60 protein-coding genes (1 of these 60 running past the window's edge) are annotated in these 57671 nt (G+C 43.7%); 43 read left to right on the top strand and 17 right to left on the bottom strand.

Annotated elements, in window-relative coordinates:
* The 6 genes in view from mnmE to rpmH are tightly spaced (at most 54 nt apart) and all read right to left on the bottom strand, a layout consistent with a single transcriptional unit that may run on beyond the window.
* On the bottom strand, positions 1-349 hold the beginning of the coding sequence (mnmE, locus tag DXA36_RS26945; RefSeq protein WP_118682364.1) for a tRNA uridine-5-carboxymethylaminomethyl(34) synthesis GTPase MnmE. The gene continues 1040 nt to the left of window position 1, outside the view; the window shows 349 of its 1389 coding nt (coding positions 1-349); it begins with the start codon at positions 347-349; its stop codon lies off the left edge, out of view.
* Between the two features lie 42 nt (positions 350-391).
* A complete protein-coding gene (jag, locus tag DXA36_RS26940; protein WP_118682375.1) occupies positions 392-1015 on the bottom strand; it encodes an RNA-binding cell elongation regulator Jag/EloR in 624 nt (207 codons plus the stop codon).
* Between the two features lie 54 nt (positions 1016-1069).
* A complete protein-coding gene (locus DXA36_RS26935; protein WP_118682363.1) occupies positions 1070-2443 on the bottom strand; it encodes a YidC/Oxa1 family membrane protein insertase in 1374 nt (457 codons plus the stop codon).
* A gap of 30 nt (positions 2444-2473) precedes the next feature.
* Entirely contained in the window at positions 2474-2683 is a 210-nt protein-coding gene (gene yidD, locus DXA36_RS26930) for a membrane protein insertion efficiency factor YidD (protein WP_118682362.1), read from the bottom strand.
* Between the two features lie 7 nt (positions 2684-2690).
* On the bottom strand, positions 2691-3026 hold the full coding sequence (gene rnpA, locus DXA36_RS26925; RefSeq protein WP_118682374.1) for a ribonuclease P protein component: 336 nt from the start codon (positions 3024-3026) through the stop codon (positions 2691-2693).
* 51 nt (positions 3027-3077) lie between these two features.
* Positions 3078-3212, bottom strand: coding sequence for a 50S ribosomal protein L34 (gene rpmH / locus DXA36_RS26920; protein WP_009255045.1), 135 nt, complete (start codon positions 3210-3212; stop codon positions 3078-3080).
* Between the two features lie 538 nt (positions 3213-3750).
* Here rpmH and dnaA point away from each other — a divergent pair.
* The 17 genes from dnaA to DXA36_RS26840 all read left to right on the top strand — a co-directional run bounded on the left by dnaA (position 3751) and on the right by DXA36_RS26840 (position 23713).
* Positions 3751-5118 (top strand): chromosomal replication initiator protein DnaA, encoded by a 1368-nt coding sequence (gene dnaA / locus DXA36_RS26915; protein ID WP_118682361.1) that lies wholly within the window; start codon positions 3751-3753, stop codon positions 5116-5118.
* A 316-nt stretch (positions 5119-5434) separates the two neighbouring features.
* Positions 5435-6544, top strand: coding sequence for a DNA polymerase III subunit beta (gene dnaN, locus DXA36_RS26910; protein ID WP_118682360.1), 1110 nt, complete (start codon positions 5435-5437; stop codon positions 6542-6544).
* Positions 6545-6558: 14 nt separating this feature from the next.
* Positions 6559-6765 carry an RNA-binding S4 domain-containing protein gene (locus DXA36_RS26905; protein ID WP_118682359.1) on the top strand — a complete coding sequence of 69 codons (207 nt, stop codon included), beginning with the start codon at positions 6559-6561 and terminating at the stop codon, positions 6763-6765.
* A gap of 21 nt (positions 6766-6786) precedes the next feature.
* Positions 6787-7884 (top strand): DNA replication/repair protein RecF, encoded by a 1098-nt coding sequence (gene recF, locus DXA36_RS26900; protein ID WP_118682358.1) that lies wholly within the window; start codon positions 6787-6789, stop codon positions 7882-7884.
* 134 nt (positions 7885-8018) lie between these two features.
* Entirely contained in the window at positions 8019-9959 is a 1941-nt protein-coding gene (gene gyrB / locus DXA36_RS26895) for a DNA topoisomerase (ATP-hydrolyzing) subunit B (protein ID WP_118682357.1), read from the top strand.
* Between the two features lie 35 nt (positions 9960-9994).
* Positions 9995-12559: a DNA gyrase subunit A gene (gene gyrA, locus DXA36_RS26890; protein ID WP_118682356.1), complete on the top strand. Its 2565-nt coding sequence runs from the start codon at positions 9995-9997 to the stop codon at positions 12557-12559.
* A gap of 100 nt (positions 12560-12659) precedes the next feature.
* The gene (locus DXA36_RS26885) at positions 12660-13370 is read left to right on the top strand and encodes a response regulator transcription factor (protein ID WP_118682373.1); all 711 of its coding nucleotides are present in this window, start codon (positions 12660-12662) and stop codon (positions 13368-13370) included.
* Positions 13367-14323, top strand: coding sequence for a sensor histidine kinase (locus DXA36_RS26880; RefSeq protein ID WP_118682355.1), 957 nt, complete (start codon positions 13367-13369; stop codon positions 14321-14323). The genes DXA36_RS26885 and DXA36_RS26880 overlap by 4 nt, the downstream gene beginning before the upstream one ends.
* Before the next feature lie 186 nt (positions 14324-14509).
* Positions 14510-15199 carry an ABC transporter ATP-binding protein gene (locus DXA36_RS26875; protein ID WP_118682354.1) on the top strand — a complete coding sequence of 230 codons (690 nt, stop codon included), beginning with the start codon at positions 14510-14512 and terminating at the stop codon, positions 15197-15199.
* Positions 15192-17765: an ABC transporter permease gene (locus tag DXA36_RS26870; RefSeq protein WP_118682353.1), complete on the top strand. Its 2574-nt coding sequence runs from the start codon at positions 15192-15194 to the stop codon at positions 17763-17765. The genes DXA36_RS26875 and DXA36_RS26870 overlap by 8 nt, the downstream gene beginning before the upstream one ends.
* 204 nt (positions 17766-17969) lie before the next feature.
* Positions 17970-18128, top strand: coding sequence for a hypothetical protein (locus DXA36_RS33180; protein ID WP_182479274.1), 159 nt, complete (start codon positions 17970-17972; stop codon positions 18126-18128).
* On the top strand, positions 18129-19025 hold the full coding sequence (locus DXA36_RS26865; protein WP_118682352.1) for an SPL family radical SAM protein: 897 nt from the start codon (positions 18129-18131) through the stop codon (positions 19023-19025).
* A 43-nt stretch (positions 19026-19068) separates the two neighbouring features.
* A complete protein-coding gene (locus DXA36_RS26860) occupies positions 19069-19941 on the top strand; it encodes a serine hydrolase domain-containing protein (protein WP_118682351.1) in 873 nt (290 codons plus the stop codon).
* Positions 19942-19955: 14 nt separating this feature from the next.
* Positions 19956-20309: an arsenate reductase family protein gene (locus tag DXA36_RS26855; RefSeq protein WP_118682350.1), complete on the top strand. Its 354-nt coding sequence runs from the start codon at positions 19956-19958 to the stop codon at positions 20307-20309.
* Between the two features lies 1 nt (position 20310).
* Positions 20311-21048 carry a class I SAM-dependent methyltransferase gene (locus DXA36_RS26850; RefSeq protein WP_118682349.1) on the top strand — a complete coding sequence of 246 codons (738 nt, stop codon included), beginning with the start codon at positions 20311-20313 and terminating at the stop codon, positions 21046-21048.
* 222 nt (positions 21049-21270) lie between these two features.
* Positions 21271-22077, top strand: coding sequence for a helix-turn-helix domain-containing protein (locus tag DXA36_RS26845; RefSeq protein ID WP_118682348.1), 807 nt, complete (start codon positions 21271-21273; stop codon positions 22075-22077).
* Positions 22078-22189: 112 nt separating this feature from the next.
* Positions 22190-23713, top strand: a complete 1524-nt coding sequence (locus DXA36_RS26840; RefSeq protein ID WP_118682347.1) for a glycoside hydrolase family 32 protein — start codon at positions 22190-22192, stop codon at positions 23711-23713.
* 116 nt (positions 23714-23829) lie between these two features.
* Here DXA36_RS26840 and DXA36_RS26835 read toward each other — a convergent pair whose 3' ends face one another.
* The 3 genes from DXA36_RS26835 to DXA36_RS33175 form a co-directional block, all read right to left on the bottom strand.
* The gene (locus DXA36_RS26835; RefSeq protein ID WP_118682346.1) at positions 23830-25017 is read right to left on the bottom strand and encodes a hypothetical protein; all 1188 of its coding nucleotides are present in this window, start codon (positions 25015-25017) and stop codon (positions 23830-23832) included.
* Between the two features lie 15 nt (positions 25018-25032).
* Positions 25033-25569 (bottom strand): RNA polymerase sigma factor, encoded by a 537-nt coding sequence (locus tag DXA36_RS26830; protein ID WP_118682345.1) that lies wholly within the window; start codon positions 25567-25569, stop codon positions 25033-25035.
* A gap of 282 nt (positions 25570-25851) precedes the next feature.
* Entirely contained in the window at positions 25852-26004 is a 153-nt protein-coding gene (locus DXA36_RS33175; protein ID WP_182479273.1) for a hypothetical protein, read from the bottom strand.
* 240 nt (positions 26005-26244) lie between these two features.
* Here DXA36_RS33175 and DXA36_RS26825 point away from each other — a divergent pair, with 240 nt between their 5' ends.
* A complete protein-coding gene (locus DXA36_RS26825; RefSeq protein ID WP_118682344.1) occupies positions 26245-26457 on the top strand; it encodes a zinc ribbon domain-containing protein in 213 nt (70 codons plus the stop codon).
* 81 nt (positions 26458-26538) lie between these two features.
* Here DXA36_RS26825 and DXA36_RS26820 read toward each other — a convergent pair whose 3' ends face one another.
* The gene (locus DXA36_RS26820; RefSeq protein ID WP_243114752.1) at positions 26539-28170 is read right to left on the bottom strand and encodes an ABC1 kinase family protein; all 1632 of its coding nucleotides are present in this window, start codon (positions 28168-28170) and stop codon (positions 26539-26541) included.
* Complete coding sequence (locus tag DXA36_RS26815) at positions 28121-28519, bottom strand: phasin family protein (RefSeq protein ID WP_118682342.1); 399 nt, start codon at positions 28517-28519, stop codon at positions 28121-28123. Before DXA36_RS26815 ends, DXA36_RS26820 begins: the two co-directional genes overlap by 50 nt.
* 205 nt (positions 28520-28724) lie before the next feature.
* On the opposite strand from DXA36_RS26815, the gene DXA36_RS26810 reads away from it, so the two are divergent.
* From DXA36_RS26810 to DXA36_RS26795, 4 genes are all read left to right on the top strand, one after another.
* Positions 28725-29690: a carbohydrate kinase family protein gene (locus DXA36_RS26810; RefSeq protein ID WP_118682341.1), complete on the top strand. Its 966-nt coding sequence runs from the start codon at positions 28725-28727 to the stop codon at positions 29688-29690.
* A gap of 174 nt (positions 29691-29864) precedes the next feature.
* Positions 29865-31070: a cation:proton antiporter gene (locus tag DXA36_RS26805; protein WP_330425107.1), complete on the top strand. Its 1206-nt coding sequence runs from the start codon at positions 29865-29867 to the stop codon at positions 31068-31070.
* 9 nt (positions 31071-31079) lie between these two features.
* The gene (locus tag DXA36_RS26800) at positions 31080-32540 is read left to right on the top strand and encodes an MBOAT family O-acyltransferase (protein WP_118682339.1); all 1461 of its coding nucleotides are present in this window, start codon (positions 31080-31082) and stop codon (positions 32538-32540) included.
* 47 nt (positions 32541-32587) lie between these two features.
* Positions 32588-33652 (top strand): SGNH/GDSL hydrolase family protein, encoded by a 1065-nt coding sequence (locus DXA36_RS26795; protein ID WP_118682338.1) that lies wholly within the window; start codon positions 32588-32590, stop codon positions 33650-33652.
* An 83-nt stretch (positions 33653-33735) separates the two neighbouring features.
* On the opposite strand, the gene DXA36_RS26790 is transcribed toward DXA36_RS26795, so the two are convergent.
* Entirely contained in the window at positions 33736-34074 is a 339-nt protein-coding gene (locus DXA36_RS26790) for a cyclic-di-AMP receptor (RefSeq protein WP_009254987.1), read from the bottom strand.
* 205 nt (positions 34075-34279) lie between these two features.
* Between DXA36_RS26790 and DXA36_RS26785 the strand changes: the two genes are divergently transcribed.
* Positions 34280-35029: a hypothetical protein gene (locus DXA36_RS26785; RefSeq protein WP_118682337.1), complete on the top strand. Its 750-nt coding sequence runs from the start codon at positions 34280-34282 to the stop codon at positions 35027-35029.
* Position 35030: 1 nt separating this feature from the next.
* On the top strand, positions 35031-36167 hold the full coding sequence (locus DXA36_RS26780) for a lactonase family protein (protein ID WP_182479272.1): 1137 nt from the start codon (positions 35031-35033) through the stop codon (positions 36165-36167).
* 60 nt (positions 36168-36227) lie between these two features.
* On the opposite strand, the gene DXA36_RS26775 is transcribed toward DXA36_RS26780, so the two are convergent.
* Both DXA36_RS26775 and DXA36_RS26770 read right to left on the bottom strand, forming a co-directional pair.
* Positions 36228-36710 (bottom strand): ImmA/IrrE family metallo-endopeptidase, encoded by a 483-nt coding sequence (locus tag DXA36_RS26775; RefSeq protein WP_118682335.1) that lies wholly within the window; start codon positions 36708-36710, stop codon positions 36228-36230.
* A gap of 70 nt (positions 36711-36780) precedes the next feature.
* Positions 36781-37086 carry a helix-turn-helix domain-containing protein gene (locus DXA36_RS26770; RefSeq protein ID WP_182479271.1) on the bottom strand — a complete coding sequence of 102 codons (306 nt, stop codon included), beginning with the start codon at positions 37084-37086 and terminating at the stop codon, positions 36781-36783.
* A 183-nt stretch (positions 37087-37269) separates the two neighbouring features.
* Here DXA36_RS26770 and DXA36_RS26765 point away from each other — a divergent pair, with 183 nt between their 5' ends.
* From DXA36_RS26765 to DXA36_RS26705, 12 genes are all read left to right on the top strand, one after another.
* Positions 37270-37659, top strand: a complete 390-nt coding sequence (locus DXA36_RS26765; RefSeq protein ID WP_118682333.1) for a hypothetical protein — start codon at positions 37270-37272, stop codon at positions 37657-37659.
* A 288-nt stretch (positions 37660-37947) separates the two neighbouring features.
* Complete coding sequence (locus tag DXA36_RS26755) at positions 37948-38325, top strand: hypothetical protein (RefSeq protein WP_118682331.1); 378 nt, start codon at positions 37948-37950, stop codon at positions 38323-38325.
* Between the two features lie 115 nt (positions 38326-38440).
* The gene (locus DXA36_RS26750) at positions 38441-38857 is read left to right on the top strand and encodes a hypothetical protein (protein ID WP_118682330.1); all 417 of its coding nucleotides are present in this window, start codon (positions 38441-38443) and stop codon (positions 38855-38857) included.
* 69 nt (positions 38858-38926) lie between these two features.
* Positions 38927-39226, top strand: a complete 300-nt coding sequence (locus DXA36_RS26745; RefSeq protein ID WP_118682329.1) for a hypothetical protein — start codon at positions 38927-38929, stop codon at positions 39224-39226.
* Positions 39227-39414: 188 nt separating this feature from the next.
* Positions 39415-39636, top strand: coding sequence for a hypothetical protein (locus tag DXA36_RS26740; protein WP_118682328.1), 222 nt, complete (start codon positions 39415-39417; stop codon positions 39634-39636).
* 27 nt (positions 39637-39663) lie between these two features.
* Entirely contained in the window at positions 39664-42063 is a 2400-nt protein-coding gene (locus DXA36_RS26735) for a phage tail protein (protein ID WP_118682327.1), read from the top strand.
* A gap of 42 nt (positions 42064-42105) precedes the next feature.
* Positions 42106-42483 carry a hypothetical protein gene (locus DXA36_RS26730; protein WP_118682326.1) on the top strand — a complete coding sequence of 126 codons (378 nt, stop codon included), beginning with the start codon at positions 42106-42108 and terminating at the stop codon, positions 42481-42483.
* Entirely contained in the window at positions 42483-44726 is a 2244-nt protein-coding gene (locus DXA36_RS26725; RefSeq protein ID WP_147366654.1) for a hypothetical protein, read from the top strand. Before DXA36_RS26730 ends, DXA36_RS26725 begins: the two co-directional genes overlap by 1 nt.
* A complete protein-coding gene (locus DXA36_RS26720; RefSeq protein ID WP_118682324.1) occupies positions 44713-45159 on the top strand; it encodes a hypothetical protein in 447 nt (148 codons plus the stop codon). Before DXA36_RS26725 ends, DXA36_RS26720 begins: the two co-directional genes overlap by 14 nt.
* 2 nt (positions 45160-45161) lie before the next feature.
* Positions 45162-45857, top strand: a complete 696-nt coding sequence (locus DXA36_RS26715; RefSeq protein ID WP_118682323.1) for a hypothetical protein — start codon at positions 45162-45164, stop codon at positions 45855-45857.
* Between the two features lie 702 nt (positions 45858-46559).
* Complete coding sequence (locus tag DXA36_RS26710; protein ID WP_118682322.1) at positions 46560-47609, top strand: helix-turn-helix domain-containing protein; 1050 nt, start codon at positions 46560-46562, stop codon at positions 47607-47609.
* Between the two features lie 13 nt (positions 47610-47622).
* Positions 47623-48507: a CPBP family intramembrane glutamic endopeptidase gene (locus DXA36_RS26705; RefSeq protein ID WP_118682321.1), complete on the top strand. Its 885-nt coding sequence runs from the start codon at positions 47623-47625 to the stop codon at positions 48505-48507.
* Positions 48508-48513: 6 nt separating this feature from the next.
* Here DXA36_RS26705 and DXA36_RS26700 read toward each other — a convergent pair whose 3' ends face one another.
* Positions 48514-49632, bottom strand: coding sequence for an acyltransferase family protein (locus DXA36_RS26700; RefSeq protein WP_182479269.1), 1119 nt, complete (start codon positions 49630-49632; stop codon positions 48514-48516).
* Between the two features lie 408 nt (positions 49633-50040).
* On the opposite strand from DXA36_RS26700, the gene DXA36_RS26695 reads away from it, so the two are divergent.
* The 7 genes from DXA36_RS26695 to DXA36_RS26660 all read left to right on the top strand — a co-directional run bounded on the left by DXA36_RS26695 (position 50041) and on the right by DXA36_RS26660 (position 56338).
* Entirely contained in the window at positions 50041-50754 is a 714-nt protein-coding gene (locus DXA36_RS26695) for a hypothetical protein (protein ID WP_118682372.1), read from the top strand.
* Positions 50755-51361: 607 nt separating this feature from the next.
* A complete protein-coding gene (locus DXA36_RS26690; RefSeq protein WP_118682319.1) occupies positions 51362-51868 on the top strand; it encodes a GNAT family N-acetyltransferase in 507 nt (168 codons plus the stop codon).
* A 134-nt stretch (positions 51869-52002) separates the two neighbouring features.
* Positions 52003-52818, top strand: a complete 816-nt coding sequence (locus tag DXA36_RS26685; RefSeq protein WP_243114751.1) for an SIMPL domain-containing protein — start codon at positions 52003-52005, stop codon at positions 52816-52818.
* A 442-nt stretch (positions 52819-53260) separates the two neighbouring features.
* The gene (locus tag DXA36_RS26675; protein ID WP_118682318.1) at positions 53261-53887 is read left to right on the top strand and encodes a non-canonical purine NTP pyrophosphatase; all 627 of its coding nucleotides are present in this window, start codon (positions 53261-53263) and stop codon (positions 53885-53887) included.
* A gap of 25 nt (positions 53888-53912) precedes the next feature.
* Entirely contained in the window at positions 53913-55067 is a 1155-nt protein-coding gene (locus tag DXA36_RS26670; RefSeq protein ID WP_118682317.1) for an alanyl-tRNA editing protein, read from the top strand.
* A 325-nt stretch (positions 55068-55392) separates the two neighbouring features.
* On the top strand, positions 55393-55965 hold the full coding sequence (locus DXA36_RS26665) for a manganese efflux pump MntP (RefSeq protein WP_118682316.1): 573 nt from the start codon (positions 55393-55395) through the stop codon (positions 55963-55965).
* 31 nt (positions 55966-55996) lie between these two features.
* Positions 55997-56338: an MmcQ/YjbR family DNA-binding protein gene (locus tag DXA36_RS26660; RefSeq protein WP_118682315.1), complete on the top strand. Its 342-nt coding sequence runs from the start codon at positions 55997-55999 to the stop codon at positions 56336-56338.
* Here the strand turns inward: DXA36_RS26660 and DXA36_RS26655 are convergent.
* The gene (locus tag DXA36_RS26655) at positions 56316-57089 is read right to left on the bottom strand and encodes a sulfite exporter TauE/SafE family protein (protein WP_118682314.1); all 774 of its coding nucleotides are present in this window, start codon (positions 57087-57089) and stop codon (positions 56316-56318) included. The genes DXA36_RS26660 and DXA36_RS26655 overlap by 23 nt on opposite strands.
* 3 nt (positions 57090-57092) lie before the next feature.
* Complete coding sequence (locus DXA36_RS26650; protein WP_118682313.1) at positions 57093-57521, bottom strand: MarR family winged helix-turn-helix transcriptional regulator; 429 nt, start codon at positions 57519-57521, stop codon at positions 57093-57095.
* Positions 57522-57671 lie beyond the last annotated feature (150 nt).

Below are 57671 nucleotides of genomic sequence, written 5' to 3'. Positions count from 1 at the left end.
ATTCACCGGGTTCAGCTAATCTTGCCCCCTGTCTTACCACAGCCCCCAGGATTTTCTGTACGATTAATACACCGCCATGACAATTGATCTCAACGGTGTCTTCTCTTGTATAGCTATTTGGCGCTTTCATTACAGCAACCATTACTTCATCCAGGATTTCCTCCCCATCCATTACAAACCCATAATGAATGGTATGGCTGCCATAATCTTTAAGACTATGGCAGCCATTCTTTGATCGATAAACCCTGTTTCCAATTTCAATTGCTTCTTCTCCGCTGATACGGACAATTCCTATTCCTGAATCAGACAGCGCCGTTGCAATTGCAGCAATTGTTTCAGTCTGTTTCATAAATCTCTTAACCTCTAACCCTCACAGACAGCGGACTGCCTGTTATCTTTTCAGGGTGACAACAACATGACGGAAGGGTTCCTCCCCTTCACTGTGGGTTGTAACATATTTGTCATTCTGCAGAGCGGAATGGATAATTCTTCTTTCATAAGGATTCATAGGTTCCAGGGAAACACTTCGTTTGGTCCTCTTTACCTTATAAGCTATGTTCTTCGCCAGATTTTCCAGAGTTTCTTTTCTTCTCTTACGGTAATTCTCGGTATCCACCTTCACACGGATATACTCTTCGGATTCTTTGTTAACCACAAGAGATACAAGATACTGCAGGGAATCCAGTGTCTGTCCTCTTTTACCGATCAGAACGCCCATATCATCACCGCGTAAATCAACATCCAGAAAACCTTCCGCTTCCTCATACTTCACATCAATAACAACGGTCATTTTCATTGCGGCAAACACATTATCCAGAAATTCTCTTGCCTTATCTTCAATGCTTCCCTTTATCTTTGCCTTTATTTTAGCAGGCTTCGCATTAAATCCCAGGAAACCGGTAGAACCTTCTTCGATTACCTCATACTCCAGCTTATCACTGGTTACAAGAAACTTTTGACAAGCTGCGGTAATGGCATCATCCACTGTCTTAGCAGTAAATTCAACGAATTCCATAATTTCCTCCATTCTGCCGCCGGGTGCGGCAATCAAGTAAAGCGTACGTTCTGCTTATTTTTTATCGGAACTGCCTTTTTCCGTTTTATTATTATTTTCATTATAAATCTTCACCATATTCGCCTTTGCGGCAATACTGCCCGGCTTCGGAGCTTTCTTATTATACATGTCCGTCGCCTGTTTGACTGCCTGATCCTTTTCCTCCTGGGTCATGGACGGCTTGGCAGACGAAGCTTTCGCGGAAATACCGGAAGATTTCGGTGTGGTACTCTGTACATTCCGCGTATTCATACTGGCGTACTGGTTAATTGTCTTAGGATCAATACCGGCTTTTTCCATCCGTTTTATCCGTTTATCCTGCTTTTTCTTGGCCTTGTCCTTGTTTTTCTCAATAAGCTGGTCAAAATCCGTCTTATCGATATGTTTGTTAACCAGAACCTGCTGGATACTTCTAACCACCGCACTGGCAACCCAGTATAAACCAACACCGGCCGGAAGAGAGAAACAGAACACAGCAGACATAATAGGCATAATATTATTCATCATCTTCATGGAAGACATCATACTGTTCTGCTCACCGTTTGATTCAGGCTGAGGCATAAGCTTTACGTTCAGCCATTGGGTAACCGCCGCCAATACGGGAATGGCAAGGGCTGCAATGATGAGAAGCACATTCTTGGCTTCCATGGCACCTGACAAATAGTAGGAAGGGGAATCCCCTATGTTCATTCCGAACAGGTTATTATACGATGCCAGCTTCTCGGATGTTTCCATGATATCATGGGCTAAATTGGGAAATTTATCCGCAAGGCTGTTCCATTCCGGAGTGGACGCCTTATTCAGCACATCAATAAAAGTATTCTTTACATAGGTGGGATCACCGGCAACAAACAGCTCATTGGAAAACTGTTTCATATACATGGCCGCATTCTTGAATCCCTGAATAAACTCTGCACTGCCGGGCTGTGCAATCAGATTATCAACCATGGGCGAGAATACATCTTTTACTTGTCCGATGTAAGCAGGTATCGCATAAATTACCTTATACAGGGCATAGATTATCGGAAGCTGAATCAGCATCTGCACACAGCTGCCCATAGGCGACACGCCATATTTGGCATAAACAGCCTGCGTCTCATTCTGCATAGCCATCATGGAATCATTATCTTTTTTACCATTATACTTTTTCTGGATAGCCTGAAGCTCCGGATTCATCTTATTGCTCAGTTTGGAAAACTTCTGCTGCTTTATTGTCAGAGGAAGCATGAGCATATAAATAACAATGGTAAAAACAATAATAGCAAGAGCGATGTAGGGAAGTCCTATCAGATTAAGAAGATAGAATATTCCCTCCATAATATAACCGAGCAATGTAGCAACCCACCCGATAACAGGAGTCGCACTTTTGGTCAAAATAATTCCTGGCAAAACTTATTTCCTCCTTAAACCGGTGCCTGTTCAGGGTACCGGATCATAGCCTCCCTTGGAAAAGGGATTACATCTTACTATTCTCCAAAAAGCAAGCAAACCGCCCTTAATTACCCCGTACTTCTCCACAGCCTGTAACCCGTACTCGCTGCAGGTGGGAAAATAAGGGCATTTTGTACTTTTCATTGGTGATATATACTTCCTATATCCTTTAATTAACGCAATTACTATCTTTTTCATATCCGAATCAGCTTATAATTTTATGAAGCTTACCCAAATGCAATAGCGCACTCTCGATTTCCCTGTAGGAAGCCGAAGCTGCATTCGCTCTGGCCACGACTACTATATCTAAACCACTATTAAATATATTTTCCTGCAGCCTGTAGCTTTCGCGCACCAGCCTTGTGACATGATGGCGCACAACACTGTTACCAACTTTTTTACTCACCGAAATTCCAAGCCTGTTTGTCTCCAACTTATTTTCCAACACATACATTACCAACAAACGATTGGCAAACGCTTTGCCATTCCGGTAAACAGACTGAAAATCCTGGTTTTTCTTCAAACTTTCCGAAAAATTCATTACCTGTCCAATCTTTCCTGGAAAGAGAAAAAAAGGCCACAAAACTGCGGCCTATGCGGATAATCTCTTTCTTCCTTTTGCTCTTCTTGCTGCCAGTACCTTTCTTCCTCCCGGAGTACTCATTCTGGCTCTGAAGCCGTGAACTTTATTTCTCTGCCTGTTCTTAGGCTGAAATGTCATTTTCATTTACGATGCACCTCCTTCACTCGGGTTTCTGATGTTGTGTCAGAAAATATCATTACCGATTATATAGGAAGAAATCCCGCAAGTCAAGCAAAACCGCGCATTTTACGAAATAAAAAAACGCTGAAAAAAGCCCGCAAAAATCGTGTTTTTCACTAATACAACATGTAGTTATTCAAATTTCATTTTTCCCACAACATCTAGCACCTTAATTTTCATCCACATGCTGCTAACGGATCTTTCCACTTAACATAACATTATCCACAAATTGTGTATAACTTGTGGATAAACTCCGCTTAATTTTCATTTTCAATTTAAAAATAAATATCAAAGCCCCATATTTTCTGGATGTTTATATGTTGATGACACTTTTCCACTTATCCACATTTGCACATAGGAAACCCGAAATATGTTAACTACTCCCCCCTTCCGTTCACACTATGTGGAAAAAATTTATCCCCAGAATTAACATTTGATATTTGCTTTTTTTTAGAGTAAGATAAGATAGATGTATTTTCAGTAAGTTTACGGAGGTTTAGCAATGCAGGCAATCGAAGCCAGATGGGATGAGATTAAGGAAACAATCCGAAAGGAATATGATCTCTCCGATGTTTCCTATCACACGTGGATAGAGCCACTGAAGTTTTTTGATGTCCAGGATGATGTGGTTATCATCCTCATCACATCCAACCAGTCACATGCCCTTAATTATATTTCTTCCAAATATAAAGACTTCTTCCGCGTGACCATCACAGAAATGATGGATCATTACTATGAAGTCTCCTTTATATTGGAAAAGGACGCTAAGAAGGACAAGTCTTCTTCAGAAGATCTGAAATCCCCCTACAGCAGTACCTTTAATATTAATTATGAAAATGCTAACCTGAATCCGAAGTACAAATTTGATACCTTCGTAGTCGGAAGCAATAACAAATTCGCCCATTCCGCCTGTCTTGCAGTAGCGGAATCACCGGGGGACGCTTATAATCCCCTCTATATATATGGTGGTGCCGGACTGGGTAAAACCCACCTTATGCATTCCATCGGCCATTTTGTCCTGGAACAGAATCCGGATATGAAGGTGATTTATGTTACTTCCGAATCCTTTACTAATGAAGTAATTGAATCTATCCGAAGCGGTAATGCCGCCGCCATGACCAAGCTGCGGGACAAGTACCGTACCGTTGATGTACTCATGATCGATGATATCCAGTTTATAATAGGAAAAGAAAGTACCCAGGAAGAATTTTTCCATACCTTTAATGTGCTGCATGCCGCCGGAAAACAAATCGTACTGTCCTCCGATAAACCGCCGAAAGAGATGGAAACCCTGGACGAACGGTTCCGTTCCCGTTTCGAATGGGGGCTGATTGCAGATATCCAGCCGCCTGATTATGAAACCAGAATGGCTATCCTCCGTAAAAATGCGGAGAACTATGATAAAAAGATAGACGATTCCATTTTCCAGTACATTGCCACTAACATTAAATCCAATATCCGGGAGCTGGAAGGGGCCTTCAACCGCATCATCGCCAAATCCAAAATCGAAAACCAGCCCGAGATCACCATGGAACTGGCGGAAGACGCCCTCAAAGACATCATTAATCCGGACAAGCCTGACAAAATAACCCCGGAACTCATCATCCGCGTGGTTGCGGAGCATTATGGTGTAAACCCGGAAGATATTACCTCCAAAAAGAGAAATTCCGAATATGTCCTCCCCCGCCAGGTGGTTATGTATCTGTGCAGGGATCTCACGGAAACCTCCCTCGCTAATATAGGGAAGCTTCTCGGTAAAAAAGATCATACCACGGTAATCCATGGGGCTAACAAAATTACCGATGAACTTACTTCGAATGAAGAACTTAAGAATAATATTGAAATTATCAAAAAGAAAATATGTGTATAACCTTGTTAAAAAAAAGTTGACAAGCTGTGGGTACGCTGGGGACAGGCTGTGAATCCCCATTTTCCCGGGATCAAAACAAAAAATCAGGGTTAAGGTCCATTGTGAATAGCTTAAGACTTACCCTCAGCTTATCCGGCACTTTTAAACAAGTTATTATTTTCAAATTTCCTTGCAAAATGTATAATGGAAAGGGTTATCCACATATCTACATCCACTACTAATTAATATTACTAAATTATTTAATTAATAAAAGGATCGCGCGCGGTGTGGCAGGCGATACGTTATTGTGAATTCGCAGAAGGGAGTTTATACACATATGAAATTAGTTTGTTCCAAAAGCAATCTGTTAACAGGACTTCAGGTCGTATCCAAAGCGGTGCCCAATAAAACCACAATGTCCATCCTGGAATGTATCCTTATTGATTCCACCGGAGGAGAGATCAAGCTCACGGCCAACGATATGGAACTGGGTATTGAAACCATTATAGAAGGAGAAATCGCAGAGAAGGGGATCATTGCCCTGGATGCCAAGATCTTTTTGGAAATCGTCAGAAAGCTGCCTGATAACGATATCACCATCACCACAGACAGCAACTTTAAGACCACCATAACCTGTGAAAAGGCCAAGTTTAATATTATAGGCAAATCAGGTGAGGATTTTTCTTACCTCCCCATGATTGAAAGAAACGAATCCATTGTCCTTTCCCAATATACCCTGAAGGAAGTGATCCGTCAGACGATCTTTTCCATTTCGGATAATGACAATAATAAACTCATGAGCGGTGAGCTTTTTGAGATCAACGGGGAAGAAATGAGAGTGATCTCCCTTGACGGACACCGTATTTCTATCCGCAAGATCCATTTGAAAAACTCTTATCCTGCCAAAAAGGTAGTGGTACCCGGAAAAACGCTGAACGAAATCAGCAAGATCCTGGGCGGGGACGCAGACAAGGATGTTACGATCTTCTTTACCGACAAACACATTGTATTCGAATTTGAGAATACCACCGTGGTATCCAGGTTGATAGAAGGGGAATATTTTAAAATCGATCAGATGCTTTCCAGCGATTATGAAACCAAAGTGGTTATTCATAAAAAAGAACTCCTTGACTGTATCGACAGGGCTACCCTGCTCATCAAGGAGGGGGATAAGAAACCCATTATCATCAATATCACCGACAATTCCATGGAACTTAAGATCAATTCCACAGTAGGAAGCATGGATGAAGAAATCGACATTGAAAAAATGGGAAAAGATCTCATGATAGGCTTTAACCCCAAATTCCTGATTGATGCCCTTCGTGTTATCGATGATGAAACCATAACCATCTATCTCGTGAATCCCAAGGCTCCCTGCTTTATCCGGGATGAAGAGAATAATTATATATACCTGATCCTGCCGGTTAACTTTACGACAGTGTCATAAGCGGAAGGAAGAACATGGAAACCTTTAAAATAAAAGACGAATATATCAAGCTCGGACAGGCCCTGAAGGCTGCCGGACTGACAGAGTCAGGCGTGGATGCCAAATATGCGGTACAGGACGGGTTTGTGAAGGTGAACGGTCAGGTAGAAACCCAGAGAGGGAAAAAGCTGGTTCCCGGGGATCTGGTAGAATATAACGGGAAAACTCTTAAAATCGAGTAAAGGCAATATTGGGTAATTTTCATGGTAATAAAATCGCTGGAGCTTTCAAATTTCCGGAATTATGCGTTTCTGGATATGGATTTTGACAAAGGCACCAATATTCTTTACGGCGATAATGCACAGGGAAAGACAAATATCCTTGAAGCGATTTATTTGTGCGCAACAACGAAGTCACACAGAGGCACAAAAGATCGTGATATCGTTAATTTTGAAGAAGAGGAAGCCCATATCCGGACCGTTCTGGAAAAGGACGGGGATGAAATCAAAATCGACATGCACCTGAGGAAAAATAAAACCAAAGGTATAGCAATCGACGGAAATAAAATCAAACGGGCCTCAGAGCTTCTGGGGCTTATGAATGTTGTCTTTTTTTCTCCCGAGGATCTGAGTATCATTAAAAACGGGCCTTCCGAAAGACGCCGGTTCGTGGATATGGAATTATGTCAGCTCGATCCCATGTATCTGCATCATCTGAACAACTATAATAAAATTATTAACCAGCGGAATAGACTGCTGAAGGATATGTATATGAATCCTTCCCTGAAAGGAACGCTGGATGTATGGGATATACAGCTTGTGGAATTCGGAAAGAAGATCATCGAAAGGCGTATGGCCTTCGTCGATCAGCTGAACGAAATGATAGGCGGGATTCATGACAGCCTGTCCGGGGGGAAGGAAAATCTTGTGATTTCCTATGAACCGGATACGGCACCGGAGGCGTTCGAAAGGAAGCTGCAGGGAAGCCAGGAAAGGGATATCCGTCTGAAGCAGACCACGGCAGGGCCGCACAGGGATGATTTTGCCTTTATAGCCAATGCGATCGATATCCGGAAGTTCGGGTCCCAGGGACAGCAGAGGACTGCGGCTCTTTCCCTGAAGCTGTCGGAAATTGAGCTGGTAAAAAAAATGACAAAAGATACGCCGGTACTTCTTCTGGATGATGTGTTATCCGAGCTGGACAGCAGCAGGCAGAATTATCTGCTGAACAGCATAGGGAACATACAGACGATAATTACCTGTACGGGACTGGATGAATTCATCAATAACCGGTTTGAAATCAACCGGATGTTCAAGATCACCAACGGATCAATCGATATTCTGTCTATTGTGGATAAATAAAATTCATGGTATAATAAAACAGAATAGGCAAACAGGTAGAAAAACTTATAGGCCTGAGGGTTCTATAAGCTTTTCTATCTATTTGTGTCCTTTTTGTTGAATTTTGGCCTTTTAGCAGTGAAATGGAGGAATATATGGGTACTGAAAACACAGAAAGCCACAGTGAATATGGAGCGGATCAGATTCAGATTCTGGAAGGTCTGGAAGCAGTCCGCAAAAGACCTGGTATGTATATTGGTTCCACATCAGCCAGAGGTCTCCACCATCTGGTTTACGAGATTGTAGACAATGCGGTGGATGAGGCTCTTGCGGGTCATTGTGATACCATTGATGTTACCATCAATCAGGATAATTCCATTACGGTTATAGATAATGGGCGTGGTATTCCTGTGGGGATCAACCATAAAGCAGGCATCCCTGCGGTGGAAGTGGTATTTACCATCCTGCATGCCGGCGGCAAATTCGGCGGCGGGGGATATAAGGTATCCGGCGGACTCCATGGTGTGGGCGCATCTGTAGTAAACGCTCTTTCCGACTGGCTTGAGGTGGAAATCTGCCAGGAAGGCAAGGTATACAGACAGCGTTATGAGCGGGGAAAGACGATTGATACGCTGAAGGTGGTCGGGGAATGCGATCCGGAAAAAACAGGTACCAAGGTAACCTTTAAGCCGGATTCCGCGATTTTCCAGGAAACTACGGTTTATGATTTCGATATACTGAAGCAGCGTCTGCGTGAGATGGCATTTCTTACCAGGGGCCTTCGAATTATACTCAGAGATGTGAGAGAGGAAAATCCCCAGGAAAAAACCTTCCACTACGAAGGCGGGATCAAAGAATTCGTCACGTATCTGAACAAGAGCAAATCCGCCCTTTACGACAATGTTATGTATTTTGAGGGCAGCAAGAACAACGTGTACGTGGAAGTGGCAATGCAGCATAATGATTCCTATACGGAAAGCATTTACAGCTTTGTCAATAATATAAATACGCCGGAAGGCGGAACCCATCTGGTGGGCTTCCGGAATGCCATTACCAAAACCTTTAATGATTATGCAAGAAACAATAAGCTGCTTAAGGACAGTGAGACCAACCTTACCGGTGAAGATATCCGGGAAGGAATGACAGCTATTGTCAGCGTAAAGATTGAAGATCCCCAGTTTGAAGGACAGACAAAGCAGAAGCTGGGGAATTCCGAAGCAAGAGGCGCGGTGGACAATGTGGTCAGCGAGCAGCTTACCTATTATCTGGAACAGAATCCGTCCATTGCCAAAACGATTTGTGAAAAATCCATCCTGGCCCAGCGTGCCAGGGAAGCGGCCAGAAAGGCGAGGGAGCTGACGAGAAGAAAGACGGCTCTGGAAGGAATGTCCCTGCCCGGAAAGCTGGCGGATTGTTCGGATAAAGATCCGAAAAACTGTGAAATTTATATCGTTGAGGGAGATTCCGCCGGCGGATCCGCCAAGAAAGCCAGGAGCCGCGCCACGCAGGCCATCCTTCCCCTGAGAGGAAAGATCCTGAATGTGGAAAAGGCAAGGCTGGATAAGGTATATGCCAATGCGGAGATCAAAGCCATGATTACCGCATTCGGTACGGGTATCCATGATGATTTTGACGTGAGCAAATTACGGTATCATAAAATTATTATTATGACCGATGCCGATGTGGATGGTTCCCATATTGCCACACTTTTACTCACCTTCATATACCGTTTTATGCCGGAGCTTATTAAGCAGGGACATGTATATCTCGCTCAGCCCCCTCTGTATAAGCTGGAAAAAAATAAAAAAGAATGGTATGCCTATAGCGATGAAGAACTGAATGCGATCTTAACGGAAGTGGGAAGGGATCAGAACAATAAGATCCAGCGTTATAAAGGTCTGGGAGAAATGGATGCAGAACAGCTCTGGGAAACCACCATGGATCCGGAAAAACGTATTTTGCTGCGTGTCAATATGGATGAGGAAGCAGAATCGGAAGTGGATCTTACCTTCACCACTCTTATGGGCGATAAAGTGGAGCCAAGACGTGAGTTTATCGAGGACAATGCCAAATATGCCAAGAATCTGGATATCTGATAACTGGTACTGTAGAAACGGAGAGTCAATAAACAATGGAAGATAATATTTTTGACAAAATTCATGAGGTCGATTTGAAAGAAACCATGGAGAAATCCTACATCGACTATGCCATGAGCGTTATTGCATCCCGTGCGCTTCCGGATGTCCGAGATGGTTTAAAGCCGGTTCAGCGGCGAGTCCTCTATTCCATGATAGAGTTGAATAACGGCCCGGATAAACCCCATAGGAAATGTGCCCGTATCGTCGGCGATACCATGGGTAAATACCATCCCCACGGAGACAGCTCCATTTACGGCGCTTTGGTTAATATGGCCCAGGAGTGGTCCACCAGATACCCTCTGGTAGACGGTCACGGAAACTTCGGTTCCGAGGATGGTGACGGTGCTGCCGCCATGCGTTATACGGAAGCCAGGCTTTCCAAGATCTCTATGGAAATGCTGGCGGATATCAATAAAGATACCGTAGATTTTGTGCCCAACTTCGATGAAACCGAGAAGGAACCCACCGTTCTGCCCAGCCGTTATCCGAACCTGCTTGTAAACGGAACCTCCGGTATCGCCGTTGGTATGGCGACTAATATCCCCCCGCACAACCTCCGCGAGGTGGTGAATGCGGTGGTGAAGATCATTGATAACCGTGTGAATGAGAACCGGGATACCGATATGGAAGAAGTCCTTCAGATTATCACCGCTCCCGATTTCCCCACAGGCGGTATTATTTTGGGAACCAGGGGCAGTGAGGAAGCCTACCGCACCGGCCGGGGAAAGGTACGTGTCCGCGCCGTTACCGATATCGAGACACTGCCCAACGGAAAGAGCCAGATCATTGTAACGGAACTGCCTTATATGGTGAACAAGGCCCGTCTGATCGAAAAGATCGCGGAGCTTCATAAAGAGAAAAAAATAGACGGTATTACGGATCTCAGGGACGAATCCAACCGGGAAGGCACCCGTATCGTCATTGAACTGCGCAGGGATGCCAACGCCAACGTGATCCTGAATCTGCTGTATAAGCATACCCAGATGCAGGATACCTTCGGTATCATCATGCTGGCCCTGGTAAATAACGAACCTAAGGTGCTCAACCTTATGGAAATGCTGAAGCTTTATTTAAAGCATCAGGAGGACGTTGTTACCAGAAGAACCAAATACGATCTGAACAAAGCACAAGAGCGGGATCATATATTGCAGGGCCTGCTTATCGCCCTGGATCATATCGACGAAGTGATCCGTATCATCCGTTCCAGCCGGAATACCCAGGATGCCAAAGAAAAACTGATGGAACGCTTTGAACTTTCGGATCCTCAGTCACAGGCTATCGTGGATATGCGGCTGCGTGCTCTTACCGGTTTGGAAAGAGAAAAGCTGGAGAATGAGCACAAGGAGCTTATGGCGAGGATAGCTGAATTAAAGGCAATTCTTGCGGATGAAAAGCTTCTGCTGGGCGTAATACGCGAAGAGATACAGATTACCGCCCTGAAATACGGGGATGACAGAAGAAGCCGTATCGGTTATGACGAATATGATATTTCCATGGAGGATATGATCCCCAGGGATAATACGGTAATTGCCATGACCAATCTGGGTTATATCAAGCGTATGACCATAGATAATTTTAAATCCCAGAACAGAGGGGGAAAAGGCATTAAGGGCATGCAGACGATTGAAGAGGATTTCATTGCGGATCTTCTCATGACCACCACCCACCATTATGTGATGTTCTTTACCAACTACGGAAGGGTTTACCGGCTGAAGGCCTATGAAATTCCGGAGGCCAGCAGAACGGCCAGAGGTACCGCTATCATTAACCTTCTCCAGCTGAATCCGGGAGAAAAGATATCCGCGATTATTCCGGTGAAGGATTATGAAGATGACAAAAACCTTTTTATGGTTACCAGAAAAGGTATCGTGAAGAAAACACCGGTTATGGAATACAGCAATGTGCGTAAAAACGGGCTTGCGGCAATTAATCTCCGTGATGATGATGAATTGATCGAAGTAAAAATTACGGATGCGGATACGGATCTTTTCCTTGTGACAAGACACGGCATGTGCATCCGCTTCAAGGAAACGGATGTAAGGGCGACCGGAAGGATGTCTATGGGTGTAATCGGCATGAACCTGGATGACGGGGATGAGATTGTAGGCATGCAGCTGGACAGCCAGGGAGATTCCCTGTTGATAGTTTCCGAAAACGGTATGGGCAAACGTACCTATCTGGAGGAATTCAGTGTCCAGAAGAGGGGCGGCAAGGGTGTTAAATGCTACAAGATCACAGAAAAGACAGGCTATGTGGTAGGCGTTAAGGGGTGCAATGATGATCATGAAATCATGATGATTACCACAGAAGGGATAATTATCCAATTAAGGGTTGAAGATATTTCCATTCTGGGAAGAATCACTTCCGGCGTAAAGATGATTAACCTGGATAAGGGTGTAAAAGTAGCCCAGATAGCTAAAGTAAGAGAAAAAGTTTCCGATGGAAGCCAGGAATTTGAAAACCCGGATGATGCTATGGAGGATATTCCGGAGGAAGAAAGATTTCCCGGAGAAATAGAAGAGGAAAATATAATTTTCCCTACGGAAACTGAGGAATAGTCATCAGGCAGAAACAGGATATCTGTCCTGCCGGGGCATGTGGAATAAGCAGACAGCCATTGCGGCTGTCTGCTTATTTCCTTACAAGGAGAAGCCGAATATGAAACATATATTACTTGTTGAGGATGATAAAGCTCTTGCGGAAGGGATAGTACTTGTGCTGCGTCAGAATGAATTATCATTTCAATGCTGCCATAATGTCAAGGATGCGAAAAAGGTGCTGGATAAAAATAGCTTTGATCTCATCCTGCTTGATATAAATCTCCCTGACGGCAGCGGTCTGGATATCTGCCGGGGGCTTCGGAAAGAGGGACGGATGGATCCTGTAATTTTCCTGACAGCTTTGGATACGGAACTGCATGAAGTGACAGGATTCCAGGCCGGGGCGGACGATTATATTACCAAGCCTTTTTCACTTGCCGTATTAAGGGAGCGGGTAATGGCGGCGCTGAGGAGAGGGGAAAGACGCCAGTCCGAAAAGGTGGCGGCTTCGGTGATGAAGGAAGGACCGTTTACCTTGGATTTTGAAAAACAGACTTTTTTTATGGGGGACAGGGAAATTATTCTGAGCAGAACCGAGCAAAAGCTTCTTATGGTACTGATGAAAAATAAAAACAGGATTCTGGAAAGAGATACGCTGATCGGTAGGATATGGGGAAACGACGGAGAATTCGTGGATGAAAATGCACTTTCCGTTACCATCAAAAGACTGCGGGATAAATTAGAGACAGATCCCAGAAAACCGGAATATATTCAGACAGTTTACGGAATTGGTTACCGTTTTCAGATAAATGAGGAGGAGCCGTCATGATTGCACTTGTAAGCAGAAGAATATTCTGGAACATCCCTGTTATTTTTTTGATATTCGCGGTTCTTGTGCTTGCAGGAGTTTTGATTTATGTAAGTATAAAAATACGCAGGGAGTATGCGCTGTTGGATCAAATGCTGGACAGTGCCATAGAAGGCACCTTTCAGGAAAAAAATTTTGATGAACTTATGCTTTCCCGGCTGGAAAGCAAAATGTACCAGTTTCTGTCCTCCAGTTCTCTCGGAAGAAAAAGCATTGAGGAGGAAAAGGAGAAGGTGGAGGAACTTATCGCCAACATATCCCATCAGACCAAAACACCCATTACAACGATTCGGCTTTACGCCGGCCTGCTTGAGGAAAAAGATCTTCAGGAAGAAGAAAAACTGCTGGTTAAGCGGATCGAGGAACAAAATGACAGAATGGCTTTTCTCATTGAGAATCTGGTTAAAATGTCCCGGCTGGAAAACGGGATTGTATCGGTGCATCCTGTAAACCAGGATATTGCAGTCCTCATGGATAATCTGACGGGTATCTTTGAAAAAAGCGGGGATCATAGGATTTTCTTTGATCCCGGATTCCGGGAACAGGAAACGGTGCAGGTATGCTGCGATCTGAAATGGACGGTGGAAGCAATTTCCAATATTATAGAAAATGCACAGAAATATACGGATCAAAACGGTTCAATCGTGATCACAGTGATACCCTATCACAGTTTTACCGCCGTACAGATAAAGGATACCGGAATCGGAATCGCGGAGGAAGAGCAGGCATCTGTATTCAGCCGTTTTTACCGGTCCGAAAAGGTGAATGATAAAAAGGGGGTGGGGCTGGGTCTTTATCTGGCCAGGGAGATCATTTCCAAGCAGGGCGGCTATATCAGCCTTCAGTCAGAGGAAGGAAAAGGCTCCTGTTTCCGCGTATTCCTGCCGGAGCGTTCCGGGAAGAAAGCAGAATGAGGGATATAGGCGGGCTTTTCTTAACAGATAGATTTAAGTTTCTGTTAAAGATTTTCTGTTTCTTTTAAGAATTGTGTCCAATTCTTTCAAAACTGTCACGATTCTTTTTTTCATGGAAAGAACATGGAAAGATTCATTTGTTATAGTTATCTCAGATAAGAAAACAGGCAGGAAAGGAAAGTAATTATGAAAATTCTTATAACAGAAGATCTTAAGAAAATTTATGGAAACAAAGAAAATGAGGTATATGCCTTAAATGGCGTTAATTTCTCGGTGGAAGAGGGTGAATTCGTTTCTATTGTAGGAACCTCCGGGAGCGGGAAATCGACCCTTCTCCATATGCTGGGAGGGCTGGATCGTCCCACAGCAGGCAAGGTAATTGTGGACGGAAAGGATATTTTCAGCCTGAAGGATGAAGCGCTTACTATTTTCAGACGCAGGAAAATAGGGTTTGTATTCCAGAGCTATAATCTGGTACCTGTACTCAATGTATATGAAAATATAGTCCTTCCTATTGAACTGGACGGAAACAAAGTAGATAAGGGCTATGTGGAGGAATTAATAGAAACTCTTGGGATCCGGGAAAAACTCCAGAATCTCCCCGGCCAGCTGTCGGGCGGACAACAGCAGAGAGTGGCTATAGCAAGGGCACTTGCAGCGAAACCGGCTATTGTACTGGCAGATGAACCTACAGGAAACCTGGATTCCCGAACGAGCCAGGATGTTCTCGGCCTTTTAAAGGTAACCGGTGAAAAATTCGGTCAGACCATCGTGATGATAACCCATAATCCGGATCTGGCCCAGCTGGCTGACCGTATTGTAAGAATAGAAGATGGGATGATTCAGAGCCGGAAGGGGTGTGAGGCAGATGCTTAAGGTAAAAAATCAGAAATGTATTACCCGCCTTGCCGATAAAACCTTCCAGGCGAATAAAACACGGAATATTATTGCGGTAATTGCCATTGCCCTTACCACTATTTTATTTACCGCATTGTTTACCATAGGCAGCGGAGCGGTGGAATCCTTTCAGTATAACACGATGCTGCAGGCCGGAGGAAAGTGCCATGCAACTATAAAATTTGCATCGCCCTCCATCTATGAAGGAGTCAAATCCCATCCTCTGGTAAAAGAAACAGGATATCGGTTAATAACGGCGGACAGTGTAGACAACCCGGAATTCCTGAAACGCCGTGTGGAAATGTATTACGAAGATGAGACTTGCATGGAGCTGAGTTTTATATCTCTGAAGGAAGGAAGTATCCCACAGGCGGAAAATGAGATTATAATGGATGTTCCATCTCTGGACCTGCTGGGGGTACCGGCCAGAATCGGGGAAAAACTGACTCTTCTTCTTACGGTCAAGGGACAACAGGTAGAGCGGGAATTTGTTCTTTCCGGCTACTGGGAGCCTGTAAACCCTTCCATGAATGTAGGATTTGCCATCTGTTCCAAGGCATATACGTTAAAATATGCGGATGAACTTGCCTATACTCATGATGCTGCCAATGTGCAGGATTATAGTATGACCGGATCTGTTATGTATGATCTCATGTTTACCAATTCATATGGGATGAAACAGAAAATGCAGACCTTGGTGGAGGATTTGGGATATTCCCTGAATGATAAGGATGATAATTTTATATCCGCCAATGTAAACTGGGCATATCTGAGCAACAGCATGGGGGCGGATCCGCTTACCATAATGACAGTGGCGGCGGCACTGGGGTTGATTATCCTTACCGGATATTTGATAATTTATAATATTTTCCAGATATCCGTAATACGGGATATCCGGTTCTATGGATTATTGAAAACAATCGGGACCACAGGAAAACAGATTAAAAAAATCATACGCAGACAGGGGATGCGTCTGTCCCTTTATGGCATACCGATAGGCCTGGTAGTGGGATTTTTAATAGGAAAAGCAATTGTTCCCTTTATTATGGAAGTCAGTAATTACAGCGACGGAGAGATAAGCATTTCCCTGAATCCCCTTATCTTTGTGGGGGCGGCTCTGTTTTCCCTCTTTACGGTGGCTATCAGTACCAGAAAACCCGGAAGGATGGCGGCGGCTATTTCTCCGGTGGAAGCGGTGAAATATACGGACACTTCGGCTGAAATCCGCAAAAAGAATAAAAAATCCACTGACGGCGGTAAATTATTTAAAATGGCACTGTCAAATCTGGGAAGAAACAGGAAAAGGACCATATTAGTTATCATATCCCTTTCCCTGAGTGTGATTTTGATGAACAGCGTGGTAACTTTAGCGGAAAGCTTTGATCTGAATAAATATCTGTCCACCTTTGTGGATACGGATTTTCTGGCGGCCCATGCCCTGTATTTTAACAGTGACTACAGGAGCAGCGATGAAAGGATTTCTGAAAGCCTGATCCAGGCTATTAAAGAAGGACCGGGATTTGAGGAAGGCGGACGTATCCTTTTTTATCCGGGAGTATCCGTGAAGATGCCGGAGCCGAATCCGATTCATCTGAATGAGTACGGGGCGGCTATGAATGCAGAGGGAGAATGGATCAACGTTGATGAGAACATGTATCCGAGAGCGAATCTGTATGGACTGGAGGAACTTCCCCTTGCCAGGATGGAAATTGTGGCAGGTGAAAAGGATCCGGCAGTTTTAAAGGAAAAGCTGGATACCGGAAATTATATTATAGAAGGGCTGGAAACGGATGATTATGGGGAGGTATATGAAAAGTATGTGAAATATTCCATAGGGGATAAAGTAACTATCCATAACAGCAGCGGACTGGAAAAAGAAGTGGAAGTGATTGCCCAGATAAAGATCAAGTATTATACCAACAGTGTAAGATATTCCAGCGTGGATTATGTATTTTATACCAGTAAAGAAGGCTATGAAAAACTGGGCGGGGATATGGACAGCGTAATGACATATGTGTTCCAGTGCCTGGATGAAAAAGAAGGGGAAATGGAACAGTTTCTTGCCTCTTATACGGAAAACCAGGAACCGATGATGTCCTATGAATCAAAAACCAGATACCTGGATGAGTTCCAGAGTCTGAAAGGAACATTTACCCTGGTGGGAGGCGTTCTATCTCTGATTATCGGAATTATAGGGGTTTTGAACTTTGTGAATGCCTGCATTACAAGCATAATTACAAGAAAAAAGGAATTTGCCACACTCAAGGCAATCGGTATGACAGAGAAGCAAATCCAGAAAATGGTCTGTATGGAAGGCGGCTATTATGCAGCAGGGGTTGTATTTTTCAGCTTGACCGCCGGAAGCATCTTTTCTCTGGTGGTAATGGGAAATTTCGTCATGTTTTGGTTTACAACCTACCGGTTTATCCTTTGGCCTATGCTTATAGTACTTCCTTTTATGGTTATCCTGGGAATCTTAGTCCCTTATATAACCATACGGATTACCGATAAAGAAAGCGTAGTGGAAATGCTGAGAGAAGAATAATGCATTGAGAGGGCGGTAAACTATCCGTCCTCTCCTTTTCCGTTTCTGTTACAACTCACGGCTGCGCTGTGTCTGGGAAAGATTCCATACAACCGCGAATTGTAATCCGTTTTTGCAAAAAACAATAGACAAATCATAAAAAAAAGATTATAAAGTATATATTGAGGAGAATCCTATTGAAAGGATATTATGAGGAGACAATTTATGGAAAACAGGAAGGCACTGCTTTGCGGCAGTGTATTAGTGTTATTTGCAGCTTTACTGGCATTTGGCTTTGTGGCTGCGGGTGAAAACGGTTCGGTGAGCGTACGTTTACTGGAGGAGGCCGTAGGTTACTGTATGCAGTATGTGGGAGTGGCATAATTGGAATATGTACCGGCGAAAACGATTGTAACAAAGACAAAATCCTCCGGGTGGTTTGGAATTGATTATAATATGAATATATACAGAGGCTGCTGTCACGGCTGTATTTACTGCGACAGCCGTTCCGACTGCTATGGAATTACGGATTTTGATAAGGTGAGGGCCAAAGAGGATGCCCTTCGGATCATCCGGGATGATCTGCGGCGCAAGGTAAAAACCGGAGTGGTGGGAACCGGTGCCATGAGTGATCCCTATAACCCTTATGAAAAAGAAGAAGAACTGACCAGGCATGCCCTGGAGTTAGTGGATGCCTTTGGGTTTGGCGCCGCAATAGCAACAAAAAGTGATCTGATAGTGAGGGATATGGATATTCTGTCAGAAATCAAAGAGCATTCCCCTGTTCTGTGCAAGATCACGATTACCTCTGCGGAGGATTCCCTTTCTTCTCTGGTGGAACCCCGTGTCTGTCCCTCTTCCGTACGTTTTGAAACGGTTAGCCGGCTTAGGGAAGCAGGTATTTTTACGGGAATCCTGCTGATGCCTGTGCTGCCTTTCCTGGAGGACAATGAGGATAATATTAAGGCAATCGTTAAAATGGCACACGAAGCAGGTGCACGATTTATTTATGCCGCGTTTGGAATGACTATGAGGGATAAGCAGAGGAACTGGTATTATAACAGGCTCAGGGAGCTTTTCCCCGGCAAAGACTATGTGCAGCAGTATGAGAAAAGGTATGGTACCCGTTATCAATGCACCAGTCCCAGGGCGGCGAAACTGTGGAAGGTTTTTCAGACAGAATGTGAAAAATACGGAATCCTTTATGAGATGAAAAGTATTATCAGGGCTTATAAAAGAGGGTACGAGTGTACACAGTTGAGTTTGTTTGACGGTATGTGACTGAAGCGGCAGGTACAATATTGGGATCAGGAGGGAAATAAAGATGGACATCGATAAAATCCAGCAAAAGGCAGAAGAAATGCGTATACTGAATCTTGGGGTAATGAAGGACGGAAAAATCCTTTTAAAAAAAGACTGGGATGGAGAAATCAGGCGGAACCAGTATTCTGCCAGCAAAAGTTTTACCAGTATTGCGGTGGGAATGGCCTGTAAGGAAGGGCTTCTTTCCCTGGATGAAAAGCTGTGTGAAGCATTTGAGGAAGAAATGCCGGATAATCCTTCTTCTTTTTTATGCCTGGCAACAGTAAGGGATCTGCTTACCATGTGCCTGGGACAGGATTCGGTTTATCTGATGGGAGAACAGCGGCCGCTCATGGAAGAAAAGGATTGGGTACGTTTTACCTTGTCCCGCCCTTTTACACAGGAGCCGGATACCCATTTCCTGTATAACAATGCGGGACCTTATCTTGCCGGTATCCTGGTACAGAGAAGGGCCGGCTGTGATCTTGTTCATTATCTCATGCCCCGGCTTTTTGAGCCTATGGGAATCCGAAGGCCTGTCTGGGAAACGGATCCCCTTGGATATACCTTTGGAGCCGGCGGCCTGTTTTTATGCATGACAGAGCTGATGAAATTCGGCCAGCTTCTGCTTCAGGAGGGAAACTGGGAGGGCAGGCAGTTAGTCCCTTCCGCCTATATCAAAGAAGCGTCGGTGAAGCAGGTTGATAACGGCAAAGAAGGTTATGGTTATCTTTTCTGGCGCGGACCTTATCATTCATATCGGGCGGACGGAAAATACGGACAGCTGGCCATCGTGCTTCCTGAGAAAAATGCAGTGATTGCCATAAATGCGGAGTCACGGGATGCGGAAGAAATGATGAACTGCTGTATGGATACCATTGTGCCGCAATTGTAGGAGGAGAATATAGAATGCTGTTTATAGAATACCCGAAATGTTCTACCTGCCAGAAAGCGAAAAAATGGCTGGACGGGAAAAAAATTAATTATGAGGACAGGCATATAGTGGAGAAAAATCCAACGGAGGAGGAACTGACCGAATGGTACCGCAGAAGCGGCCTTCCTCTTAAGAAATTCTTTAATACCAGCGGATTAAAATATAAACAACTGGGATTAAAAGATAAATTAAAAAATATGAGTGAAGAGGATCAGATTAAGCTGCTTGCAACAGACGGCATGTTGGTTAAGCGTCCTTTGATGATTGCCGATGATTTTATTCTGACCGGATTCAGGGAAAACGAGTGGCAGGATAAGATGGGGGAATAGGATGAAAGAAAATAAATATGACGATCCTCTCTTTTTTGAAAAATACAGGCAGATGGAGCGTTCCCAAAAAGGGCTGGACGGTGCCGGGGAATGGAACACCCTGAAAAAAATGCTTCCGGATTTTGAAGGCAAGACAGTTCTGGATCTTGGATGCGGCTATGGATGGCACTGCGAATATGCCGCCCAGCATGGGGCGGTGAAGGTAATCGGGGTGGATATTTCGGAAAAGATGCTGGAAGAAGCCCGGAAATCCCATAATAAGGGGAATATCGTTTATATCTGCAGTCCCATTGAGGACATCGATATGGACGAAGCATCTTTTGATATTGTAGTAAGTTCCCTGGCTTTTCATTACCTTGCAGATTATGGTGAAGTTGTGGATAAGATCCATAAAATTCTTAAGCCCGGTGGATATCTTGTTTTTTCCGCAGAGCATCCGGTTTTTACTTCCGAAGGAAGCCAGGACTGGTATTACGATGAAAACGGAAAAATCCTTCATTTTCCCGTAGATAATTACTACTATGAAGGAAAAAGAAATGCGGTATTTCTGGGAGAACAGGTCACCAAATATCACAGGACTTTCACCACATATATTTCTTCTCTGCTGAAAAAAGGATTCCGGCTTGTGGATGTGGAGGAACCGCAGCCTCCGGCTGGAATGCTGGAAAGTGTTCCCGGCATGAAAGATGAAATGCGCCGCCCCATGATGTTTATCGTCTCAGCGCAAAAAGAAAACTAAGAAAACAGGAAACCTTCCCGTATTTTTGTCCCTGTCCGGATATTCCGGCCCGGGACAAAATGCGGGAGTTTTTTTACTTTACGATCCCATGAACCCCCTGTTTTACAGGGATGCAACCTGTGGGTGACAAATTGCAATACACAGATTTCTTGTAATACAGCAGGTTATATGAAAAAATAAACCTATAAAACAATGCCGCAGCTGCGGCAGACAGGAGAGTAAATGAAGAAATTTTGTGATAAACTGATTCAGCTGCGCAGGGAAAAAGGGTATTCCCAGGAGCAGCTGGCTGAATATCTGGAGGTATCAAGACAGTCGGTAAGTAAATGGGAAGCGGATAAGACAATGCCGGAAATAAGCAAGCTGATAGCTATTTCCCAATTATTTCAGGTGACCCTGGATTATCTTCTAATTGACAGCTGTGAGGAAAGGGAAGCAGCAAAGAGGGAGCCTGCCGGAGAAACGGAGGACATCAGGCAGTCTATCAATGAAGTTAAGGAATTTATCGGCTACAGGAAAGGTTTTGAATATAAAAGTATGACGAATATAGCCGGAATTCCCCTGCTTCATATTAAATTCACCCGGAATGCCGGGAGAATCCGGATGAAGGATGCTGCAAAAGGAATTATTGCAATAGGAAATACTGCCATCGGTGTAATAAGCGCCGGTATTTTTTCTGTAGGAATCTTGAGTATCGGCATCCTTTCCGTCGGTCTGTTGGTTTCTCTGGGAGTGGTGTCAATCGGCGCGCTGGCTGTGGGGGTGGCAGCCATCGGGATTGTTGCAGGAGGGGTATCCAGCCTGGGGATATATGCTACAGGGGTGGCGGCAGCCGGTAAAGAAATTGCAACAGGAATATCGGCGGCCGGCAAAACAGCTGTGGCCAGGCCAGGAGAAAAAATGTGGGGATGGAATATGACTTTTATGGAGGAAGGTACCCCCAGGGAAGCAGTAAAGAGCTTTCTTCTCACCTATAATCCTAAGGTGCCCGATTGGATTCTTGATTTTCTTACTCTTATATATAAGTAGGGTGTATAATCTGTAATCATGCTTACAGTAAGCATGGTATACGCAAGCCCAATGTGATATACTTTTTTTAGAATATGTTGTAAAACCGGGTGTTTTAAGAAGGAGGCATGTAATGAAAAGGTATATCACAATTGATAAGAGGTATCTTTTGATACCCATATGTGCGCAGCAGGAACTTAAGACAGTCACGCTGTCTTGTCAGGGGGAAAAGATATATGAATTTAATATCCCCGTGCATGAAAAGGAAGAAGGCTATTACGGATTTCATTACTTTGCACCCATCGATGTGGAAAAATACATAGGAAACGTGTTATTGATAGAAGGAGGGATTTCCGGTTCCTTTCTGGATGCCTTATCCCTTTCAGATACGGTGCCTGAAAATCTCCAGGCCCATCCGCTTCTTCATTTTACGCCCCGGACGGGCTGGATGAATGATCCCAACGGCCTGCTGTATAAGGATGGGATCTATCATTTGTACTTCCAATATAATCCCTTTGATACACGTTGGGAAAACATGTGCTGGGGGCATGCGGTAAGCAAGGATCTGCTCCATTGGGAGCAGAAGGAAACGGCACTGTATCCGGACGGCGACGGCGTCATGTATTCCGGCAGCGGTATTGTAAATGAACAGGGACTGCTGGGACTCCCCAGAGATGCCTGCATCTATTTCTATACCTGTGCCGGCAATAAATCCAAATGGAGCCTTGGGAAAACCTTCAACCAGAGAATTGCCTACAGCACAAATCAAGGCAAAACCCTCACTAAGATGGAAGGAAGTGTGGTAAAACATATCTCCGGGGAGAACCGGGATCCCAAAGTCTATTGGCATGAAGAGAGCAGGGGCTATATTATGGTCCTGTATCTGAAGGACAATGAATTTATGATTCTCCGATCCAAGGATCTGAAAAACTGGAAAAAGAGTCAGGTTCTGACACTGAAGGATTCCTGGGAATGTCCGGATCTGCGCAGGATACCAATCGAAGGCGGCGGAGAAAAGTGGGTATTCTGGTGTGCGGACGGCTATTATTTTTTGGGCGATTTTGACGGCTATGAATTTAAAACAGACGGAGTAAAACAGGAAGCTTATCGTACAAAACTTCCTTATGCGGCACAGACCTTCTGGGGAACGGAGGATGTCATTACTATCCCCTGGCTGAGAACCCAAAATAAAGGAAAACTATATACCGGAGTGATGGGGATCCCCAGGATGCTTACGCTTGCCCGGACAACGGAAGGATTACGGCTGAGACAGAATCCGGTTAAGGAGTTCCGGAATGCCAGGATAAGTGTTTCCGCTTCCCAGGGAGAAGGAAAGGTTTTCTACATGATGCAGAAGGCCGCTGTTATTGAATTATCCATTCACATGCAGAATCCCTGTGATTTTTCAGCCAATTTTTACGGGACGTCCATATCCTATGTTCCCTCCTGCGGAAAAATAAATGTGGGAAAGGATACCATACAAATTGGAAAGAACCTGAACGATTTTTCTATCATTGCGGACGGGGAAATCGTGGAGGTTTCTGCGGAAAACGGGCTGGTTTTTGCTGTGTTTGAGATTGAGACGGACAGAAAGTCAGGTAATGTGACGGTGGATGTCAGCGGGAAGGCTTATGTGGATATTTACAGGGTAGAGTAAAAAGGATAGGACGGAAAAATAAAAGAGGAGGCCCATTGCCATACACAGGTAAATACCTATATATGGGCCGGCCTCCTTTTTATTTGCGCGGGATGTTTGATTATATGGATATATTATCAGAATTTATAACTTGCGGCATTAACATACGTGGTATTATCCCCGTCTGCCTCCGGTTCCTCCTTACGATCTTCAAACACCGCAATATCCCCGGATACGAGGCGTACCGCATTTTTAAGTGCAGGCGAACATCTGACAACCGCAATGTCTTCCAGCTTAAGACGATCCCGGAGGAGTTCAGGAGTCACATCATCGGCAATTTCAGCCACAGCGCAGTCAATTACGTGCAGACCATCTGTTTCCTGTTCCAGCAACTGTCTGTCGATATGCATTATGCTTTGATCTGTTATAAGTGTGCCTTTGCTTGCAAAAAGATTGCCGTATTCCACAGGAAGATCAGATATTTCCGGAATACATTTTTCAGGAATGTACAGGGTGCCTGTTACCTTCAGATATTCCAGTTCAGTCAGCACTCCTATCGTTTCCCTGGTTAATGTAAGATTTCCTCTTTTATAAAGTTTTTTCCCAAACATCCGGATAGTACCGGGATTAATCGTTATAGTATCCGGCAGGATACAGCAGCCGTCAGGAATGATCTCAATTTCAGTATGATCAGGAAATAAGGGAAGGCTGGGTACGAATAAGTTTTCTGTTATCGCAGCATTTGAGCAAAGGAGCGTGACCTGTTTTTCCAGCAATGTGCGGATATCCGAATCAGGATCCAGGATACTTACCGTTCCGGTTATGAAATAAGGGGTATTCGGGCGGGCACGGAGGATAAAAAATTTATCAATAACAATGTCTTTCAGCAGGCAGACGGCGTTATCAGGATAGCTTTTCTGTTTGCCGTTCACCTGTATTTTGGACAGGGAAGCGGCAAGGCCTTCCGGATAGAGGAGACTTCCGTTTACAACTATTTTTTCATAACTGTCAACGGCATTACCGGCAGCGGGATGGATAAAAAGCTCGCCGGATACAAACAAAATGGTATGTTCTGAAGCCATGTCTTTTTCTCCGATTTCCACAGAGCCGTTTTTGAGCACTAATTCTGTTCCATCCGGTACTTTGAGGACACAGGCAGTATTCATGCTAACCGGATATTTTGCAGAGAGCAGGGCGGATTTTTCAGACTGGATAACCGCCGCTGCATTGATATTGATTTCAGCATATTGAGACAGTCTTTCTTCCGTTATTTCCGTCATATCACAGACAGCGGTATTAACAGATAATTTTTTTGTTGTTTCCATAGGGGCACCTCTCTTTTATTTTTTGTTTTCCAGTTCGGGATAATTCAGGCGCAGCTTTCGTCTGGCGCTTGCAAGGCGGGAACGTACGGTTGAAGAAGGAATATGGTACATGGCGGACAGCTGTGTCGAATCAAAGCCCTCAAAATACCTTTTTATGAATAATATCCGTTCTTCTTCCGGCAGTTTCTCACACAGCTGCCGCACCTCAATCCGGGATAAATCGTCCCGTGTTTCTGTTTTTTCTTCTGTTTCCGGGCAAGCCGCTTCCCTTCTTACTTTATCAATAAAAAGATTACGGGCTGTTTTATACAGCCATGCACGGCATTGGTGTTTATCCATAACATTCAGTGTTTCCGCATGTTCCAGAGCGCGAAGAAAGGTTTCCTGTACAATATCTTCCGCTGCGCTTTTATCACAGGTCATATTGGTAACATAGCGGACCAGCTCCTGAAAAAACAGCTGATAAATCTGCGTTATCATAAGATTCTCCTGACCGCCTTCTGTTTTTGTGATGATAGTTTCATTGTACCAGATATCGGGAAAATACGGCATTTTTTTGGAATAAGCTTACGTGGGTTAAACAGGGATTGCAGCCGCTTAAGGCGGTTTTTTTTGTTTTTCCCTGCTGAAATTAATTCCAGCTTCCTTCTGTTTTTCTCGATTTGCCTGGCAGAAGCAAAAAGATAATATTCATAGTATAATTCGGGATTTATAGGAATTCCTCCTTTCGTAAAGGTTTGCTTATTTATGCTTTCCTATATAGAACGAATGGGGGAGCGGAAGTGTTGACAGGAAAAAAGAAATTTTATGAAAGAGGCAGACTGGTAAGAAAAGTTATTTATTATTTTTTCCGTGATACCATTCCTCTAATGCATCAAGGACACCCTCTTTTACGGCGGTTTTTATAATAAAAAATAAAAATCCCCCTATGATAGAAGCAATCACTAAATAAAAAAGAATCATAAACAGAACACCAAATACTGACATAAAAATCTCCTTTCTCCTGAACGGTTTAACAAATGCTTATCTGATTTTTTCCATGGTAAAATTATAAAGGAAAACATAAAAAAAATACACGTTTTTAGGGAAAAATAAGAATAATTTAAGATTCATTTTGAACCGTATCTGCTATAATAAAGGAGGTGCAACTTATAATTATAAGGTACTATACTTGTAACTGTCAAAATATGGAACAGTTACCTATAATTAAAATGAAGAGGTATAAAAATGGAAAAAAGACAATACATATGCCCCAAATGCGGCTGCCAGCAATATGAAAGCGATCAGTTTCAGGCAACGGGGGGAAATTTTGCGAAAATATTCGATGTGCAGAATAAGAAATTTGTTACGATCAGCTGCCGGCAGTGTGGTTTTACAGAGCTGTATAAGTCACAGAATTCCGATGGATGGGATATCCTGGATTTCCTTATCGGCAACTGAACCGGCAACTGATTAGAGGGAACAGAAGGAACCGTCCGGGATGTTTTTTGGGGCAAAGTGACAGGAGGGCGGTTCCCAAGGTTATTTCTTATGCATAAAGATACGAAGGAGCAGGCAGAGGAACAGAATAAAAGCGATGGAGAACCCTGCGAATGCAGGCCAGGGAATACCCAGGAGAAGGGGTTCTACAGGGGCCAGGCATAAGAGGGACGAACCGATAAATAAAGAGGCCGTCAGTATGGAAAGAGACAGGGAATGTACGCTGTTTTGAATCCTGTTGCCGGCCTCTTCCGCGTTGGTGAATTCCAGGTTCAGCTTGGTCTGCCCGTTTTTGGTGATGCTGAGCAAATCGGAAAGCTGGGCAGGGATTTCCAGAGATTTGGAAAGGGAGGAATAGGCCAGCCGGGCATTATGCTTTATTTCATGGCGGAGATTAAAATCGTCCATGAGAATGGAAGCCATATGGCCGGAAAGGATCTGGAACATATTTACCTCAGGAGAACAGGCGGACAGCATTCCTTCCATGGTTACCATGCTTCGTCCCAGAAGGGTGATATCAGGAGGAATGGCTATATTATGGGATTTTATCATGTCCAGAAGCTTTTCTATTAAATCACCCACATCCATGCTGCCGAAGCCGGCAGTGAGAAATCTGCTCACAATATCGTCGATATCCGTATATAAGTGTGCATGATTAATCCGTCCTTTGGTTTCGCCGAGAGCGAGAAGTACATTTTTCAGTTCATAGATATCGTTTTTCAGTACTGCGGTCACGGCTCTTTTAAAGAGGGCGCGGTAACGGGAGGAAAGGGTGCCCATCATCCCCAAATCCAGCCAGACGATCTGCCCGCCGGAAATACGGATATTACCAGGGTGGGGATCCGCATGGAAAAAACCGTCCTCCAGTATCTGCTTGCAGTAGTTTTCTGCGGCCTTGCGGCCGATTTCGGTCATATCATAGCCCTGTTCTTCCAGCTCCTCCATGTGATCAATCTGAATCCCTTCCACATAGCTCATGACAAGAATGTGAGAAGTGGTGAGTTCATGGTAAACGCCTGGGCAGGTCACATATTTAATATCCTTCTGGTTCTGGAAAAAGGTGTCACAATTGGCGGCCTCTTTCAGAAAATCCATCTCTTCCTGAGAGGTTTTCCACAGTTCATCCAGGACGGTACGGAAGTCGATGAGTTCCCCCGTACCTATGGTGAATTTTAGGAGGGAAACGGCATGGCGCATCAGCTTGATGTCTTCTTCCATAATCTCATGGATCCGGGGCCGCTGAACCTTGATGACCACCTGCTCCCCATTTTCCAGAACTGCCGGGTGAACCTGTGCGATAGAGGCAGAGCCAAGAGGATCCGGTGATATTTCACGGAAAACATCTTCCGCAGGCTTTCCCAGTTCTCTCTCTATTTCGGATTTTATGACATGAAAAGGAAGGGGCTTCACATCGGTTCTTAACCGTTCAAGCTCCTTACAATAAGACTCCGGCAGCATATCGGATCGCATGGACATAATCTGGCCCAGTTTTACATAGGTGGGGCCTAAGTCCTCCAATATCTGCCGGAGCTTTTCCGGTTGGATACCGGATGTAATATGATGCTTTTTCAGAACCCCCAGTATCTCTTTAAGACGGATACCGGAGGCATCATTTTGCTGCTGGTTATTTGTTGTCACAGTCGTTCCCGTCGCAGGTTTCGGTTTTTTCTTCACAAGAGCACTCTTCTTCACAGGCGCAGTCCTCTTTGGCTTCTTCCTCTGCAGGAGCCGCATTCTTAAGTTCATCCAGCTTTGCCTTCAGGGCTTCCAGCTCTTCCCTGGACATCTTGTCCACTGCGGAAAAAACATCCTTGAACTCATTAACCACATTTACAGTTACATGCTTATTGATTTTTTCCTTGGTGGTACGTTTGAGTTCTTCGTTGAGAACCTTACCCTGCTCTACAGTCAGCTCTCCTTTTTCCACCAGATTGTCAATCAGGTTTTTGGCAGCTTCTCCGGTGGTGGCTACGGCTCCAACGCCTGCCAGAAATATTTTTTTGATTCCTTCGGTAATATCCATTGTTCTTCTTCCTTTCTTAATAAAAAAGACGGTTATTTTGTGATACCCATAGTATAACATATTGACAGAAAATTTCTTGTGTTTCAGAAAGGATTTAGAAAAAATTAAGATAATGATAAGGGTTCCCATTTTTTATAAAAACTGATAGAATAAATCTATAAAATCAGCTGAAACGGGCTGTAAAAATAAGGAAGGGCTAACATATATGAAAAAATTCGATGTAACGGCATTAGGCGAGCTTTTAATTGACTTTACGGATAATGGAAAAAGTGCACAGGGGAATACGTTATTTGAGGCAAATCCGGGAGGGGCGCCTTGCAATGTCCTGGCTATGTTGAATAAGTGCGGACATCCTACCGCTTTTATCGGGAAGGTGGGGAAGGATATTTTTGGCCTGAAGCTGAAGTCTACTCTGGAAGAGGTGGGGATCGATACCTCCAACCTTATTGTGGATGAAAATGCCAGGACGACTCTTGCTTTTGTACAGACCTTCGAGGATGGGGACCGGGATTTTTCTTTCTTCCGGAATCCGGGGGCGGACATGCTGCTTACCGCTGAGGAAGTGAATGAGGATTTGATAAAGGAATCCAGGATATTTCATTTCGGAACGCTCAGCATGACCCATGAGGGAGTAAGGGAAGCTACGAAGAGAGCGATTGCCGTGGCAAAAGAAAGCGGGGCAGTGGTATCTTTTGATCCCAACCTGCGCCCTCCCCTGTGGAATTCCCTGGAGGATGCGAGGGTTCAGGTGGCTTATGGGCTGGGGCAATGTGATGTGCTGAAGATATCTGACAATGAGATCCAGTGGTTTACCGGAGAAGAGGATTACGATGCAGGAATAGCCAGACTGAGAAAGGATTATGATATCCCTCTGATTCTCCTTTCTATGGGAAGGGATGGCAGCAGGGCTTATTATAAGGACTGGAAGGTGGAGGTTGCACCGTTCCTTCAGGAAAGCACCATTGAAACCACAGGGGCGGGGGATACCTTCGGAGGAAGCTGCCTGCATTACCTGTTAACGTACGGCCTTGATAATCTGGATGAGGGCAGGCTTAGGGAAATGCTTACCTTTGCCAATGCGGCCGCATCCATTGTAACAACCAGAAAGGGCGCGCTCCGCGTTATGCCGGACAGGGAAGAAGTGGAACGCTTTATCCGGGCCGCAAATTAATACGGGTGAAGCCGGATAGTTATTACGGAAGGGAATAAGCGCAGGTGCTGCATAGCCGGTACCCTACGGGGAAGGCGGCGGCACCTGCGCATCTTGTGTTCCCATATCCGGATCCGGTGTTGGTTGCCCTGTGAAATAACAGACTGTAGTCAGTGAGAAACAATGAGGGAGGAAATGATGGAAGCTTATAATGTGTTCAGAGATTTGGCAATTATTATCGTTGCTGCAAAAATATTTGCTATTTTGGCAAGAAAATGTAAAGCGCCCCAGGTGGTAGGGGAAATTGTGGCGGGCCTTATTCTGGGTCCCAGTTTGCTGGGTATGGTGGAGCAGTCCAATTTTATACTGCAGATGGCTGAAATCGGTGTTATTCTGCTGATGTTTTCCGCGGGGCTGGGAACCAACCTGCGCGATCTGATGAAAACAGGGCCAATCGCCCTGCTTATTGCGCTTTGCGGGGTTTTTATCCCCCTTATCGGCGGTTCCCTTTTGTATATGGGATTTTACGGGCTTACACCCTGGGGGTCGGAAGCATTCTATAAGGCGGTATTTATGGGGGTAATCCTGACGGCTACCTCGGTGAGTATTACGGTGGAGTCCCTGAAGGAAATGGGAAAACTGAAGGGGAAGGTGGGGACCACCATCCTGAGCGCGGCAATCATCGATGATGTTATCGGTATTATCGTACTTACTTTTGTTATCGGTTTTAAAAATCCGGAATCCAATCCGGGAACTGTGGTTATGGATACGGTACTGTTTTTCCTGTTTGCCATAGGGGTGGGGTTTGTCTGCTACATCATATTTAAGTGGATGGACAAAAGATATCCCCACACAAGGAGAATCCCCATTTTAGGGTTGGCTCTTTGTTTTGCCATGGCTTTTATTGCAGAAAAGTATTTTGGTATTGCGGATATAACAGGTGCTTATGTGGCAGGCCTCATTCTGTGTTCCATTCAGGATTCGGATTACATTGCGCGGAAAATGGATATTAATTCATATATGATCTTCGGGCCTATCTTCTTTGTCAGCATTGGCCTGAAAACGGATATCGGGGATATGAATGTGTCGATTCTGTTTTTTGCCGTATGTTTTGTATTGGTTGGACTTATTACAAAAATTGTGGGTTGTGGTATTATGGCGAAAATATGCCGATTCAGTAATGCGGATTCCCTGAAAATCGGCGTGGGTATGATGACCAGAGGGGAAGTGGCCCTTATTGTGGCGCAGAAGGGCCTGAATGTGGGTCTGCTGAATTCCGTTTATTTTACGGCGGTTATTCTGTTGATTGTATTTTCTTCCATTCTTACACCGATTATACTGAAAATATTGTATTCTAAGGACAAGACACCGCAGGAACCGGATTCCGCTTTGGTTTCTTAGGAGGAACGCATGCTTTTTAATTCCTATTTTTTTCTGTTTCTGTTTCTGCCTCTGGCTTTGGCGGGCTGGTTCCTGCTGAACCGGTGCAGGCAGTATAAGCTGGCGCAGGGATTTCTGATTGGGATGTCCCTGTGGTTTTATGCTTATTATAATATAAGCTTTCTTTGGGTTATTGCGGGAAGCTGTATTTTTAACTATGGTATCAGTGCCTTGCTGTTCCGCAAAAACACACCCCGCAGCCGGAAGCTTTTCCTTGCTGTGGGATGTCTGGGAAATCTGGGGGCGCTGGGATATTTTAAGTACTGTAATTTCTTCCTGGAAAATGTAAACGCTCTTTTCCATGCGGATTTTCAGTTAAAAACTATTATCCTGCCTCTTGGAATCAGTTTTTTCACCTTTCAGCAGATGTCTTATCTCATTGACCGGTGCAGAGGGGAAGCGCCCCATTACGGGCTTCTGGATTACCTGAGCTTCGTTACCTTTTTTCCTTCCCTGATTTCAGGCCCCATCGTACTTCATGCGGGGACGGTTTCCCAGTTCCGTGAGGAAGCCCTGCGGAGGTTCGATGCGGAAAGTTTTGCAAAAGGCGTGATGCAGTTTACCATGGGGCTGGGCAAAAAGGTGCTTCTGGCAGATACGCTTGCACTGGCAGTTAATTACGGATATGCTAATATTGCTTCCCTGGACAGCATCTCGGGTCTTGCGGTGGCATGCTTTTATACCCTGGAACTGTATTTTGACTTCAGCGGCTATTCGGATATGGCTATCGGTATCGGGAAAATGTTCCGTATTACCATACCGGAGAATTTCCGTTCCCCCTATAAGGCGGAATCGGTAAAGGATTTCTGGAAGAGATGGCATATTACCCTGAGTTCCTTTCTGCAGACCTATGTTTATTTTCCCTTGGGCGGCAGCAGGAAAGGAAAAGCCAGGACGATTCTGAATACGCTGATCACTTTTCTGGTCAGCGGACTGTGGCATGGTGCCAACTGGACCTTTGTTTTCTGGGGGCTTCTCCATGGGATCGGCGTTGCTTTTAACAGCCTGGAACTGGTAAAGGTGAGAAAAAAGTGGCTGGCGAAAGCTCTTACCTTTGCTTATATATGTGCCGCCTTTGTTTTTTTCCGGGCGGACAGTCTGGGAGACGGCTTTCGGATTATGGGAAGGATATTTTCCTTAGAGTATAATGGTTCGGTAATGGCTTTGGCGGCCGCTATGGAGCCTTCTGAAATTTATCTTGTGACGAAAGCGCTGTCTATAGCTGCGCCGGGGCTGGTAGGAACCGCACAGCTGGCGGTTATGCTTTTTATTTCAGGAATCTGTGTTGTGGTGCTTACACAGAAAACAACGCAGCAGCAGGTGGAAAGAAAGAAGATTACCTTTTCCTTTACCTTTGGGTTGGCTTTTCTTTTTGTCTGGTCCGTCCTGTCCCTGTCCGGGGTGAGTACTTTTGTTTATTTTAATTTCTAGCAGGATAACGGGTTTGACCGGTTATCCTCGAAAACAGCGGAGACACTATGTATCAGAAATTTCTTAAAAATTATGCGGTTACGGCAGGAATCCTTCTGGTTCTGGCCGCAGGGCTGGTGATCCTGTTTGATCCCTTTTTTCATTATCATGAGCCGGTGGGTCCATTAAAAGCGGTATTGACCAAAAAGGAATACCAAAGTATAGGGACTATTCGTAATTTCTCCTATGACAGCCTGATTTTGGGATCCTCCACGGCGGAGAATTTCAATAACAGATGGTTTGATGATGCTTTTGGCGTCACTACGGTAAAAGCCATAAAAAGCTCCGGGATAACGGCCCAGCTGGACTATTATCTGAAGCAGGGGTTTGAAAACAGGGAAATAAAAGCTGTTTTTTACAGTCTGGATTTGTTTGCCCTGGGAGGGGATCCGGATACCGTATTTCCGGATGAATCCATGCCTTTGTATCTGTATGACAACAATCTGTTTACGGATGTTAAGTATGTGCTGAATAAAGATGTGATTTTTGAGGATATCCCGTATATGCTGGCGGAAACCTTTCTGGAGCCTTACGACGAAGGGACCTCTTATAACTGGGCACAATACAAAACCTTCGGCAGGGAAGAGGCGCTGCGTAATTATAACCGGCCGGACGTAATACAGCCTGGGAAGGCGGAAGAAGAATATAAAGACTTTGTGGACGGCAATGTGGATCTTCTGGTAAAACAGGTGGAAAGGCATCCGGAAACCACCTTTACCTTTTTTTATCCCCCTTATTCCATGCTGTGGTGGGATAATATGTACAGAAGCGGGGAATTAGGGCAGTCCATGTACGCGGCCCGCACTTCTATGGAAAGACTGCTGGATTATGAGAATGTAAGGATGTATTATTTCCAGAATGACAGGGAGATTATCCTGGATTTGGATAATTATATGGATCCGGTTCATTTTACAGCCGGGATCAACCAGTATATGGTAGAACAGATGAAAGAAGACAATTACCGGCTTACCCGGGAAAATTATCAGGATAAGCTTGCCCAAATGCAGGAACTGGTTGAAGAAATACTGGAAAAGGAAATTCATAAGTATTTTAATCAGGACAGGCAGAAATAGTGAAAAGTAACATAAAAAACCACAGCGCCTTCTGCACAGCGGCAGAAGAGCTGTGGTTTTGTTAAAATACATGCAAAGGAAAGTTAAACCTTTCTGAAATCATCAACAGGCATGATAAAGATAGTGGCACCGCCCACCTCCACATTAACCGGTACGCTGGAAACTGCGTTGGGATATACGTTACAATTGGAAGGAGCCGGGGGCGTATACATGATCTGCTGACGTTTGCCTGAATGCTGCTTGATGATTTCGCACACCGCATCCACTTTTTCATCTTCGATACCCAGAAGAAGTGTGGTATTGCCTTTTTTCAGAAAGCCGCCGGTGGTGGCAAGTTTGGTAACAAAATACTTCTTTTCATTCAGTTCATTGATAAGTAAAGGTGCATCTTCATTATGCACAATAGCTAAGAGCATTTTCATAGGCTACTCCCTTCCGCCGCTTTTATGCGACACAAGTTTTCTTTCTCTTAGTATAAGTATTTTTCTGGAAAATAGCAATTTATTTTGCACAAATTTAACAAAAATTGTGCAAAATCACAAGAAGTAGGTTATGATAGGAAGAGTGAAGCTGTGAGGATGTGGATCCGTAATAGAAAAGTCAGGATATGGGAAAGGATAGAATGACGTGACCGATAAGGAACGCTTTGATTGGGCCAGGGATAAGATTGTGGGAACGGTGAGGGAACGGCAGGGGATCGGAACCCTGTCGGAAAAAACAGTCCATGCGGTTTTGAAAAATTATTATGCTCCGGATGAGGATATGCATGAAATACCCATCGAAGGAAGCGTGGCTGACATCTATACCGGGACGGAAATTGTGGAGATACAGACGAGAAGCTTTGACCGGATGAGGGATAAGCTGCGCAAATTCCTTCCTCTTTATCCGGTAACCATTATTTACCCTATCCCTTATGAAAAGTGGCTGATATGGATTGATGAGGAAACCGGGGAGTTTGGCGGCCGGAGAAAATCGCCGGTTAAAGGGAATGCCTATGGTGCGTTCAAGGAATTATATAAAATCAAGAATTTTCTTTTGGATGATAATCTTCATCTGAAGCTGGTGTTTATAAACATGGAGGAATACCGGCTGTTAAACGGATGGAGCAGGGATAAGAAAAAGGGATCCTCCAGATATGACCGAATTCCGTTGGAGCTGGTGGATGTCATGGAAATTGACTGTCCCAGGGATTATCTTCAGCTGATTCCCTATGGTATCCCGGAGCCTTTTACCGTAAAGGAGTTTGCAAAGGAGGTTCATATCCGGGCCAATCTGGCTCAGATAGTACTGAATATATTGACTTATGCGCAGGTGGTGGAACGGGTGGGCAAAAAGGGAAATGCCTATCTGTATCAGGTATTGGAAGGAGACGATTAAAATGAAATCAGATGAAAACGGGAAAATCCGGCTATATACGGGCAGCTATAATGCACCTGTGCTGACCGGTGACGGAACGTTTTATCAGGGCAACGGAAAAGGGATATGTCTGTGGAGCTTTGATGAAGAGACGGGAAAGCTGGAAAAAAAGAGGGCTTACGGACAGGCTCTCAATGCTTCCTGGATTGCTTTTTCCCCGGATCGCAGGATGCTGTATGCGGTGAATGAACTGGATGATTATAAGGGGACCCATGGCGGGGCTTTGAGTGCTTACCAGTTGGGAGATGAAGGGGAAATTGTGCTGAAAAATATCCTTCCCGTCATGGGGGCGGCACCCTGCCATGTGAGCGCTGACTGCCGGGGCTGTTTTGTTTATACGGCAAATTATAACGGCGGCAGCATGAGCCGTTTCCGTCTTGCAGAGGACGGAAGCCTTTCTGAGATGGATTGGCAGCTTGTCCACAGGTTCGGGGAAAAAGAGAACCGGGACAACAGGGAGAGGCTGCGCAATCCCATCCGCCAGGAGAAACCTCATGTACATAGCGCAGCTATAGAAGGTGATTTCCTTTGGATTGCGGATTTGGGAACCGATGAAATATCCTGTCTGGAGGCCGATAGGAGCGGTGACGCAATGGAATGTGCAGCATCTGTTTTTCTTCCGGCGGGAAGCGGGCCCAGAAGTATTGCCTTTGCCCCGGATAAAAAGAAAGTGTATGTGACCTGTGAGCTGAGTAATGAGATTGCGGTGCTGGAGTGGGAAAAAGAGGATAGAAAAATCACTCTGCAGCAGATGATATCCAGTCTGCCGGAAAGGAGTGGGAAGATACAAAGAAGCACGGCAGGAGGAGTGGCATTGTCTCCGGATAACCGATTTCTTTATGTGGGAAACCGGGGGGATGACAGCATAGGAGTATACCGTGTGGATAACAGGGGGACTCTTGAAGGGGTGCAGTGGATATCTTCCGAAGGAAAGAATCCCAGGGGATTTCAGATTTCCCCGTCCGGCCGGTGGCTGCTGGCAGCGAATCAGGACAGCGATAATCTGGTGGTGTTTGAGAGGGATGATAAATCGGGGAAACTGGAGAAACGGTGGATTTATGAGGCAGGGGCGGTGGTTTGCCTGCAGTTTACCACATAATTCTGAAACAAAAATGTCTTCCGCTTATAAACGGAAGACATTTTTGTAATTTCATTGCAACTAATCAGAGAAATACCCAAATCTTTCAATAACGGTAAGTGCAGGCTCAAACAAAATAATATACTCTTCTATTTCAGCATAAATTCCATATTTAGAATGATAAACAGCAAGGGCATCCTTCAGAAATTCTTCGGTTACATTCAGTAAAACAGACATTTCATGAAGGTTTCTGCAGCCCGATTTATAGGCATGTATAATTCCTGATAATCCGATTCGTTCATTATAAGCCCAATAACGTCCTCTTAATTCCTGTTTTCGGTTTTCATCAATGTTCTGGTTAATAATATTACCTGAGGCAGTATAATAGTGTCCCAGTTCTTCTGCAAGAATGCAGGCCCGTTCTGACGTAGTAGTTATGTTTTCATTCAGAGTGATAGTTCCGTCTATATAAAGTCCTTTGATCCTTTCACTTTGAAAGGGATAGGTAATGACTTCTATATGTTCATCATCCGCTTTTTGAGTTAATTCTTCATATTCATTCACTCGTTGCCATTCCTCCGCACTAATATATAATACGTTACTATAGCATAAATGAAGTACTATAAAACGGACTTTATTTCTTTCTGCTCTTAATAAAAGCGGCATATTGCCTGATTTCTTCCAATTCTTCTTGTGTGTATTCATCACCGCTGAAATGAGCGGCAATTGTTTCCGTCATCGTATCCCAGCCATATATCTGATTAGGTTCAATTTTAAATATTTTACACATCTTTTCAATCATATCCGCATCCGGTTTATTATCGCCTCTTTCCCAGTTGGATATAACATTTTTTGACTTTCCCAGTTTGAGAGCCAATTCTTCCTGTTTTAAATTAGATAAGAGTCTGAATTTCTTAATATTTTCTCCAAGTTGAGTCATTAATTTTCTCCTTACCATTATTTATTGAAAATTATACAGTAAAACTGTGTTGGTGTAAAGATAAAGTTCAGTAAATCTGTATATAGGACTTGACTATACAGAATTACTGTGTTATTTTTGAATAGTACAGTATTTCTGTATATATTGATTAACAGTTCAATGGAAAACAGGAAGGAGAATATTATGAATAAACGGGAACTGAGCCTTGAAAAATATGGAATCAGCGGAAAACGATATAAAGAATTAAGCGGTTTTTGTGAACAATATCCGGAATGGGTAAGCAATTTAAAACGACTTAAGAATCCGGCAGGAAGTATGACATTCTCCGGGGTCAGTGTAGAGGATATTCCGGACAAGAGAAGAAAGGAAGAGCTTGAAAGTAAGTGTCATATTGTGGAAAATGCTGCAAGACAGGCCAGCCAGGATTTACAGCAGTATTTAATTAAATCCGTCTGTTACGAAGAACCTTTTTGGTATTTACGGGATATTATGGGAATCCCCTGTTGTCAAAGAACATTTTATGACTATCGGAGATATTTTTTCTACCTGTTGGACAGAGAGAGAAAAATATGACCACCTTAAGGACATTAACTTTTGTTATTCTACAATTGTGAAAGAGAGAAACGGTACCGTTCCTAAAAATTATTGTAATTAGATGAAAAGAGGTGATGTGATTGGTGGAAGTAAGATGCGGAGGCTGCGGCAGAATGCTTGGAACATTTGAAGGCAGGGGAGAAGTAAAATGTCCAAAAACGGAATGTGGCGGTATGAACGTATTTAATACGTCAGAAAACAGATATCTGTTTACTCCCAAGAACCGGATTGAGAAAAACCAGCAGTCTGGAAAGGAACGAGATTAATATGATTGATAAAAGAATGGATATTCTGGTTCGTATGCAGAAGGATTTAAAAACAGTTTGTAATAATATCAGTCTGGCTTATATACCTAATCCGGAAGAATTTCCTTATATATGGATAAATCAAACAGAAAATCCGGTTGCTGTAGTTGATATGGATAACCAGGAGTGTGCGGTAAAGCCGGTTATAGAGTTACATATTCAATATCAGGGAAATCCGGAGGATGGTTTCCGGATTGCGGGTGAAGTGGATAACACTATGAGAAATATGTTTTTTAACAGAATCCAGGGATGGAAACAGCCGGCAGAAATAAATGATAGCAGCATTCTCTCACTGACTGCAGTGTATAGCAGGATTATTGCAGATGGAGATTATATATAGAAAATAATAGGTAAACCCCTTAACAGGAATTTTAAATTTCCGGAGGCCAGTTTAACCGCAGACATGGACTCTGATTAAGGTTTACATATACTAATTTAAATCAGGAGGAAAAATCATGACAGTAAAAAAAGCATTAAGTACAATGGGAACAATTTTAGAATTCAGTTCGGATGGAACAAGCTGGGCAAAATTATGCACAATTAAATCTTATCCGGCATTAGGCGGTTCTCCGGAACAGATCGAAACAACGGATCTGGAAGATGAGACCCAGACTTTTGTCCCGGGGGTACAGACCATGGAAGCCATGGAGTTTTTGGCGAACTATACATTTGAAGCGTATACGGCAGTGAATGCCAAGGCAGGTACACCAGGCCAGTACAGACTGAGCATGGGGACAGATGGTGCCGATGGTATTGCGTCCTGGAGCGGGCAGCACATCGTATTTATAAATGAAGGCGAAGTAAACGGAGTCAGGGAGATGACTATCAGTGTATCACCGTCAACACGTATTACTGTTGCAGCAAAGGAATAATATCTGAACCCATTAGGGAGCCGGTTGTCCGGCTTCCTATAAACAATAAAATGAAGGAGCGTGCAAAATATGAGTATTAAAATAAATAATAAAGAATATGAGGTTCCCCAGTTAGGTTTTAAAGATATGGTAGCAATGGAGGATATGGGATTTTCTATCATTGATTTATTTCAAAAGCAGAAGGTCTTTTCTGTTGCAACAGCTTTTGTGGGAATTTGTGCGGGCTGTAGCAGAGATGAAGCTGAAAGATTGATAGAACAGCATATTATGGGCGGTGGTTCATTGGATAGCATTTATGAAAGTTTTACTTTGGCGGTGGATCGAAGCGGTTTTTTCAGGAAGCTTCTGGGGAGAGAACAGAAGGAATAATAAATTATACTGAGGAAGAAGATGTACATTATCCAAAACGGCAATTTACCTCATATAGTCAGGTTATATATGAAGTATGGCTGCCGGCAGCTATCCGATACGGAATTTCATTTGATTCTTTTTGGTATATGAATCCGCGTATTATTAATATTTATCAGGATTCTTATAAAAAAAAGAGGAAAGAACAAATGGAGTTGGGGAACTGGTATGCCTGGATACAGGGACAGTACCAAATGGCATCAATTGCGGCTGCGATTGGGGGACGGAAGCATAGATACCCCCAAAAACCTTTTGCTATTTTTGAGAATGAGACACAGATAAGCGGAGAAGAAAAATTTCTGTTGTGGGTTGAAGAATACAACAGGAGATTTGAGAATAAAGAGAAACAAAATGACACTGAGCGCCCATGAGCGCCTTATGAAAGTGTGGTGTGATTCATGGGAAAAGAAAATGAAGAAGACGTTAGTAAGATACAGACATTTGTAACGGATCTTAAAACTTTTGGGGATGCAATCAGTAGTATTGATGGAAATATTACCACTTTTTCAGACTCTATAGGAAAAATGGCAGGTGCTATTGTCCCCAGTCTGGAAAAAATAGCTTCTTCTATGCAGACTGGGGATTTTGGAGGAGCATTCAGAGAACTTGCAGGCGGACTGTTATCATTGGAGAATATCAGCGGGGTAATAGGCACGCTTTCACAGACAGGTCAAAGTATTATAGACTTAAAAAAGAATTTATCTGGGTTGGGGCCGATAATATCAGGCGTATTTGGAAGCGGAGGAGGAGCCCTTGCATCTATCGGTACAACATTATCAGGGTTATCCTTACCTTTTGTAGGTATTATTGCGGCTATAGCTGCCCTCGCCCTTGCCTTAATGGATCTATGGAAAACAAGCGAAACATTTCGGAATGCAGTACAGCTGGCTTTTGATTTAGTAAAAGATAGTTTCATGAATGCATTTGATAAAATCAGTGAGGTTATTGGAACCTTATGGGAGCAAATCAAGAACTTAGGCAGCTCACTTTATGAATTTTATGAGGAAAGCGGTTTAAAAACTATTGTGGAAGCTTTTGCTTCTTTTATGACAGTACTTCTTGGTATTGTAGCTGGTGCAGCTATCGATATTATTGCCAGTCAATTTGCAGCCCTCGGTATTATTCTGGGGGGAATTATTGATGTTATTACTGGTGTTGTACAAGTACTGACAGGAATTTTTACTCTCGATGGAGACAAATTCATGGAAGGCCTCCGAACAATTGGGGATGGACTTCTGGAAATATTCGGAGGAATTGGTGAATCATTATTAGGATGGTTTGAAGGGACACTGTCAACCGTGGGGACGGCCATAGCTGAATGGTGGAATGGCACCGTACTTCCGTTTTTTGCACAGATACCTGACAAATTTATGGAACTTATTGAGTCTATCGGTTCCTGGTTTGCCCAACTTCCGGAAAAGATAGGGTATGCTCTTGGTTATGCCCTTGGCGCCATCATCACCTGGGCAGAAGGTCTCTATGAATATTTAAGTGAAAAAATACCCGAAATTATTGAGAATATTGTGGAGTGGTTCATGGGACTTCCGGGAAGGATTTACGAAGCCGTTACGCTTGTTCTTGAAAAGGTAGGGGAATGGAAAGATGATTTCGTTGCATTTGTTAAAGAGAAAGTACCGGAAATTGCAGATACATTAATCAGCTTTTTTGAAGAGCTGCCTGCAAAATTCATAGAAACAGGAAAAGAGATTATCAATGGATTATGGAAGGGGATACAGGATGCATGGGAAGGATTGAAAAAATCAGTTGGTGAATTCTGTAACAGTTTTTTGCAGGGATTTAAGGATGCCCTTGACATTAACAGCCCCAGTAAAAAGATGTCTGAAATTGGCGACTATGCTATGATGGGACTTTTCCAGCCATTTCAATCAAATGAAGAAGGTATTGCACAGATAAATGCGTTTGCAAATTCTTTTCTTGCGTATTTTAGTATGGTATTTAGTCCGGAACGGTTCATGGAAATCGGTAATGCAGCTATTTTAGGATTTTCTCAGGGAATAGTAACCGCATTTTATAATTTTCAGCTGATGTTTGCAGAATTGATGCTTCAGTTTACAGATTCTATTGTTGAAAGTATGGCAGGAATAGGGATGGGGATACTGGAACCGCTTACTATTCTGACTGAAGAAATGGGTATTATTTTAGAAGGAATCTCCCAGATAATGAGAGCGGTATGGTCGGGTATACTGATGACTACCCAGACTACATGGACGCTAATACGTAATTCCGTTAAAACGCAGCTCGGTTTTATGCAGCTGGACCTCAGGACAGGTATGGAAAAAACCAATCAGGAATGGGGAATTAAATGGAGAAGTTTTATAGAGATTGTCAGGGAAGCCTGCAGTGATGTTCTCCATGCTGTACAAAATCTTAATAACCAGATAAAAACAATCTGTAGTTCCATGGAGGCTTCCATCCGGTCAGTTAAAAAGGAAATGTCTACGATAGGCGGGGGTGTTGCTTTATCTGTAAGAGGCTTTGCCGGTGGGGGATACCCCAATACAGGAGAACTTTTTGTGGCACGGGAAAATGGGCTGCCTGAGATGGTAGGTACAATAGGGAACAGAACTGCAGTAGCTGCTAACGACCAGATTACAACTGCTATCAGGGATGCTGTTGTACAGGGGATAAACAATGAGGAACAGAATCATTTATTAAAAGAACAAAACTATTTATTACAGGCTATTCTTGAAAAAGAAGGAAATGTTATATTTGATACAAGGGAAGGTTTGGAAGCGCTTGAAAAAAGAAGAAAACGCAATGGTTTCAGCTTTGCCTGATCTTGCAGCGATGGCCTGTTGGCCGTATGGAAAGGAGGTAATATGTCGGCTTTTTTATTCGTGAACGGAATGGCATTCCCTGCTCCTAAACGGGGATTCAAGATGTCAATCGTAACTAATGTAGAATCAAACATAAATGCTAATGGTGCAGTTGTAGGTCAGGTTGTGGGCAGGAACCAGTATAAACTGGATTCTATGCAGTGGGATTGCCTGGATGCGCAGGTATGGGAAAATATGCTGCAGGCGTTAAAACCTTTTTATATCCCTGTAACTTTTGAAGATCCGGAAACCCGAAATAGAAAAACACTGTTCATGTATCCGGGAAACCGTAGTGCAGAACCATACAGCCTTGACAAAGACAAACAAATTAAAAGGTATCGCAACTGCCAGATTAACCTTATAGATTGTGGGTGGGAATAATGCAGCAGTGTAGTAATAATTATAAAAAGTCAATGAAGAATATGCTTCGGAACAGAGGATATATCCGGATATATATTGGTGTGGTTAATTCCCAGGCACAAAAAAACGCCGATATTTCGGATGAAAGAAATCAATTTACTTATTTTTCTGATGTAAGGGGACCCTTTGATTCGGAAGCGGTGGAATGCATATATGCAACAGGAGAAGAGAATTTTTCAAAAGTTGACGGTAATTTCTACTTTCTTCCAAGAAGTGATAAAAATATAGCCTTCCGTCAAGGATTGGTAACCGAGGAACTGCTGGGAACGATTTATGTTCTTTTTAGACAGCAGGAATTGGATATAAAAGGGCTTACAATAGACTTTGGTGAAAATTATCCCGTTGATTTTACGATAGAAAATGGGAATGAGATTTATAATTATACGGATAACGGCAAAGCAGTATGGTCTACCGAAGATGTATTTTATAATACAACCTATTTTAAGATAACACCTCAGAAAATGCGTAAGGGACAGGGAAGACTCAGGATTTATCAATTTATGTGCGGGATAGCAAACAGCTTTACCAATGGTGAGATCTTAAAATATTCTTTTAAGGATTTTGTTTCCCCAATAACAGAAACAATACCGAGCCAGGATATGAGTATTACGGTAGATAATCATAAGTTATATTATAGTGCAGATAATCCGGACAGCACCTTAGCTTTTCTGGAACCGGGGCAGGAGGTAAAAGCAGCTTTTGGTTATGATGTGGATGGTATGGGAACGATTGAATGGATTGCTGAAAATACAGTTTATTTAAAGAGCTGGACCGCGGATGATAAGCAAGCAAAATTCACGGCAACGGACAAATTCGATTATTTGTCGGGAACATATTATAAAGGATTGTACCGATCAGAAGGAATCAGCCTTTATGAGCTGGCTCTTGATGTCCTTCAGGATGCAGGTATTGTTGATGAAAAAGAATACTTTATCGATCCTTATCTTAAAAATATTTATGTTTATAATCCCATACCCGTAGTAAAACATACGGAAGCCCTACAGATGATTGCCAATGCCGGCAGATGTGTGCTGACCTATGACCGAAAATGCAGAATTCATATGCAAGGTTCCTTTATTCCGGAAATGCAGGCATCTTCCGATGATCAAACCGTATTCAGCAAGGTTCAGAATATTCTGAATAATGAGACAAAGAACGCCTATGCCATGGAAAGTAAAAATTTTTCAATTGTTGACGGCAGTATATATTTTATTTCAAAAAAGGGGGATTTTTTACAGACCGGCTATGTAAGTGAAAGTATTGCAAATGAAACAGGTAATTTTGTAACAAATCCGGTTATTACTATAAACCTTGAGGCAGCTATGACTGCATTTGGAGTAAGGGTATCTTTTAGAAATGTGGCGCCGGATGCATTTGAAATACATACTTTCTACCAAAACAATCCGGTTACTGTAATTACCATAACTGAACCCGAGGACTTATTTGTATCACACGATGAGTTTCCTTTATTTGATAAAATGGAATTTATTTTTACAAAAGGAAAGCCTTATAGCCGCATAACGGTAGATTCCATAGAAATAGGAGATATCACCGATTATACACTTGAATACGGTACCGATTTAATCGATTCCCCGACAGGGATAAGGCAGAGTAAAGTTAAATCTATTGATATCTTGAGGAGAATTTACCATAACTCAGCCGAATCAAGAAAAGATTTATGTACGGAAGAAATGGTAATAAGTCCGGAATCAGACACATATACCGTATATTTTACTAACGCTTCTTATGGATTTTCAGCCGAGGTATTAGAAAATCCCCTCATAACCTGTGATATTAAAGATTATAGTAATTTTTTTGCAACGATTAAATTTAATGGTGTCATGGATAAAACTTCTGTTACATGTAAAGTCAGTGGATATGAATACAAAGTGGAAGAGAATTATTATAGCGTAAAACATAATTACCAAGGAGAAGTAAAGGTATGGAAAAATCCGCTTATCAGCACCTGGCAGCAGGCCGCCGATCTGGAAAAATGGCTGGCATCATATTATTTAGGAGATATAGAATATAGTTTGAAAATGCGGGGAGATCCCAGAATTGATGCAAATGATTTCTTTTTTCTCGAATTAAAGGAACGAGAAAATCCTATGATTTGCGGATATCAAAATGAAATCAGATTTAACGGAGCCTGGGAGGCTGCAATGAAAGCGAGGAAGGTGGTGATGGAAGTTGGCAGGGAATAATCAGCAAAGAAACGCGGATGTTGAATTACAGTGGGTAAGTCCCAAAACAGACTGGAAGAAAACAGATCCGTTTAATATTTCGGATTACAATAGGATTAAAGGAAATATTAATTATTTACATGAATGGGCAGTTCATCTATATCCTTATTTTTCAATTTCTGAAATGGGAGAAGATAAGGAAAGCTATGCATCCTATTTTTATGCGGATGAATTTAACCGTATGGAAGAAAATGTAGATGCAATCAATACTCATATATTTACTGATAATTATGGGACTGCCCAGAGTTTTTATGATAACGGCAAATTTATTGACTGGACGGAATGTAACAGATTAGAAACAGCTACATTGCAAATGTATAAAATACTTGAACGGCAGCAGGCCGGATTACCCAGACTTGCATTTCGTTTAGGTAACAAGAAAGGTGGTATTTAATAATGGCAAAAGAAATTTTACCCGTAGATTTTAAGGACGATATTATGAGCGAGTCTATGGAAGGACGTCGCAGATATCGGATGATACAAAATCCGGATGGCACCGTATCCTTTGAGGATACTACGGAATATGACCAGATAGGAAGCCTATTTGGACAGGGCCAAATAAATAAAACGAACCAGGCCGTGAATGAAAGTCTGGATAAAAGCAGAGTAATTGACAATATTAACGATATTGCGTCTAATTCTGAGACTGGATATGTGATGGGGGCTTTGGCTGGAAAGGAATTAAATCAGAATTTAGGAGGGGTGAATTTTATCTCAGAGGGAAGCGGCGCGGACGTAAAATACTACGCCCAGTTGGGTGCCGATGCAGCATCAAAAAAATTATTGGGTAATGGTATTGATCTTGGAATTATCAATGCTGTTTCCCAATCAAGCATAGGGGCTAGGAATTCTATTTTTAATATATCATCGGTTTTTTCTTCCTACAAAAATATCACAAAAGACAATATAGTATGGATGCCTATTGCATATACAAATTATCCTATAGGTAGTACCGATTGTCTTAGTTTTCAAGGTCTTAGGCTAGTATCTTACGATACTAATACTGGTAATATAGAGATATCTGGAGGTTCAAATCGTAACTATCATTGGGGGTTTTCCTTTTCAAAAGTAAGGATAATTATTGTATATTAAAGGCCGCTTTAAAGTAAAGCAAAAGCATTTATATCATTAGTACCATTATTGACACTACTGAAATAAATGGAAAAGCTCTGTCCTTCCCGCAGAAAAACTGTGATCGGAAAATATTCACCGTAAAGTGTGTCTCCTCCACCCACTCTAAATATTTCGACATTATCCAATTTTATAACGGCACAAGAATTTTCACTCCATAATCTTGCTGTGCCTGTAACGCAACAAGCTTCAGGGGCGGTATATGTGTAAGTTGTCTTAACACCCGATGAGTTACAAACTGTTGCAAGCTTTCTTGCTGTGTTTATATAACCACAGCGTAAAGCTAAATTCTGATTTAATTTAAAACTAAGAAAATTAATATTTATAAAGAGTAGTGATAAGTTTTAACTTTATATAGTTTAAAATATAATATTTATCCTAAATTATATTAATGTATACTGAAGTCATTTATTATTTCAATAAATACACAAAAAAAATAACTCTTTAAACATTAAGTTTGCGAAAGTAGATATTTGTATCATATTTGAATAATTAAAAAAAATACCAACCTCTCGGAACTCCCGAAAAACTCCAGCTGGCCTGACGGTCGAGTTCCAATTACAGTGGATTTCATTGACATTGCCAAAATAAAAGGGTATAAGGAAAGAAAAAGCAGCCCTTTGCTATAGAGGGGATCCATGGAAAGAAAGGAAGACTGGAGAGATGGAAGAAAAAGATACATTTGGTAAGTTTCTGCGAAGGAAAAGAGAAGAATGCGGATTGACCCAAAAGGAGATGGCCCAGCGGCTGTTTGTGACAGAATCGGCCGTATCAAAATGGGAGAGAGGCATATCTTATCCGGATATATCCCTGGTATCCCAGATATGCAGTGTTCTTATGATCAGCGAGCATGAGCTGATTACAGCAAGTGAAGATATGGAACAGAAAAAGCTGGAAAAGCAGGCGGCTTCCTATCAGAACATGATCCGGGGTTATTCCATAACCATGCTGGTTATCTATGGTATTACACTGCTTACTTGTTTCATTGCCAATCTTGCAACAGAGCACAGGCTTTCCTGGTTTTTTATTGTAGGTGCAGGGATTCTGACAGCTTTCTGCCTTCTTTCCCTTCCTCTATACCTGAAAAAGTATAAAGCAGCAGTGACACTGGGCAGTTTCTGGTTATCCATTCTGTTGCTGCTGCTTGTCTGCGCTGTGTATACCGGGGGAGGCTGGTTTTTTGTAGCATTGTGGTCGGTAACTTTGGGTTTTTCCGTAGTCTTTCTGCCTTTTATTCTGCCTAATCTGCCGCTGCCGGTAAGCCTGTGTCGGCATAAGGCATTATTGTGTATTGCAGCGGATACGATTCTTCTGTTTATCCTTCTGGCCTCGGCCCTGCATTACAGCGGAAATATGGAGGATTATTTTACAATAGCCTGTCCCACAGCAGTTGCCGGGCTTATATATGTATGGGGCCTCCTTATTATTATTCGTTATCTGAACATACACCCATATTTCCGGACAGCTGCGGCACTGGGCTTCAGCGGTATTTATAATTTGTTTATCAACAGTATTTTGCATATGATTATAGACAGAAAGCCTTTTGTGCTGCAGCCTTGTGACTTCAGATTTTGGAGTGATGAATATATTAATGGAAATACCACAATGATTCTGTTTATTATCTGTATTTTGCTTGCGGTTGCTTTTTCGGTGGGAGGAATCATGATATCTGTTAAGAGGAGGGGAACAGAACCGTGGGAAAGAAATGAGTAAGGGATGGTGTTAAATGAAGGCAAGTGAAAAAGAGCAGAAAACGGAAACAAAAAGACGTATTTTTATATTCGGCATGTTTACGCTTATTTTCTTATTTATATTAGGGGCAGTTTATATACGCTGCAGAGAAACTATAGTACTGCTTCTGCTCATGCTGACGCCGGGACTGAGCGCACTTGCAGCAAGGCTGCTTACCGGGGAAGGAAAAAAAGATGCCTTTATACGCCCGTATTTCAGGAGAAACAAGGGATGGTATGTTGCCATATGGATTATTACGCCTTTTCTTGCTTTTATGGGCGCGGCGTTCTATTTTCTGGTTTTCCCCAAAGACTTCCAGCCGCTTTCCTCTCTTTGTGCGCAGGATAGCGGGAGTAAAACCATAGCAGAGTACATAGGGTATCTGGCAGCTACCCTCCCGCTGGCAGTATTGGTAAATCCTGTGATGGGGCTGGTGCAATGTCTGGGAGAGGAAGCCGGATGGCGCGGTTATCTGCTTCCCAAGCTGCTGGATTTTATGGAGCCGTGGAAGGCGGTGCTTCTTACCGGAGTGATATGGGGGGCATGGCATGCACCGGTAATAGCCTGTGGTTTTAATTATGGAACAGGTCATCCGGTGGCGGGAATTGGAGCCATGGTGCTGTTCTGTACAGTATTGGGCTTTATTCAGGGCTGGTTGTTTTTCCGGACAGGGACGGTTTGGAGTTGTGTTGTTTTTCATGCGGCGCTGAACGGGATGGATCTGTTCTCGCCGTCCATGCTTTTTACGGACGGTCAGGTGAACCCGTTCCTCGGCCCGGATCCCACAGGCATACTGGGAGGCATCTTTTTAATAGGGCTGGCGGCAGCAGCGCTTTGGGATATCGGATGGAAAGGGAATGCGGTAAATATGCCGGCCTGACGGAAGTCATTTATATAGCTGCAGGCTATATTGTTCCAGCTTTTTAGAGATCATTTTAAAAGGGTAATACATGAAAGAAGCGCAGCCCAACGATAATAAAAGTACTGCTGCTGTATATAAAAAATCACTTTGTATATAAAATTTATCGCTGCGGAACACCTCCAGAAACAGTCCGTGGATTAAATAAAGTTCAAAGGACCGGCTTCCCAGAAAAATGAGGATACGGTTTGTAAATCGTATTTTTAAGGTGAGAAGAAAAACAAAAATCATAAAATTGATAACGGCAAGGGTCTGCCATATAAAGCATATCCAGTTTCCAAGCATCTCTTTTGCAAAGATATGTTCCTTCATAAGAAGCGGCTCAATTCTATCCAATACTTGTACGGATTTCGGGAAGAAATAAAGAAAGGCCCCTGCAGAGACGAGTAGAAGCGGATAATACCATTTCCGTGTGTATTTCATAATAGGCTTTTCAAACTGGGCTATAAGGATACCGATAAAAAACAGGCTGCTGGAGTTGAACCACCATTCACCCTGAAACCAGTAAATACCCGGCCCCTTAACCATACAATAGGTGGGAAAAGCAATCTGGAAAACTCCCAGCAGAAAAAAGCTGATTATCCGGTTCCGGGTAAAACGGAAGGTTACAAAGAATACAAAGTAAAAAAGGGCAATTACAATAATATACCAGGATTGGGGATTAATAAGCTGTATTCCACTTACATATTCCAGCGAAAGCTTCAGCCCGAAACGGTCGCCGGTCAGATAATACACAAAAAGATATAGGATATTGCAAATAAAAAAGGGGACAAATATTTTTATATACCTGCGTAGAAAAAAGTGCCGGAAATAGTTCTGGTTGGTAAGGACACTTTTCATCAGCCCATATCCGGAATAAAAGAAAAATGCGGCCACACAAAGAATTCCCACCTCCAGAAAGACCCGGAAGGGACCGGGGTTGTCCAGATATTGGGACAGATGATGGTAAACAATAACCAGGGTGAAGAAACCGCGGAGCGGCAACTCAAAATTTTTAGTAAAATGATCCTCCTGGAAGTGTTCCGGCCCGGAGGAGCTTACTTGAAAAAGAAGTATAAACAGCAAAAGCAGTATGAATATATACATAAAAAATGTCCTCGTTATATAATATGCAGTATATGGGACTCGTATTCTGTTACTGTTCACTCCGTGACCAGTAACCTGCATAAATCCATTAAAATCGCCTACGGCGATGGGATTTATGCACTCTTGAATCACTTTCTCACGTACTGTGCAGTAAATGCACAGCACTGAGTGAACAGTAACAGTATTCTTCCTCACACGAAAAAACATGTAATCTATCATACACTATAAGGGAAAAATAAAAAGCCTTATGAAAAATATTTTTAAGGTTTTCTTAATTTACAAATACTTTTTATTTTCCTAATGTTTTATTAAATATTTCTAATGGGAATTGAATGAAGATCCTGCCTGTGCTATAATTTGCCCGTATAAAGGTGAAGGTATTAAACAGTTATGTATAAGGAGGTCTTTATGAATAAGTTTAAGAAACTGCTTGCTTTTGGCTTGTCCCTTGCTTTGCTCTGCGGTACGGCGATGTCTGTTCAGGCGGCAAACTGGATAGGGCCGGTAACGGTACGCACCGATTTCAGTGATACCTCCGTTCCCGCGGCGGTGCCGGTACTTCAATATGCGGGCAACGGGAATTTAACGATCCCCAATGTAGTGCTTCCCCAGGGGACAGCTTACAAAATCACCTGTACCTATGGTGGAAAAAGTAATTTTAGTGTGAGATTTATTACAGATGAGCGTACGGAACTGCTTGTAAATGCCATAGGTGTTTATGCGGGAACAACTCTTTTATCAGATGGTAATTCCGCTGTGCCGTTGGGTTCCCTTGATGTACGGGGAGACGGCAATTGGACAATAACCGTATCTACGGTCACTAACCTGTCCACGAAATCAGTGACCAGCGTGGGGGATAAGGTTACCGGGATGTTTTCCCTCCCTTCCACGGGTACTATCTTATCTATGAGCAATTCAGGAAAAGGGAATTTTATAGTATGGGCTCATTATTCCGATGGGACAAGCCAGCTGCTTGCCAGCGCAATCGGCCCCTATGCAGGACAAATGGTAATAAACAATCCTAAAAATACAACCTGCTATCTGGAGGTAAAATCTGAAGGACAGTGGGCAATTGATATGGGGTACGCGGATACGTTATCATTAGTGCCGGATGTAAATTAAAAAAAGTTCCGTTATGAGTTGATTTTTAGGCCTATTTTTGCTACACTGATACCAATTGGAAGAGATTTCACAGTACAGGAGTTATTTATGGATAAGAAAATGACCAAAACTGCAGATTTTATGATGCCCGCAGTCATGTCCATGAACTTCCGGTGCTTGTAGCTGTATAATGCAGATGCAAGTACGCAGAGGCTTGTATCTGTGTGGTCTGAATAGATAGGATTTAACCGCATGGATTCCAGAGTTTTCATTCTGACGATCTCTGCGGTTTTTTTTGCAGTTTATTCCCGCAGCTTACGGGTTGGAGAGAGCACGGGCGCACAGATGTAAAATCGATGGGGCAGCAGCTGTAAAAACAGCCCCGGTAAAGGAAGGTTTCCATATTATGTATGAATCTATGGGATATCAGATGAAAAGAGGATGGAAGGGAAAATGGCCGAAAGTCATGTAGAGGCCGCTGCCATCACCACAGAGGGAGGGCGCGGCATAAAACGGATGGCCGGTATATCGGAACATAGATACGTATCGTATTCGTTCCTATATCACTATACATGTATGCAGTGATATAGGAATGATAACAGGAAATCAGATATCGGAGGATAATAACATGGATTTTATATTGGAAGAGTGGAAAGAAGATCATATACCCGGTGTGGCAAAATACGCCAACAATGAAAAAATAGCAGGGAGGCTGCGGGATTCCTTCCCTTATCCCTATACGGAAGAAGATGCGCAGTGGTTTGTCAGGGACTGTATGGAAAAAGAGGGAAAAACACAGCTGTCCAGGGCTATTGTGGTGAACGGCGAAGCGGTGGGAAGTATAGCCGTGATACGAAAGGATGACGTATACTGTAAATCGGCGGAGCTTGGCTACTGGCTGGGGGAACCGTTCTGGAGAAAAGGGATTATGACCAGGGCGGTGCAGCAGATGTGTGAGGAAGCATTCCGCCGCTATAAGCTGGTGCGTATTTATGCGGAGCCGTTTTCCACCAACCTGGCTTCCAGGGGGGTTCTGGAAAAGGCAGGCCTCCAATTGGAAGGAATTAAAAGAAAAAGTATTTTTAAAAACGGATGCATACAGGATTCTTACTTATATGCAATTATCCACGTATGATAAAAGGGCACAAGGGTCTGTCTGAACGGTTACCGCAACAGCAAGAATTAAGAAAATATTCCTTGTTTTTCCTTTCTCCACTGCTATACTGAAAGCATAGCAGAAAAATATAGGGAGTAAAGGGAGGTATGCCAATGGATGAGAAAAAAGAAACAGGAAGGCAGCGGGAAGATTACACACCGGACAGGAAAAAGGGCGGTCTGGGAGACTGGAAAGCGATTATTATCGCTTTAATTGCAGGAATTACGGCTATTTTGTGTGTTATGATTTTTTCCGGCAGCCTGGTGAATTATAAAAAAACCGCCGGTGCAGGAGGGCTTACGGCAACCGGATCGGCCAGCCTGGATTTTGAATCGGATCTGATAGTATGGAGAGGTAGCTTTTCCACTTATGGGGCTACGCCCAAGGAAGCCTATTCCATCATCAAGAGAGATTCGGAAATAGTAAAGGAATATCTGCTGGAAAACGGGGTTTCCGAGGAGGAACTGGTATTCAGTTCTGTGGATATTTCCCAGCGTTACCGTACGGAATATGATGAAAACGGTAATTATATAAGGGATTATCCGGATGGATATGATCTGTATCAGAGTCTGTCCGTAACCTCTGAGGATATTGATAAGGTAGAGAATATTTCCCGGGATATTACCAAGCTGATTGAATCCGGGGTGGAGTTTGTTTCCAATTCTCCTGAATATTATTGCACCAAACTGGATGAGGTGAAGCTGGAGCTTATTGAAAAGGCAACGGACAATGCCAAGCAGAGAATCGATATTATGGCGGCGGGAACCGGAAGCAAAACAGGGCAGATGCTGAGTGCGAATCTGGGGGTTTTCCAGATTACCGCCAAGAATTCGGGTTCCGGGGAATACAGCTACGACGGCGCATTTGATACCAGTTCCAGATATAAAACAGCTATGATAACAGTAAAGCTGAACTATGCGGTAGAATAAGGCGGCGGCCACCGCGTCGGCAGTGTTTCCTTCCTGCGGCTGCGGTGGCCGAAACTGCATTGAAACAGGGGATGAGAGGCAAGTGGCTCTTTTTAAAAAGAAAAAAGATATAACTTACCCGGAATTTCACAGAGAGAACCAGATACCGGTATTAAGGTGCAGCATCTGCACGGGGGAAAAGGTAGCTTGCTTCCGGGATAAAAAAACAGGGTATACGGAAGAGATCTTGTATATCCGAAGCCAAAGTGACATGCAGGATTTTCTCAAACGGTACGGGCTGGCGCAAGAGGATCTGAAAAAAGAGTGGTAGCTGCAGTAACAGTTCAGACCTGTCTGAACTGTTACTTGCTGTCAGGAAAGCAGCCAGGCCGGATGGCTGTTACTACTGTGGAAGCGGAGCTATCACAGGAAAAGCTCCCGAAAGGGAGACAGGTGTAATAAAATGGAATTAATATATGGGACAGGAAATCCTGCCAAATTTACGGTGATGGAAGATTACCTGAAGGAACTGGATGTAACATTAATAAGTCTGAATGAATTGTCCAAAGCAGAAGAGGTTCCTGTGGAAACAGGAAGAACTCCTTTGGAAAATGCCAGATTGAAGGCGGAATATTATTACGGGATTTTCCATAAGCCGGTTTTTTCCTGTGACAGCGGACTTTATATCAGCGGGTTGCCGCAGGAAGAGCAGCCGGGGATCCATGTGCGCAATGTGGGAGGCCGCCGGCTGTCAGACAGGGAAATGACAGCTTATTATGCAGGTATCGCACGCAGGCTGGGCGGAAAATGTCTGGCGGAGTACAGAAACGCTGTTTGCCTGCTGATGAACAGCGGGGAACGATATGAATATGAGGGGATGGATATCGGAGGAGGAAGTTTTTATCTGGTAGACAGAGCCAAAGAGCAAAAGGAGGAGGGCTTTCCGTTGGATTGTATATCTGTGGATATTGTTACCGGCAGCTATTTTGTGGATGACGGACAGCTGCAGTGCATGGCTTCCCAAAAAGAAGGCTTTGTACGTTTTTTCAGGAATGCTCTTTCCGGTATAGACAGGATGCCGGCCTCATAGGGAAGAATAATGAGGAGAAAACAGGATGGTTACCAAAAGGCTTTATTTCGAAAATGCGTACATAAAAGAGTTTGATGCCAGGGTGCAAAGCTGTGTGGAAGGAAAGAACGGTTATGAAGTAGTTCTGGATGAGACTGCTTTTTTCCCGGAAGGAGGGGGACAGCCCGCTGACCAGGGGTATCTGGGACAGGGGGAAGTGACGGATGTAAGGGACAAAAAAGATTATGTCCTGCATATCTGCACCAAATATCTGGAGCCGGGAACGACGGTACACGGAAGACTTGACTGGAACCGGCGGTTTCTCCACATGCAGCAGCATTCCGGTGAGCATATCCTTTCGGGAATGATTCATAGGATGTACGGATACGATAATATCGGTTTTCATATGGGAAAGGATTTTGTGACCGTTGATTTCAGCGGTCTTTTAACGGAAGAACAGATAGCCGAAGCGGAGAAACAGGCAAATGCGGCAGTGCTTGCGGATGAAAGAATACTTGCTGAGTATCCTTCAGGGGAAGTGCTGGAGAAACTTGCTTACCGCAGCAAAAAGGAAATTGACGGGGATATCCGTATTGTTACCGTTCCCGGAGCGGATGTATGTGCCTGCTGTGGAACGCATGTGAAGCGTACCGGGGAAATTGGCCCGATTAAGGTGACTTCTTCCGAGCACTATAAGTCGGGGATCCGCCTTACCCTGCAGATTGGCTGGATGGCACTGAACGATTATGATACGAAACAGAAAAATGTGAAGGCCGTGTCCAAGCTTTTGTCCGCGAAGCCTGAAGAAATCGGGGAGGCGGTACAAAAACAGCTGGATCAGATGCAGGAACTGAAGCAGGAAAATATAGCCTTAAAACAGCGGTTATTTGAAATGCTTTTAAAGGAAATCCCTCAGGGACAGGAAAAGGCGATCCTTTTTGAAGCAGGGCTGAATGCGGTAGAGGTGCGCAGGCTTGCGGATCTGGTGTCTTCGAGGGCAGGACTTGCCGCTGTCTTTTCCGGAAGCGACAGCGGGGGCTATAAATATGTGGTATGCAGCCAGGAGAAGGACGTAGCTGCGCTGGGTAAAAGAATGAATCAGGAGCTGAACGGCAGGGGCGGCGGAAAGAACCCCATGATTCAGGGTTCCCTTCAGGCTGGGGAACAGGCAATCCGGAAATTTTTTCAAGAACATTATTGACTTATTTTTATCAGGATGATATGATGAACTCCACGATAAGGGAGTAGTTGGCACTTGATAGTGTAGTGAAGTCAACATACTGATAGCCTGGCTATCTGGCTTTGCTTTAAATGATGAGACTTGTCTGCCCAGGGGGGCAGATAGGTCTTTTTTAAGTGCACCCGGCTGGTATGGCTTTCCTTAACAAGAGACGGCGGTACATGTGTATGGCAGTCGCCAGGTGAATATGCATGTTCGTTCGTTTGGATCGTTGCCCGCAGAAAAAAGGCAGCGGCTCAGACGGATAGGGACCGCTGGAACAGGGGCAAAAGAGGAGGAAAAAAGAATGAATCTTTGGGAATTGATGGTGATTGCGGTGGGGCTGTCCATGGATGCCTTTGCGGTGTCTATCTGCAAGGGGCTTTCCATGAAGAAAATGAGCTGGAAAAATGGGCTGATCGCCGGATTGTATTTCGGCGGATTTCAGGCGGGAATGCCGTTAATCGGCTATTTCCTGGGGACACAGTTCAAAGACCTGATTACCAATATCGACCATTGGATCGCGTTTGTCCTGCTTTGCCTTATCGGATTGAATATGGTGAAGGAGTCCCGGGAAAAGGAGGAGGAAGGGGAATGTAAGAATGATTCGTTTCAGGTTAAGACGATGGTTCCTCTTGCGGTGGCTACAAGCATCGATGCGCTTGCGGTGGGAGTTACCTTTGCCTTCCTCAGCGTGGACATCGTCCCTGCAGTATCCTTTATCGGGGTTATCACCTTTTTCTTAAGCGTTCTGGGAATTAAAATAGGAAATGTGTTCGGTACGAAATTTAAGGCGAAAGCAGAGCTGGCAGGAGGGGTTATCCTGATTCTGATGGGAACGAAAATACTCCTTGAGCATCTGGGGGTTTTAAATTTCTGAGAATGCCGGCAATAAACGGGGAGGCGCAGATATGAAAACAAGAAAAGAGGTTATCGCTTTTTGCCGGACCTTGAAGGGAGTCTATGAGGATTACCCTTTTCATGATGAAAACTGGACGGTAATGCGGTGCAGAGGAAATAAAAAGTCATTTGCCTATATCTATGAACGGGACGGAGGGATACAGGTGAATGTAAAATGCGATCCGGAATGGATCCGTTTCTGGCGGGAAGCATATCCGGCAGTAATTCCGGGCTATCATATGAATAAACGGTATTGGAATACCATAATCCTGGACGGCACGGTGCCGGACAAGGATGTCCGGCGCATGATTACCGAAAGCTACGGACTTGTTAAGCCGGCAGAAAATTCATAAGAACCATCACCAGCCCCAGCAGGGTAAGGACGCCTCCGGTAGCCCGGTTCAGGGTTTTTGCGGAGGCTTTGTTGGCAAAACGGGCAGCCAGCCTTGCGCCAAGAAGGGTGAACAGGATACAGAGCAGCAGAGCGGGTATATCGGGCATGCCTCCGATGGTAAAATGGGAAACAGCGCCGGTAAACGCCGTGAAAGCCATGATAAAAACGCTGGTTCCCACTGCTGTTTTCAACTCGTAGCCAAGTACACTTGTAAGGATAAGCAGCATCATCATTCCGCCGCCGGCCCCGATAAAGCCGCAGATGAAGCCGATTAAGGCGCCGCAGACGAGGGACTGGATGACTTTTGTGCGCGTATCCTTATTGGCCTGTGACTCTTTGGTGGTCATAACGGGCCTAACCAAAAATTTGATACCTAGCAGAAGTGTCATAAATACGGAAAAGCTTCCCATGGATCGGTTGGGCACCTTAGATGCGATAAAGCTTCCGGCAAGGGTGAATACAAGAACGGAAACGAGCATTATGATTCCATTTTTTATGTCCAGGTTTTTGTGCTTTCCGTAGGTGTAGGCCGATACAGCGGAAGCCAGAACATCGGAAGCCAGGGCGATACCGACGGCTTCGTAGGCGGGAAATCCCAGAAAAGTGATAAGCATGGGCGAAATGACGGCAGCAGCCGACATTCCCGCAAATCCTGTGCCTATGCCGGCTCCGAGTCCGGCAATAATACATACAATAATCGTTTCAAGCATATTCTACATCTCCTTCAGGTTATGGGATATAACGGATAACACGTGATCCACTACCTTCTTTTCTTCCTTTGTAATTCCTCTGTATATAAAACGCAGAAAATCCTCCTGCCGTTCTCTGGCGGCCTTAACCGCTTCCAGTGCGGGAGGGCATATCCGCAGATGGATAATCCGCCGGTCCTCCTTATCGGTGATTCCTTCCAGATATCCTCTTCCTGTCAGGGCATCCACGGCTTTGGACACATTTGATTTGGGGAAGGAACGCAGTTCCACGATATCCGAGGCCGTATCATAGCCCGGATTGTTGTACAAAAATAAAAGGACGTTTATTTCCATCCGGTTCAGGCCGTAACTGTCACTGACCTCGCCCAGATGCTTATTATACGCTTTGGTAAGGCTTCTGCCTGTGATCAGATAATCAATAATTCGATTCATACGCCCTCCGTCATATAGTTCTTTTTAGAACTAACTGGGTTTATAATAACATGAATACCGTAAAAGTCAAGCCGTGTTTTACATAAAACTTACAAACTATGAACCATTTATGATAATGTCCTTATATACCCCAAGCGAAAATGTCCCAAC

It is taken from the genome of Eisenbergiella sp. OF01-20, from assembly GCF_003478085.1.
GTDB lineage: Bacteria > Bacillota > Clostridia > Lachnospirales > Lachnospiraceae > Eisenbergiella.
This window is presented reverse-complemented; position numbering and strand designations above follow the sequence as displayed.

Bases quoted from the DNA above. Each gene is read 5' to 3' on its own strand.
- jag (WP_118682375.1), bottom strand. From the start codon at position 1,015: ATGGAATTCGTTGAATTTACTGCTAAGACAGTGGATGATGCCATTACC.
- yidD (WP_118682362.1), bottom strand. From the start codon at position 2,683: ATGAAAAAGATAGTAATTGCGTTAATTAAAGGATATAGGAAGTATATA.
- rnpA (WP_118682374.1), bottom strand. From the start codon at position 3,026: ATGAATTTTTCGGAAAGTTTGAAGAAAAACCAGGATTTTCAGTCTGTT.
- rpmH (WP_009255045.1), bottom strand. From the start codon at position 3,212: ATGAAAATGACATTTCAGCCTAAGAACAGGCAGAGAAATAAAGTTCAC.
- dnaA (WP_118682361.1), top strand. From the start codon at position 3,751: ATGCAGGCAATCGAAGCCAGATGGGATGAGATTAAGGAAACAATCCGA.
- dnaN (WP_118682360.1), top strand. From the start codon at position 5,435: ATGAAATTAGTTTGTTCCAAAAGCAATCTGTTAACAGGACTTCAGGTC.
- DXA36_RS26905 (WP_118682359.1), top strand. From the start codon at position 6,559: ATGGAAACCTTTAAAATAAAAGACGAATATATCAAGCTCGGACAGGCC.
- recF (WP_118682358.1), top strand. From the start codon at position 6,787: ATGGTAATAAAATCGCTGGAGCTTTCAAATTTCCGGAATTATGCGTTT.
- gyrB (WP_118682357.1), top strand. From the start codon at position 8,019: ATGGGTACTGAAAACACAGAAAGCCACAGTGAATATGGAGCGGATCAG.
- gyrA (WP_118682356.1), top strand. From the start codon at position 9,995: ATGGAAGATAATATTTTTGACAAAATTCATGAGGTCGATTTGAAAGAA.
- DXA36_RS26885 (WP_118682373.1), top strand. From the start codon at position 12,660: ATGAAACATATATTACTTGTTGAGGATGATAAAGCTCTTGCGGAAGGG.
- DXA36_RS26880 (WP_118682355.1), top strand. From the start codon at position 13,367: ATGATTGCACTTGTAAGCAGAAGAATATTCTGGAACATCCCTGTTATT.
- DXA36_RS26875 (WP_118682354.1), top strand. From the start codon at position 14,510: ATGAAAATTCTTATAACAGAAGATCTTAAGAAAATTTATGGAAACAAA.
- DXA36_RS26870 (WP_118682353.1), top strand. From the start codon at position 15,192: ATGCTTAAGGTAAAAAATCAGAAATGTATTACCCGCCTTGCCGATAAA.
- DXA36_RS33180 (WP_182479274.1), top strand. From the start codon at position 17,970: ATGGAAAACAGGAAGGCACTGCTTTGCGGCAGTGTATTAGTGTTATTT.
- DXA36_RS26860 (WP_118682351.1), top strand. From the start codon at position 19,069: ATGGACATCGATAAAATCCAGCAAAAGGCAGAAGAAATGCGTATACTG.
- DXA36_RS26855 (WP_118682350.1), top strand. From the start codon at position 19,956: ATGCTGTTTATAGAATACCCGAAATGTTCTACCTGCCAGAAAGCGAAA.
- DXA36_RS26850 (WP_118682349.1), top strand. From the start codon at position 20,311: ATGAAAGAAAATAAATATGACGATCCTCTCTTTTTTGAAAAATACAGG.
- DXA36_RS26845 (WP_118682348.1), top strand. From the start codon at position 21,271: ATGAAGAAATTTTGTGATAAACTGATTCAGCTGCGCAGGGAAAAAGGG.
- DXA36_RS26840 (WP_118682347.1), top strand. From the start codon at position 22,190: ATGAAAAGGTATATCACAATTGATAAGAGGTATCTTTTGATACCCATA.
- DXA36_RS26835 (WP_118682346.1), bottom strand. From the start codon at position 25,017: ATGGAAACAACAAAAAAATTATCTGTTAATACCGCTGTCTGTGATATG.
- DXA36_RS26830 (WP_118682345.1), bottom strand. From the start codon at position 25,569: ATGCCGTATTTTCCCGATATCTGGTACAATGAAACTATCATCACAAAA.
- DXA36_RS33175 (WP_182479273.1), bottom strand. From the start codon at position 26,004: ATGTCAGTATTTGGTGTTCTGTTTATGATTCTTTTTTATTTAGTGATT.
- DXA36_RS26825 (WP_118682344.1), top strand. From the start codon at position 26,245: ATGGAAAAAAGACAATACATATGCCCCAAATGCGGCTGCCAGCAATAT.
- DXA36_RS26815 (WP_118682342.1), bottom strand. From the start codon at position 28,519: ATGGATATTACCGAAGGAATCAAAAAAATATTTCTGGCAGGCGTTGGA.
- DXA36_RS26810 (WP_118682341.1), top strand. From the start codon at position 28,725: ATGAAAAAATTCGATGTAACGGCATTAGGCGAGCTTTTAATTGACTTT.
- DXA36_RS26805 (WP_330425107.1), top strand. From the start codon at position 29,865: ATGATGGAAGCTTATAATGTGTTCAGAGATTTGGCAATTATTATCGTT.
- DXA36_RS26800 (WP_118682339.1), top strand. From the start codon at position 31,080: ATGCTTTTTAATTCCTATTTTTTTCTGTTTCTGTTTCTGCCTCTGGCT.
- DXA36_RS26795 (WP_118682338.1), top strand. From the start codon at position 32,588: ATGTATCAGAAATTTCTTAAAAATTATGCGGTTACGGCAGGAATCCTT.
- DXA36_RS26790 (WP_009254987.1), bottom strand. From the start codon at position 34,074: ATGAAAATGCTCTTAGCTATTGTGCATAATGAAGATGCACCTTTACTT.
- DXA36_RS26780 (WP_182479272.1), top strand. From the start codon at position 35,031: ATGAAATCAGATGAAAACGGGAAAATCCGGCTATATACGGGCAGCTAT.
- DXA36_RS26770 (WP_182479271.1), bottom strand. From the start codon at position 37,086: ATGACTCAACTTGGAGAAAATATTAAGAAATTCAGACTCTTATCTAAT.
- DXA36_RS26765 (WP_118682333.1), top strand. From the start codon at position 37,270: ATGAATAAACGGGAACTGAGCCTTGAAAAATATGGAATCAGCGGAAAA.
- DXA36_RS26755 (WP_118682331.1), top strand. From the start codon at position 37,948: ATGATTGATAAAAGAATGGATATTCTGGTTCGTATGCAGAAGGATTTA.
- DXA36_RS26750 (WP_118682330.1), top strand. From the start codon at position 38,441: ATGACAGTAAAAAAAGCATTAAGTACAATGGGAACAATTTTAGAATTC.
- DXA36_RS26745 (WP_118682329.1), top strand. From the start codon at position 38,927: ATGAGTATTAAAATAAATAATAAAGAATATGAGGTTCCCCAGTTAGGT.
- DXA36_RS26740 (WP_118682328.1), top strand. From the start codon at position 39,415: ATGGAGTTGGGGAACTGGTATGCCTGGATACAGGGACAGTACCAAATG.
- DXA36_RS26735 (WP_118682327.1), top strand. From the start codon at position 39,664: ATGGGAAAAGAAAATGAAGAAGACGTTAGTAAGATACAGACATTTGTA.
- DXA36_RS26730 (WP_118682326.1), top strand. From the start codon at position 42,106: ATGTCGGCTTTTTTATTCGTGAACGGAATGGCATTCCCTGCTCCTAAA.
- DXA36_RS26725 (WP_147366654.1), top strand. From the start codon at position 42,483: ATGCAGCAGTGTAGTAATAATTATAAAAAGTCAATGAAGAATATGCTT.
- DXA36_RS26715 (WP_118682323.1), top strand. From the start codon at position 45,162: ATGGCAAAAGAAATTTTACCCGTAGATTTTAAGGACGATATTATGAGC.
- DXA36_RS26710 (WP_118682322.1), top strand. From the start codon at position 46,560: ATGGAAGAAAAAGATACATTTGGTAAGTTTCTGCGAAGGAAAAGAGAA.
- DXA36_RS26705 (WP_118682321.1), top strand. From the start codon at position 47,623: ATGAAGGCAAGTGAAAAAGAGCAGAAAACGGAAACAAAAAGACGTATT.
- DXA36_RS26700 (WP_182479269.1), bottom strand. From the start codon at position 49,632: ATGTATATATTCATACTGCTTTTGCTGTTTATACTTCTTTTTCAAGTA.
- DXA36_RS26695 (WP_118682372.1), top strand. From the start codon at position 50,041: ATGAATAAGTTTAAGAAACTGCTTGCTTTTGGCTTGTCCCTTGCTTTG.
- DXA36_RS26690 (WP_118682319.1), top strand. From the start codon at position 51,362: ATGGATTTTATATTGGAAGAGTGGAAAGAAGATCATATACCCGGTGTG.
- DXA36_RS26685 (WP_243114751.1), top strand. From the start codon at position 52,003: ATGGATGAGAAAAAAGAAACAGGAAGGCAGCGGGAAGATTACACACCG.
- DXA36_RS26675 (WP_118682318.1), top strand. From the start codon at position 53,261: ATGGAATTAATATATGGGACAGGAAATCCTGCCAAATTTACGGTGATG.
- DXA36_RS26670 (WP_118682317.1), top strand. From the start codon at position 53,913: ATGGTTACCAAAAGGCTTTATTTCGAAAATGCGTACATAAAAGAGTTT.
- DXA36_RS26665 (WP_118682316.1), top strand. From the start codon at position 55,393: ATGAATCTTTGGGAATTGATGGTGATTGCGGTGGGGCTGTCCATGGAT.
- DXA36_RS26660 (WP_118682315.1), top strand. From the start codon at position 55,997: ATGAAAACAAGAAAAGAGGTTATCGCTTTTTGCCGGACCTTGAAGGGA.
- DXA36_RS26655 (WP_118682314.1), bottom strand. From the start codon at position 57,089: ATGCTTGAAACGATTATTGTATGTATTATTGCCGGACTCGGAGCCGGC.
- DXA36_RS26650 (WP_118682313.1), bottom strand. From the start codon at position 57,521: ATGAATCGAATTATTGATTATCTGATCACAGGCAGAAGCCTTACCAAA.